Raw genomic sequence first — 57,671 nt, 5'->3', positions numbered from 1 at the left:
TTAACTGCAGCCGATCCGGATTTACTGAATCATTTTGGCTCCGGTATGGAAAAAGGCATTACAGTTACTGCTCCTGGCTTCTACGCACCACAAGGCAGGCAAGTGCGTGCTAAATCTACAATCTCCGGATTCATTTCCACGATCAACAGCTTCAACTATCAGAATCAGCGGATTACCAATTTAGAAATGGAAACAGCAGGTATCTATGCCCTTGCTAAAGCTTTAGGCCATAAAGCGCTGTCTGTTAACGGTATTTTAGCCAGTCGGGTTAACTATCAGTTCAGTAAAAATCCAGACCAGGTAGTAGAGGCTGCTATTCAAATAGTTTTGGAAAAACTGATTGACTATAACCCATAATCGTCAAAAAAACATGAAAGGAAAAAGTAAACTGGTCCTGATTCTAATTTTAGGTTCTTTAACCGCATTAGGCCCATTTTCAATTGATATGTATCTTCCGGGGTTTCCGGCAATCGCTAAAGATCTCAACACCACGGTTGCCAGAGTCTCTCTGTCTTTATCTGGTTTTTTTATTGGCATATCTGCCGGGCAATTATTATATGGACCCCTGTTGGATAAGTTCGGCAGGAAAAAGCCTCTCTACATTGGATTATTCGTTTATATCTTAGCCTCATTAGGCTGCGTTTACGCAAATACAATTGAGCAGTTAATTATCTGGCGCTTTGTTCAGGCGATAGGTAGCTGTGCAGCCGCTGTGGCATCCATAGCGATGGTTCGCGACTTATTCCCAGTGAACGAGAATGCTAAAATATTCGCATTGCTAATGCTTGTCGTTGGTGTATCGCCTATGGTGGCTCCCACCGTCGGAGGTTATGTTACTTCCACTTTTGGCTGGCATGCTGTATTTCTTGTTTTAATGGCGCTGGGTATTCTGAACCTGCTAACCAGTATTTTCGGGTTGCCAAATTCCTATCAGCCGGACAACGATATCTCGCTAAAACCGGCCCCGATTATAAAAGGTTTTATTGAGGTAATTAAAGAACCTCAGTTCTATACCTATGCATTAACAGGTGCTCTTGCATTTTCCGGCCTGTTCGCCTATGTTGCAGGGTCACCAATGCTTTTTATGGATATATATGGACTCAGCGAAGAGAATTACGGCTGGATATTCGCTATTCTTTCCATAGGACTTATTGGTTCCAGCCAGGTCAATTCAGTTCTTTTAAGGAGATATAGCAGCGAGCAGCTCATCTTTGCAGCATTGATCTGCCAAACCGTTACAGGCGTGCTTTTTCTTGCTGGAAGTATATTCGGCTGGTACGGGATTACCGAAACAGTTGTTTTACTATTTATTTTTCTGGGTTGTGTAGGTTTTGCCAGCCCGAATGCATCAGCATTATCATTAGCACCGTTCACTAAGAATGCCGGTAGTGCGTCAGCGCTTATGGGAGCTATTCAAATGGGATTAGGAACGATCGCATCTATTGCGGTCAGCTTGTTTGACGTACGTTCTTCGGTTCCAATGACGAGTATTATGGCATGCTCTGCAATTTTAGCGCTTGCTATGCTGACGCTGGGACGTCGAAATATCAAAATTAGAATTGACGCCGATCCATCCGCTTTAACCGGAGGACTTCATTAACCAGGCCTATTTGGCCTGAATTCCAGGGAGTGGTAGACCGCCTTCTTTCAGTTTCCTGACAAGGAGTTCCTGGAATTTCAATCTGGCGTCATTAAAGCCATGTGCATTTAACCAGATACTGATCATCACTTTATATCCTGATTCTTCAATTGTGGAAACCGCTATACGTCTTTCAGGCGTTTTCAGAATATCGCCAGATTCGTCTATAACCTCGTTAATCTGCCTTTTCAATTCTTCAAAGTCAATTCCGTAGCTAAATTTGACTTCTATATCCAGCCTTCTGCTTCCCTTGGAACTATAATTTATAATTACCTCATTGGAAAGCTTTCCATTCGGGACCACAACGGTACGGTTGTCATACGTCGTTACTTTTGTGTAGAAGATCTCGATATCTGTAACTGTTCCTTCCTGCCCCTGCGCAATAATATTATCACCGACCCTAAATGGTTTTAATAACAGGATCAGCACGCCACTCGCAAAGTTTTGTAAAGTACCAGACAAGGCTAAACCTGCAGCGACACCAATTGCGCCTATTAAGGCAGCAAACACGGTCATTTGTATACCAATAAACTGCATTACTGTAAAAATCAGCAGAATCCGTAAAGCAGTAACCGAAAGACCAATAAAGAATGGCTTGACCGAAGGATCCAAATCCTTTCGTACTAACCGTTTTCTTATCCAACGGGAAAAAACCCTGATAAGCCACATTCCGATAAATAATAAGACCAGGCCGATTAAGATATTAGGGCCTTTTAATATGACCCAGTCTATCGCCTTGTCATAGAATTGTTCTGATGTATTATTTTCTGGATTTTTCATAATTAAATCAGTTATACAACGTCTATATGGGTAACTGGTTTATTTATTCTAAAAACGCAAAACAAAAAATTCAATACGAATGTTCCATTTACAGCGATCTGAATTAAAATAATATGCTTAAACTAAGCCTGATTTTTTCAGATTAGCGGCAATTACACACAAATTATTTCGATTAAAACTATGCTAAGCAAAATCACTCATAATCTGACCATATTGGCAGCAAAAAAAATATTAGACACCAATAAAACAGCTCATCTCTCTACTGCAAAACGGGTCGTATCCATTATTGCAGGGGCATATATCCTTAACCGAGGTATCAGAAGCATCATTAAGCACCCGATTTTGGGCGCTCAGGAAGCGTTATTAGGTGGGTTCCTCTTGTTTGATGCCGTTAGAGGGATCAAAGAAACCTACCCTAAGCGACCGAAAGAACTAAATGATGTCAGAAGGAATCAGATTCAGGGAAATGACCCGGACAGTGCAGTTCCAGCTTTTGTTTAGGCGAGAAAATGCTGGTACCTCATTATTCCCTGGTACCTTATTATGCAAGCACAAAATATCTTAAAAGCCCTGGTTGGGTTAGTTCTTCCAGGCTTTTAAGAATTTATTCCTGAGCTTTACTTAATCATCGTGTCAATCAGTTGCTCGTAGAAACAGACAAGCCGCAATAACTCATCATGAAGCAGTTCACATTGTAAGATCAGATCCTTTTGCTGATATGCGACACTATATCTGGCTTTGAGCGTTCTAAGGTGATCGATTAGCCTGATATCCAAATGTAAGATCAACCTTGTCTGTACGGAAATATAGATCTCCGCATGTTTACCAAATATCAGAATGTGTCGGGTTCCCGCTTTCTTGATCCTTTCGATCTCATCAGATAATAATGTCTCATTTATATATTCGGTATCGTCCATCCGGTTCTTTTCAAGATCGGTAATCAGCTGATGCAGGTATTTTTCTTCCCTTAGGCTTTCCGCCATATCATAATAAGGCATATCTTAATTAGGCTTGGTTAGATGGTCTGTTAAACTAGTATTCGCTCTCAATCCCGATTTAATCTTTTTGATTGCACTATCCTTCAGTTGCCTGATCCGTTCTCGACTTAGCTTAAATTCCAGAGCAATATCATCCAACGACAAACAAGTGTAACCAAACAGTCCAAAAAACCTTACTATCACTGCTTTCTCTTGCCTTGGCAGTTGCCTGTATACTCCGTTAAATCCAATAATCGGCTCGTTAAAAGACTGAAGGTCAATTTTCTCATCAAAACCAATTAAAGACTTAGGGTAGATATCTAAAAGGGTACTTCCAGTTTCTTCATTCAGCCGCTTATCCAATGAAATACAGTGTTTTGCGTATATCAGCCGCATGAGAACCTCTTGTTCCTCGGTCTGCATTTCCTCTGCGATCTCCGCCTGATTCGGAAGACGTTCCAGTTTTTGCTCCAAAACTGCACTGATCTTATTAATCTTTGCAATTGCGTTAATCAAATTCAGCGGCAAACGTATTGTTCTGGTTTGCTGAGAAATAGCCAATAGAATCGATTGCCTTATCCACCAGACCGCGAACGATATAAATTTGAAACCTTTGGTAATATCAAACTTGCCAGCAGCACGGATCAACCCGCAATTGCCCTCATTTACCAAGTCGCCCAGACTTAGTCCACGATGCTGATACTGTTTAGCAACAGAGACTACGAAACGGAGGTTGGTACTAATCAGTACAGACACCGCCCGTGTATCTCCCTGGTTAATTTTCTCACATAAAGCTGCTTCACTTTCATAGCTCAACAGCGGAATCTTTCCGATCTCATTTAGATATTTATTAAATGAATCCTGTTCCCTATTCGTAATTGACGGTAGTATTTTTATTTCCCTCATAAATTTTTTTACACAAAAATGAGATTTAAAATTACTGTAAGGAAACTAGGCGTACCTATACTGAAAAACAAACGGATAAACATACGAATAAGAATATTTTGTTCGGAAATGGATATTGAATACTGCGTTTAGCGGTTTTTATTCCCGAATTTTAATCTAAAATTAATTTAGTAACCGCTGGTTATTTTATTTTAACTATTATTGCAGTGAAACTTATTTCTAATTATGAAACGAAAAATTGATCATATAGATAAATCCATCCTTAGGGTATTACAGGAAAGTGCAGATCGACCTTATAAACAGATGTCGTCCATATTGCACTCGCCCACCAGTACGATAAGCGAAAGGATTAAAAAGTTAAAGCAAAGCGGAATAATCATCAGCACAGTTGTAAAGCTTGATAGGAAAAAACTTCAGCAGGATATCTTAGGGCACGTATATCTCAGACTTACCATCACATCAAAGGAAGTAATCGAGAAGTTCCGGCAGAAGCTATTACTGATCCGGGAAGTTAGTTCTTGTACATCTATTACAGGGAGTTATAATATAAAAATTAAAGTCATTACGAATGATACTTCAAGATTTCACGAAATAGAGCGAGAAATCGCGAGCTTTCCACATGTTGAAAGAGTGCTGAATTATATTGAACTTGATGAGATTATCCCCTACAGCGGATTTCATTTTTAGTCAAACAAATTCAGATGCAGATAGTTGATTTGGAAAACATCCATGCCTTCTACCGTCATTCAGCGTTTTAGTTACAATTACTCAGAAAGAATATTGACAGTCAATTTTCTTTCTGGTAATGTGTATCAATATCTTGATGTGCCTGAAGAATATTATGAAGCAATGCTAATAGCCCGTTCCAAGGGCAAATACTTCAATAAGTATATCAAAAACCACTTTGTTTTTAACCACATTAACAAATAAATTACTAAAATTCGCACATAAATAACTGTAAAGCCGCGGGCATTTAGGGGAATAAATCTATGTTTGCAGCCAAATAAAGATTCATGCTGCAAAAGCTTAACTCCTATATAGCCATATTTTTCCTCTACATGCTCTCTTGTCTTCCTATGTTTGTGCTATATGGAATATCTGATATCTTATTCTTTTTCGTCTATCGCGTATTTAAATATCGAAGAAAGGTAGTGAGGACCAACCTTAAAAATTCTTTCCCCAGCTGGACCGACAAGGAACTTGATAATTATGAGAGAAAGTACTTTGCTTACCTTGCCGATGTGATTATGGAAATAATCAAGATGGCTACTATCTCTAAAAATACGCTTAACAAACATTATAAATTCAAAAATGCACATCTTATTAATGCGTATCTGGATCGTGGTGAAAGCGTATTAGCGTGTTCAGCTCATTATGGAAACTGGGAAGGTGGAACTTTGGCGATTGGATTAAATGTTAATGGAGATAGTTACGCTATATACAAGCCACTTAACAATCTTGTATTCGACAAATGGTTCAAGCATATTCGAACGCGTTTTGGTAACCGTATGGTCCCTATGCGTCAAACGCTAAGAGAAATTGCAGCCACAAAAGATAAGGCCAGTTTATTCTGTTTTGGAAACGATCAGACGCCCGGTAAACACGAATCACATGAATGGATTACGTTTCTGAATCAGCAGACTTCGTTTCAGCAAGGCATCGAAAAAATAGCCATTAAGACAGGCCGGCCTATTTTCTATATTAAAGTAAAAGTAGTTAAAAGAGGGTATTATGAATTGGATTGCGTTCCCCTGCTGGAAAATCCAGCGCAAAAAAACAGGCATGAAATAACTTTACTTCATGCCCGCTTTCTAGAACAGACTATCCTTTCAGATCCCACCTACTGGCTGTGGAGCCACAGAAGATGGAAACATCAACCTACTGAGTAACGCTAAGATTTAGCGTTTCAGATGTCTGCAGCCTTATTTTTTTACTTAATTCCGGGTTCTTACTTAAAGCCTGGCCGTAAGAAGGAATCATATGTTTAAGCTTATTTTGCCATTCTTTGGTATTCATTTCCTCTTTAAAGCATTTTTCCAGCAAGGTGACCATAATTGACACTGCAGTAGATGCACCCGGCGAAGCACCTAATAATGCGGCAATAGACCCGTCTCCAGCCGCAACCACTTCAGTACCAAACTCCAGAATACCACCGTGCTCAGCATCCTTTTTAATCACCTGTACACGCTGACCCGCAGTTTCCAGCTCCCAATCTTTCATCTCTGCAGAGGGAAGATACTCCTTTAAAGCAGCAAGACGATCCTCAGGCGTTTGTCGAACCTGGTCAATCAAATACTTAGTTAAAGGCAGGTTATCAAGGCCTGCAGCAATCATCGGACGGATATTATTGAGTTTAATGGAAAGTGGTAAATCCATTAATGAACCATTCTTTAAGAACCGCGTTGAAAAACCGGCATAAGGACCAAATAATAAAGCCTTCTTACCATCAATCATTCTCGTATCAAGATGCGGTACAGACATTGGCGGCGCACCAACAGATGCCTTACCGTAAACCTTGGCATTATGCTTTTCAATCACTTCCGGATTTGTACATTTCAGCCACTGTCCACTTACCGGGAAGCCGCCAAAACCCTTACCTTCAGGAATATCAGACTTCTCAAGTAATGGTAAAGAACCACCTCCAGCGCCGATAAATACAAATTTAGCCTCTATGACTTTCTTCTTTCCAGTGAGTTCATTTTTAACTTTTATCTCCCACAACCCGTTCTTCTTTTTCAGCTTGCGCACCTCCTGGTTAAACTCCATAGATACATTAGATTTAAGCTGTAATTTACTGAACATCATACGTGTTAACGCTCCGAAGTTAACATCAGTACCTAAGGTCATGCGCGTGGCAGCAACTTTATCTGCCGGATCTCTGTTCTCCATTACCAGAGGCATCCATTCTTTTAAAAGAGCCGGATCTTCAGAATAAGTCATTTCTTTAAACAATTCACATTGCTGTAGATTTTCGTAACGCTTACGCAGAAAATCAACATTATTCTCTCCCCATACAAAGCTCACATGAGGAATACTTTTGATAAAGTTATCAGGAGAATCCACCATTTTGTTCTGAACCAGAAATGACCAGAACTGTTTCGACACTTCAAAAGACTCGGCAATTGCAATTGCCTTATCGGTAGAAACACTTCCGTCAGGCAACTGAGGCGTGTAATTTAGTTCACAGAACGCAGAGTGGCCCGTTCCTGCATTATTCCATGCATCTGAACTTTCTGCTGCCGCTACACCTAGCCTCTCATAAATACCGATCTTCAGATCGGGTGATAACTCTTTTAGGAGAACTCCTAAGGTAGCACTCATAATACCTGCGCCAATTAACACAACATCGACTGCTTCTTTATCTGAATTAGAACTTTTACTGGTCATGGAAGGATTGATAATGTATTCTTTTTTTTATGATTGCAAAAATAATATAATGAGTGGTAGTTAAGGGCTAAAAACTCATTTAAATGGTGTTTTTTTTACGGCATGCTGATAAAGTAAGCTAAATACATTATCAGATACCTAAGTCGCTGGCTTCAAGCTAACGTACCTGGCCATTTCCTCTGACTATCCATTTATAACTAGTCAGTTCTGAAAGACCCATAGGACCTCTGGCGTGTAACTTTTGTGTGCTAATTCCGATCTCCGCACCCATTCCAAACTGGCCGCCGTCAGTAAAGGAAGTAGAAGCATTTACATACACGGCGGCAGCATCTACTGCATTTAAAAATAAGGTCTGTTTCTGATCATCTTCGGCTATAATTGCCTCACTATGCCTGGAGCTGAATGAAGCGATATGTCTTAATGCTTCGTCTAACTCCGATACCGTTTTTATCGCTAATTTGTAATCCAGAAATTCGGTACCGAAGTCTTCAGGTCCTGCCTGGTGCAGCAAGCCTTCAGGATAAAGACCTTTCAGCGCTTCAAAAGCCGCCGGATCGGCATATAGCTGAACATCTTTTCCTGCCATAGGTGCTACCAGCATTGCCAGATCATTCAGCCGTTCGCGATGAATCAATAAACAATCCAGCGAATTACAAACGCTTACACGCCTGGTTTTAGCATTGAAAAGAATCGCCTTACCTTTTTCCAGATCTCCGGAAATATCAAAATAAGTATGTACGATCCCGGCTCCTGTTTCAATAACAGGAACTTTACTGTTTTCGCGGACAAAGTCAATTAATCCCTGGCTGCCGCGTGGAATGATCACGTCTACATAAGCCCTCGCAGATAACAGCTCTTCTGTAGCCTTGCGATCTGCCGGCAAAAGCGTTACGACACCTAAATCCACTTTGTTTTCTGCTAAAACGCTATGGATAATCGATAAAAGTGCACGATTGGTCTCATCCGCGTCCTTTCCGCCTTTGAGTATAGCTACATTGCCGGTTTTCAGGCATAATGCGAACACATCTAACGTTACATTTGGTCTTGCCTCATAAATAACCCCGATTACACCTAAGGGCACCCGAATTTTAGAGATATCGAGACCATTTTCCATTACTTTATTTTCCAGCACTTCACCTAGCGGACTTTTAAGAGTGGCCACATTGCGAATGTCGGCAGCGATAGCGGCCACCCTATCCGGGTTCAATAATAACCGGTCATATTTAGGATCAGAATGATCCATATTGTTTAAATCAAGCTGATTAGCTTTTAATATCTCTACCGTTTGTTTAACTATTTCTTCTGCAAGATCCGTCAATACCTTATTGACAAGTTCAGCAGATAAATTATGCATTTGCTTGCTGCTTTCGCGGGCAAGCTCAAATTGTTGTATATATTCCATGATTAGTTGCGTCATTGATTATTCCGTTTGCGACGGAAACTGTGCCTGCAGATTAGTCTACGAGGTAAAAATAATTATAGTGGACCAGGGCTTTATGCCCTTTGATGCCGGTTCTTTCCCTGGCCTTATCAGCACCATATTCTGCTATACCTACACCAATAAGTTTAAAGCTGGTATCCATTATGCGGATGATATCACCTTTTTTAAAATCCGAACACACCTCTGTTATACCTACAGGAAGCAAACTTCTGGCCTGGCCGGAAAGTAGAACCTCTTTGGCCCCCTGGTTAATTGTTATACTTCCTGTTGCAGATTCCCAGGCATGAGCGATCCATTTTTTCTTTCCTGAAACCTGTTTTTCCGGATGAAAATAGGTGTGTTCTATTTTCTTATCGAGAATTAAACTTAAGATATGATCCTTTTTACCATTCGCTATATGTACTGGAATTCCCAGACTCGCGACTTTATTAGCCATGCCTAATTTAGTGACCATCCCCCCACGACCAGATGAAGATTTAGAAATGCTGATGCCGGACTGAATCTCCTCGTTCCCCTTTCTGACATCTGTGATAACCACGGAACCTGGAAGATTGGGGTCTCCGGTATAAATACCGTCCACGTTAGACAAGATAATTAATGCGTCCGCTTCCAGCATGGAAGCGACCAGGCCAGCTAACTCGTCATTATCAGTGAACATCAATTCTGTAACCGATACGACGTCATTTTCATTTATAACCGGCACTACCCGGTGTTTCAGCAAGATCTCGAGACAGTTTTTAATATTCAGGTAATGAAGCCGATCCCTGAAGTCTTCCTTAGTAACCAGAACCTGGGAACATAGAATCCCATGCTTCTCAAAATAGGATAAATACGTATTAATCAATTTAATCTGACCAATAGAGGCCAGTAATTGTCTGGCAGCAACGTTATCCTTTTTTTCAGGGATAGTAATCATACTTCGGCCAGATGCTACTGCTCCAGAAGAGATTAGTATAACTTCCAGGCCTCTTTTTTTGAGTGCGGCAATCTGATCAACCAGATGCGCTATGCGCTCCAGATCGGGTAAACCATTAAAAAGAGTTAATACATTGGAGCCAATTTTGACTACAATTCTTTGATAAGAATAAGACATGTTTAAGATTAAAAGAATGGAGAAACATTTACAACAGCGCAATCAGCGCTGTCCAACCAGTTTGATGACTTGCCCCAAGCCCTCTTCCATGATCACCGTCAAAGTATTCATGGAACAGTATATAATCCTTAAAATAAGGATCATGATGAAACTTGGGGTTGCCACCCATTCCGGGTCGTTCTCCGGCCTCGTTCTTTAAAAAGATTTGTTTCAGGCGCAGACTGATCTGATCTGCGATTTCCGAAAGACTCGAATATTGGCCGCTTCCGGTTGGATATTCCACTTTGAATTCATCTGTATAATATTCTTCGAAACCGCGCAGGGCGGAGATCATCAGATAGTTCATTGGCATCCAGATCGGTCCACGCCAGTTGCTGTTACCACCAAACATACCTGAATCACTTTCGGCAGGCAGATAATCTACTTCAAATTTATGCTCTTCCAGCTCATAGCGGAATGGTTCGTCCCTGTAAATTGCCGAAAGAGATCTGATGCCGTAATCACTCAGAAATTCAGCAGGATCCAGCATTCTTCTGAGCAATAGCTTCATCCGGTGCCCTCTTAACAGCGAGAGCAAGTGTTCATTATTTCCTTTGGTATCCGTCCAGTGACTTACCAGAGATACCAGGTCTGACCTCTCTTTAGAAAACCACTCTAAACGGCTTTTCAGTTGCGGCAGTTTTAGCCATTTATCTTCCTCGAATAAGATCTGGGCGAACATCGGGATCAGTCCCACCATACTTCTCAAACGAAGTCTGTCAGCGGTACCGTCAGGCTTGCGGAGCATATCATAATAAAAGCCGTCATCATCATCCCAAAGACCAGAAGAATCCTCGCCCATAATTGCCATGGAACCTGCTATATATAAAAAGTGTTCACTGAATTTAACTACCATACTTTCGTAGGCATCATCTTCCACTGCCAGTTCCATACTTATTTCCATCATATTCAGGGCGTACATAGCCATCCAGCTGGTACCGTCCGCCTGTTCGAGGAATCCACCCCCCGGAACCGGCTGGCTCCGGTTAAACACACCAATATTGTCAAGACCGAGGAAACCACCTTCAAAAATATTGTTTCCTTCACTATCCTTTTGGTTAACCCACCACGTGAAATTAAGGAGGAGTTTATTAAACATTTCAACAAGAAACTTAAAATCACCCCGGCCTTTATCCTTCTTATCTGCCTTGTAAACATGCCATGTAGCCAACGCATGCACCGGTGGGTTTACGTCACCAAAGTCCCACTCATAAGCCGGAAGCTGCCCGTTCGGGTGCATATAATTTGCACTAACGAGCAACAAAAGTTGCTTCTTTGCAAAATCTGCGTCAAGCGCTGCAAAACTAATACAGTGGAAAGCAAGATCCCATGCTGCGAACCATGGATACTCCCATTTATCGGGCATGGACAGAATATCATTTGCGGCAAAATGTTTCCAGTGCGAATTTCTACCTTTTTTTCTAATTGCCGGGGGCTTTACTACACCCTGGTCGCCATTTAACCAGCGGTTCACTTCAAAACTATAGAACTGTTTATTCCATAATAAACCTGCAAGCGCTTGTCTTTTGACGTTGAGCTCATCTCCTTTACAATGTTCAGGAAGCTGGCCGTCGTAGAAAACATCAGTTTCGGATACCCGCTGCTCAAAAATTGCATTAAAGTCATTAAATGGATCTTTCAGGCGTGATTTACTCAATCTCAGCCGCACTGTAAAGGCAACTCCCGGCTCCAATATCGTTTTATACCATACCGCTGCCTTAGTGCCACATCCCGCCGGGTTAACAGCCTCATTCTGGTTATTGACGATCCGCTCATTTATTCCGTCCTTTAAATAAGGACTGGTATTCGGTACTTGATATAATAACTGGTTATTGGTTTCATTATTTGTAAAAAGAAATTCCGGGTTTCCATCTGCATAACAGTGATAATCACCTGGATCCGAAGAGCGGATATATAACGTATTTTTACCCTGATTCAGGATCTCAGGCCTTTCTGCTGCCGGATCTGCCTTCCAGGTATTACGGAACCACAGCTGAGGGATCAGATCGAGCCTTGCAGCAGTCGTTCCCCTGTTATATGCAGTATATTTAAAAAGGAGATCTTCCGTATCATTTTTCGCAAATTCAATAAAAACATCTGCGTATTCATTCTGATCAAAACAGCCGGTATCAATAATTTCAAATTCGGGTTCAAGTCTTGTACGGGTGGCATTCTCTACGACAAGCTTTTCATAAGGAAACTCCTGCAGCGGATACTTGTACAGCATTTTCATATAGCTATGCGAAGGAGTACCATCAATATGATAATAGATCTCTTTCACATCCTCCCCGTGATTTCCCTGACCATTAGTGAGGCCAAATAACCGTTCCTTTAAGATCCGGTCCCTGCCATTCCAAAGCGCCAGGCCGACACAGAACCGCTGGCGCTCATCACTGAAGCCGCCAAGCCCTTCTTCGCCCCATCTAAAAGCCTTACTTTTGGCCATTTCATGCGTGATGAAATTCCAGGCATCACCGTCTGCACTATAGTCTTCACGTACAGTTCCCCATTGTCTGTCACTCAGGTAAGGGCCCCATTTTAACCAGTTTTCCTGGTTTGAATAATGAGCCAGAAGACGTTTTTTTTCAGGGTTTTCCGGTAGGCTGGAGTTCATAATTCAATAATAAGGAATTACAGACATAAAGAAGAGGGAAAACCGAAAATAGTCTACTGTTTTTCTAGTGGTTTATCTACCATATCGACGATCATAGATGAGATTTCATATGAAAACCATTCCTTGAACACTTTAAATGTTCTGGTTTGCGGCCAGTCCTGTTCGTCGGTATGAAAATCATTAAGTTCATTCCGGAAGATCTGGTCAAAATTCCTCTTCAGCCAGTTCTCAATCTTAGCTTTGGTCTGCAGTTCTTTAATCAGATATATGGTACCCTCATCTTCAGGGATTACCGGAAATTCAGGATCTACAAAATTAATCCAGTCATAAAAAGGCTTCTTAGCTTTAATCAGGATGGAGTTTCTGTTGACGGTTTCAAAATATAATGTAGGTTCTATCATTTGTATGGGAAATTTGAGACAAAACTATCTAAAACTTTCCTGAAAACGCGAACCCTGCGGCCCTGTTCTGATAAACTGGCATCATGACGAAATTAGACTGGTCTTTTCCAGTAACCCATTTACGGATTGAAGGGTAGATAACATAGGCGAACTTTGTCGATAAAATACCCAATCCTGCGCCGGCAACAACATCACTAAACCAATGATAATTTTTATACATCCGCAGAACACCGGTAGCGGTCGCTACAGAGTACCCACCTATTGTATACCAGACAGATACATCTCCGTATTCCTGTCTAAGAAATTCAGCTGAAGCAAATGCCGTAGCCGTATGACCCGAAGGAAAAGAGTAGTCGTTTAAACCATTCGGGCGCATTCGGTTACTACTGCTCTTAAGCAGGTGTACCGAGCCCATGGTTAAGGTTCCTGAAATTAAAAGTAAAGCAGATTTATCTACAAAATTATGTTTCCCTTTCACACCGGCCAGATCCAGTCCATAAACTGCCACTATAGGCAGATAACGCAGGTAATCATCAGCAGAAGTATTAAAGCCAGGATGACGCCTATTGGTCTGCTCGTGAATGTAATTATCAAACCTTCTGAGCGTATTATTGTTTAAAGCTATAAAGCCATAACCTACGGCGGCGGCGGCTGGAATAAATTCTACAACTTTTGGTTTAGAATGATGGCTCACAGAATCTGTATACTGGGCCATTGAAATGCCTGGAAAAAATAATCCGGAAAGCAGAATAAGGGATAATTTCATAGGGCATTCAAAGTACAAAACAAAAGCCAGAAATCAGATAAACATAAAAAAAATCTAAACAAATTACGTTCCCAAAAATAGTTCTTTCAACACATTGAATACCAAATATTTATTGTTACATTCATTAAGCTAACCAAAAATTTGTATTATGGAAATCGTATCAAAAATTCAGGAATGGGGTGATAGGAATCATCCGCAATGGGTAGATTATTTTAGAATTGCTTTAGGAATTACCCTTATTTGGAAAGGCGTTGCATTCGCAATGAACCTTCATGCATTTACAAATTTAATGGACAATGCCGGACTGGGGACAGCGGTTTCGATTAGTTTGATCGCGCATACAATTATTGCCCTCCATATTATCGGGGGCCTGTTAATTGCGTTGGGGTCGAATACTCGTTTATTTTGTCTGTTGAATATTCCAATACTCTTCACGGCAGTATTTTTCGTGAATATGCCGGGGCACATTATGCGCCCCTATTCAGAATTGTGGTTGTCGGCAACAGTACTTATCGCACTTTTTTGCTTTTTAATAGAGGGTGATGGTAAATTATCCATTGAATACAAAAAATCCCAGCAGATAATGGAACAAAATAATACCAGTCAGATTTAAAATATAAAGTACCTGTTTATCGACAAAATAAGCAGGTACTAAATGATTATAAATATTTTTTTTTGTTGATTGTCATTATGGACTGGTTTTTGAATAGTTAACTACAAAATAACGCTGTTGTACAGCGAGTAACAGGAATCAGCAATTAATTAGAATTAAATAAATAAAAAAAACGCCATGAATTACAGGAAACTATTAAATGACCATTTGGACAGAAACACAGATAAAACCCCGGTTTTAGTCGCATTATTAGCAGGCTTAGCAGTTGGAGCAGCATTAGGGGTGTTATTTGCTCCAGGAAGCGGTTCAGAGACCAGAGACCTGATTGCTGACAAATCAAAAGATTTGACCGATAGTGCCAAAGAAAAACTAAGTAGCTATAAAGAAAAAATTAAAAACAGTGCAGATCATTTAGCTGACACTGCCAAAGATAAATTCCAGGGTTATAAAGAAAGAGCTCAAGACGCTGCTGAAGACCTGAAAGATGCAAAAGATAATGCAGTTGATCATGCAAAATCGGCAGTGAAAGACCTTAAAAACGACGCATCCGATGCAAAAGATGCCGTCAAAAACGCTTAACCAAACATCAAGCATATAAAAAAACCGGTCAATGACCGGTTTTTTTATGTCTTTATTTTTAGGCAGTTTTCAATGCGCTGTAAATCTCTGCATATAATAAGCCACTTCCGCCTCCATAATGCGGTACAAGCGTAGTGTCCGGGCACTTCTCAATGACATATTGCTTAACGGCCTGCTCCTGCTCTGCAGAAAGCCCTCCACCAAGCAGCACAACTCTGAAGTTTTTTCCGCTGCATTGTTTAATTAGTTCCTCGCAGGAATTTACACCTATCGCGTTCCAATTGTCCATTTTATTAAGCAGACGCAGGATCACCGTTAAGATCTCCTCATGTGCACCGATAACCAGAATCGAGATTTCCTTTTCCATATTAAAATTCCATAGGAACTTCCATCAATAAAATTCGGGCGTCAGTATCCGCTGTAATTTCAATTGCGCTGGTATCCCAAATACCGTAACCATCTCTGGTTGCCAATTTTTGTCCATCTACAGATACGCTACCTTCCAGTACGAAAACATATACTCCGCTCTCTTTTTTGTGGAAATTATAAACAACCTGATGATCTTTTTCCAGATTTCCCATATTAAACCAGGCATCCTGATGTATCCATACACCCTGGTCATTTTTATCAGGAGATAAAATTTGCACCAGTTCATTCGGGTGAGCCGCCGTTTGAATGATCTGCTGATCATATCTTGGTTCTACATTACGTTTGTTCGGAAATACCCAGATCTGCAAAAATTTAACCGGAACATTTTTGTTCTTATTATATTCAGCATGATAGATGCCGGTACCCGCGCTCATCACCTGAATTTCTCCGGGATCAATTACGCCGACATTACCTATACTGTCTTTATGCTCTAAACTACCTTCCAAAGGAATGGAGATAATTTCCATATTATCATGTGGGTGTTCGCCGAAACCTCTTCCCCCGTCTACACGATCATCATTCAATACTCTGAGTGCGCCAAAATTCAGACGTTCAGGATTATAGTAACCGGCAAAACTAAAAGTATGATAACTTTTTAACCATCCGTGATCTGCACCGCCTCTTGAATCTGCGGTATGTAAAACTGTCTGTGCCATGATCTTTAATTTTTTGTTATACAAATTTAAGCCCCCTGGCTGGCTTAAATCTTACCATAGGACAAGAAATAAATCAGAACTGAATTTTGTAGCCCAGCGTGGTCCATACACCTGGCATAGGTACTGCCCCAGCCTGGTTAAACTGTTCGTTAAGCAGATTAGAACCGTCCCAGTAAAGCGTACTTTTATTAAAGCGGTAACCAACCCTTGCATCCAGAATTACATAATCATTGTAATTAATTCTTTCCGCATACCGGGACGTTAGACTAATGTCAAGCTTATCCCAAAGACTTCCAGATACGGTTAAAGTATATTGATTACGCAGAGATTCCACAGAATATCTGGAAATAAGTGCATCTGTTAATGTCGTTTTCATCCGGGGATCCAGGTGCGTTAAAGAAATGCCGGTCCTGATTGAAGTGAAAACCTGCCCCTGAACCGGAACCGCATAATCTGCGCTCAAAGTGTAGCCCCTGGTAGACAATCTGCTGAAATTTTTTGGTTGCCACGGATCTGTTACTTCAGCTTTTACCCAGTCAATAAAGTTATTAATCCGGCGTTCAAATATGCTAGCATTCAAATTCAACCTTTTACCATTATACTTAAGACCAGATTCCAAATAAGCAGAACGTTCTGCTTTCAGCTCTGCATTACCAATATTGGTTGGCCCTTTATAGTAGAGGTCAGTAAAAGTCGGTAAACGCTGGCCTGTACCTGCATTTACAAAGACCTTCCAGTTTCCGGCAAAATTATATCCAGCGTCAATACCTGGAAAAGCTTGCCAGCCGTAATCAGAATTGTAATTCAGGTAATTTCCTATGTTAATCAGTACGTTTTTAACCCGGTCAAATTTGTATTCGCCATAAATGCCAGCATTTGTCCGGTTCCGTTTGCCAAGATTTGTACTATTGATCAACTCTTTTCTTGCTTCCAGCCCTAAGCCAAAATCACCTATACCGGTCGAAAAAACATTATTCAGTTCGGCACCCAGAACTTGCGTCACATGGTGGTTATGAAATTTGTCGGGAGTTTGTTTAATATACAGGTAATCATCAACGTTGTTCCTGTAAGTTAATCTTGGTTTGAGAGTCCAGAAGGACGTAATCTGCGTCTGATAACCGACCGATGCAGTAGTTGTCTTTACTGTTTCTTCAGCCTCCAGGTCACCCGGGGCAGAATAATAACCATTAGCACCGAAATTATTGTGGATATAGCCAGCAGAAACATCCAGCACGTCCGATTTAATTTTAAAAGTTCCCTGATAGTATACTTTTTGGTTATTAAAAGCAGTATTATGCCTGTAGCCGTTTCCAGCCTCCTGACCTGCAGAAACCAGATGAGTTGAACCGTCCAGAACCACAGAACCAGACGCTCTTATACCATAATTTGTGTATAGATCTCCATTTTTATCATCCTTGCGGAAACTGCTTCCTGCAAAAACATGGGCCGATCCACCCGAGCGGGTTGCTGTTTTAGTCACAATATTAATGGCCCCAGTCAAAGCATTCAAACCGTAAATACGGGAAGCAGAGCCTCTGAGAACCTCTATATGGTCAATATCATCTACAGAAAAAGGGAGGTTCATCATGTGATGGCCAGTCTGCGGATCAGAGAATTTCACACCGTTAACAAGAATTAGCGTCTGGTCGAATGTTCCTCCATCCAGACTAATGTCTGCCTGCACACCGCCGGGGCCACGCTGCCTGATATCCACGCCACTTACGAATCCCAGCAGATCTGTTATTGACCGTGATGGCAGGTTTTTAATCTGCTGCTGGTCTATGATCCATATATTCCGGTTTTGTGCAGAGAATGGAATCTTCAGCCGATTCTCTTTGACCATCACTTCATTCAGGTTATTAGTAGTATCCTGTTGCCCGTAGGCAGCAATTGAGGCTAAAGAACAGCCCACAAACGCTATAAAAAATCTATTCATTTGCTGGTAATTGCTGCGAATATAGCAATTCCGGAAAAGAACAACGTTATGGTTTATTTGCGGTCGCTCTTCATGAACTGCATGGAAAGTGCAGAACCCGTTCCCAGCAGAGCACCGGCTGCAACATCAGTCGGATAATGAACGCCAAGATACATGCGGCTGTAACCTATAGCCCCTGCCCAGAGATAAGCGGGTGCAGTAATGTACCATTTGTTCTGAACCTGAGAAATAGCCGTCGCAGTGGTAAACGCAGAAGAAGTATGTCCGGATGGGAAAGAGTAATGCGGTGGTTGATACACCGCATTAATTTTAACATTTGCCGCAAAAGGCCTTGGCCTTTTAAAGAGTTTTTTGAGCGCCATGGTGAGAATTACATTCACCGCGGAGCTAGATGCAATATAAGCTGCATCCTGCCGGGTCCCCTTATCATTTCCAATTATACCGCCGGCAAGAACGCCCACAGGTACTGCAAAATTCACTACATCATTGTACTTCGAAATAAACATCATGAAATCAGTCTGTTTAGGCGTCCTGTGATTAGACAGATCTATCAGGATCCGGTCATCCAGGCGTTGCAAACCCGATTGCGCAGATACCTGAAGACTGCAGAACGAGCATCCTGTCAGCAGTAATAAATAAATGAGGTTCCTGTTCATTTGGATTGATTTAAGCGGGTCCGGAGCTACGAGCCAGTTTCTGCAGCAGTTTGATAAGCCTGGTTTAATGCACCCAGAAAGGTCTCGGGAGCCTGCGCACCAGATACAGCCAATTTTTGGTTGATGATAAAAAACGGAACACCGCTAATACCTATTTTGGATGCCGCCTCTTCATCTGCCCTTACGTCATCGCCATAAACATAACCTTCCAGCATTTCCTGTACTTCGTCTGCCTGCAAACCAGATTCCTTACCCAATTCCAGTAAAACAGCAGGATCATCTATATTTTTACCGTCCGTAAAATTTGCGATAAACAAAGCTTCTTCAACTTCGTCAGCCAGCCCTTTTGACTTTGCCAGTTGAATTAAACGATGTGCCTTAAAAGAATTAGCCATAATAGCTTTGTCAAAATCAAACTGAAGGCCGACTTCGGCAGCTGCATTTTTAACATGATCTTGCATTTGGATTGCCCATTCCAGTGTCTGTCCTTTTTTATCGGCCAGGAACTGTGCAGCATTCAATTCAGTATTGGTCACCGCATGAGGATCAAGCTCGAAACTATGCCATTCTACCTCTACCTCGTCTGCATGCTCAAACTGCGCTAATGCAGTTTCAAATTTCTTTTTACCTATATAACAAAATGGACAGTTGACGTCCGACCAGATATCTACTTTCATAATTTTTTAAAATTGAGCTGGCAATTTAATCTTTCTAATGTTAGAGCCTGTTTAAAATTTATCTAATAATTTTTCACAACATAAATTTAAACAGGCGCTTATTGATCTGTAAAAATACAGGCGCTTATTTCCTGACAGTTACCTGAAAAACAGTGGTCTGATGGTATTCCTGCCCGGGCCTGAGAATCGTATCCGGAAAATCCCGGAGATTCACGCTATTCGGTGCATGCTGCGTTTCTACACATAAAGCATCTGCCGGGCCATAATTTCTACCGCCCTTTCCGCCATTCACACGGAGATGTTTAGCTGTGTAAAAATGAGCAATGGGCTCAGTTGTATAAACACTTAATAATAAACCAGATCTGGCGTCGAAAGTCTCAGAGGCCATGCCAAATTCCCCGTAAGGTTTGTCAAGCACGAAACTCTGGTCGTAACCTTCATCCTCGTTCCAGTTAGCACCGATAGCTCTTGGTGCCAGAAAATCATGCATTGTACCTGCAACGGGCACCAATTCTCCGGTAGGCACATAATCTGCATCTTGTTTCAGATAATTACTGGCCGGTATCCGGTGAATATTTCCGGCTACGCTTCCTTTATCCGGATCTAGATTGAAATAAGTATGATGTGTCAAATTAACAGGTGTAGGTGCATCTGTAAAAGCCCTGTAATCCAGGATCAGCTCATTATCGTCGCTTAATTTATAAGTAAGCTGTACCGTCAGGTTGCCCGGAAATCCTTCTTCACCCGCAGGGCTTACATATTGAAGGGTTACGCTGGGATCAATAGTTGGAAGAATATCCCAGACCTTACGATCGAAACCTTTAATTCCGCCATGCAGACTTTTATCCATCTGATAGGCTTTACCGTCAATTTCATAACGCCCGTCTTTAATCCTGTTGGCGAAACGACCAACCACTGCTCCCAGATACGGATAAGCAGCGAGATATTCTTCTGTCAGATAACCATCCAGATCATCAAACCCCAGAACGATATCCTGCGACTCGCCCTTTGCATTTATCACCGTAAATTCACTGATAATTCCACCGTAATTATAGATTTTAACAACGCTTCCTTTAGTGTTTTTCAGGGTTAGGGCAAAGATTTCTTTACCATCGATATGTTTTCCGGTGCTGATCTGGGATTCTTTCATATTTTAATATTACGTAGACAATACTACAAATAATAGATAAATTATCCTCGTTCTACGTAAAATAAGGATATAAACAGATTTGTTTTATAAATTTAAAGACGGCTTTGTCTGCTGTATGAAAAGACCGGCTGTTAGAACCAGAACACATAAAATGATAAAAACTGAATTGATCCGAAAATTTACCGACACCTATGGTCAGGCTCCTCAAGCTGTGTTTTTCTGCCCTGGACGCGTAAATTTAATCGGTGAACATATAGATTATAACGGCGGCCTGGTCATGCCTTGCGCGATTACACTCGGCACCTTGTTATGCCTTGCACCCAACCAGGAAAAAGTATTCCGGTTCAAAAGTCTGAATTTCGAAGAAGAAGCTGTAATTCCAATGCAGGAAAGTTATACAAAAGAAGGTAAAGACTGGTATAATTATCCGCTGGGCGTAATTAATGAATTGCTTAAAGATTATACCATTCCAGTCGGTTTCGATTTTCTGTACAGCGGAAATATCCCAATTGGTTCAGGGCTCTCCTCTTCGGCATCAATAGAGGTTCTAACAGCCTATGCACTGGGTTCCTACCTGAATCTGGATATAGATAAATTGTCGCTGGTTAAGCTTAGTAAATACGTGGAGAATAATTTCATTGGTCTGAACAGCGGTATTATGGATCAATTTGCAGTTGCATTTGGCGAGAAAGCGAAAGCCATGTTATTGAATTGCGATACGCTTGACTTTAAACAAGTAGACTGCGAGATCGGTGACCATGAACTGATTATTATTAACACGAATAAACCCCGGGAACTGGCAGAATCTAAATATAATGAGCGGGTTGCAGAATGCGAAGCAGCACTGGCAGCGCTCAACCAGGAAATTCACCTCAATAATTTATGTGAGCTGAACGCTGAGAAATTCGCTCTGCATAGCCACCTGATCACAGACGAAACTGTTTTAAAAAGAGCGACTCATGTAATTCGCGAAAATGACCGTGTAGGTTTGGCTGCAAAAGCTTTAAATGCCGGCAATCTTGAAGAATTTGGACGTTTAATGTTCGCCTCGCACGATTCCCTTCAAAACTTATATGAGGTAAGCGGTGAGGAACTCGATACACTGGTAGCCTTCTGTGCAAATTATGCAGGTGTTACCGGAGCCAGAATGACGGGTGCCGGATTTGGCGGCTGTGCAATTGCCCTGGTTAAAAAAGAAAGCCTGGAAGATTTCGAGCTGAAAATCAAGGCAGACTATCTACAGAAGATCGGTTATGCATGCGAAGTATATAAGAGTGAAATAGGCCATGGCGTATCTGCTATTTAATTTTAATTTTGCGCCATGCAGAAATTAAAGACTACAGATTTAAACCGTGTAGATGTAGCCGCTTTTAAGGAGCAGGAGAAATTACCTGTAGTGGTTGTACTGGATAATGTTCGCAGTATGAATAATGTCGGATCGGCATTCAGAACAGCAGACGGCTTTTCCATTGAAAAAATATACCTGTGCGGTATTACTGCGCAGCCACCACATAGAGAAATCGAAAAGACAGCTATCGGCGCGACAGCTTCCGTAGACTGGAAACATTATGAGAATACGCTCGATGCCATTCAGAATCTTAAAGCAGATGGCTATAAAATTATCGCCATTGAACAGGCTGTAGATAGTATTTATCTGCATGAATTTAAGCCGGGACAGCAGGAGAAATATGCGCTGATCTTCGGGAACGAGGTAAATGGTGTGAGTGAAGAAGTAATGGCGGTAATTGATAACTGCATTGAAATTCCACAATTCGGCACTAAACACTCTTTCAATATTGTCATCTCGGCAGGAATTGTCCTCTGGGACTTCTATGCAAAGATGCGCCTGCTGGTTAAATAAACGGATACTCCTGAAAAAAAATGAGCCCCTGAATAAATCCAGGGGCTTTCTTGGTTAGTATAGGTTTGGTTTTAAAAGCTCTTTAAGCGTAGGGAATACCATCTTTGGTTGGCAATCTGCTCTCACCCATCAGATATTCATCTACTTTTCTCGCTGCTTCGCGGCCTTCCGAAATGGCCCAGACAACCAGCGACTGTCCTCTTCTCATATCACCAGCAGTAAAGATTTTGGCAATATTGGTTTGATATTTACCCTCTTCTGCTTTTACATTACCGCGGTTGTCAAACTCGACACCCAGTTTTTCCAGTAGTCCTTCTTTTTGCGGATACAGGAAACCCATCGCTAAAAGCACTAGCTGGCAAGGTAATTCACGCTCAGTTCCCTCTACTTCTTTGAAGTTTACAGGTCTGCCGTTCGCATCAATATCCCACTGCACATCTACAATTCTAAGTGCGCGCAGATTATTATTTTCGTCTGCAAGGAATGCTTTGGTATTTACTCCCCATGCTCTGCTGCAACCCTCTTCATGTGAGCTGGTTACTTTTAATAACATTGGAAAAGTAGGCCATGGCATGTTATCTGTACGCTTCTCAGCCGGCATTGGCATAATCTCAAACTGCGTAACAGAACGTGCACCCTGACGGTTAGAAGTACCAATACAATCAGATCCTGTATCACCACCACCAATAACGATTACATCTTTTCCGGTTGCGAGAATATCTTCCTGTGCGATTGCAAAATTTCTGACACGTTTGTTCTGTTGTTTCAGGAAGTCCATGGCGAAATGAATCCCTTGAGCTGTTCTGCCCGTTACAGGCAGATCACGTGGTACAGTAGAGCCACCAGCCAGTACAATAGACTGATTCTCTCTCAGTAAGGTGTTCAATTCTATGTTTACACCTACGTTGGCATTACATTTAAACGTAATACCCTCTTTTTCCATCAGGCTGATACGGCGTCTTACCACATCTTTCTGCAATTTAAAATCAGGGATCCCGTAGTTTAATAAACCACCTGGTGTATCGTCCCTTTCGTAAACAACTACCTCATGACCTGCACGGTTCAATTGAGCAGCAGCAGCAAGACCAGCAGGTCCGGAACCGATAACGGCTACCTTTTTACCAGTTCTGATCATTGGCGGATCGGCTTTAATAAAGCCTTTTTCGAAAGCAATCTCAATAATATGCTTCTCGATATCCTCAATAGATACAGGAGATTTATTAATTCCCAGTACACATGCAGACTCACATGGAGCCGGGCAGATACGTCCGGTAAACTCAGGGAAGTTGTTGGTACTTAATAGAATACCTGCAGCCAGCTCCCATTCTCTTTTATAAACGGCTTCATTAAACTCTGGAATTACATTTCCAAGCGGGCAACCCGATTGACAAAATGGAACACCACAGTCCATACAGCGGGCCGCTTCCTGTTTAACCTGTTCTTTTTCGAAAGAAACTACGAACTCCTTATAATGCTGTAATCTCGTTTTAGCATCTTCTTTTACAGGAGCAGTTCTCTCATATTCTAAAAATCCAGTTACTTTTCCCATAATTTATGATGTTTTGATCGTTGAACTTCTTTTTAATAAAACCGCTTTGTATTCTTTAGGGAATACTTTAACGAAATGCGCGGATTGTGTCGCCCAGTCACTTAAGATAAATTCAGCTAATTTACTACCAGTCAACTGAATATGTTTCTTCAGCAAACTGTTGATTCTGATTTCATCTTCTTCCTGAAGCGGATCCAGATCTACCATTTCGGTATTACATTTATGTGGAAAATCTCCGTTCACATCGTAAATCCAGGCTACACCACCGCTCATTCCGGCAGCGAAATTACTTCCTGTATTACCCAGTACGAGAACTTCTCCACCAGTCATATACTCACAACCATGGTCTCCTAAACCTTCAATAACTGCTGTTGCACCTGAGTTTCTCACAGCAAAACGTTCTCCGGCTAAACCTCTTGCGAATAATTCGCCGGATGTCGCACCATATAAAGCAACATTCCCCAGAATGATATTCTGCTCTGGGACATAAGTCACTTCTTTAAACGGATAAATCGAAATCCTTGCGCCTGATAAGCCTTTACCAACATAGTCATTTCCTTCACCTTCCAGCTCCAGTGAAATACCTCTTGCGGTGAAAGCACCAAAACTTTGTCCGGCAGAACCGTGGAATTTAAAGTTGATGGTATCAGCCGGTAAACCTGCACTGCCATAAACTTTCGAAACTTCGTTAGATAACATGGTACCAATTGCACGATCCGTGTTTTTCACCTCAAACGACTGGAATACAGGCTCCTTATTAAATAATGCAGGTCCTGCAGCAGCAATCAGCTGATGATCCAGTACATTATCTATTCCATGGTCCTGGAATTCAGTCTGGAACAGGCTCAAACCATTATCAGGCGCTTTATATAAGATTGCGGAAAGATCCAGGTTTTTCAGTTTCCAGTCTGCAGGATCAACAGCACGCAAGCTCAGTGCATCTGCCTGACCAACCATTTCCTCTACAGATTTAAAACCTAATTCTGCCATAATCTCACGCAGTTCTTCGGCCAGGAAGTAAAACAGGTTAACTACATGATCTGCTTCTCCGGTAAATAACTTACGCAGGTTAGGATCTTGAGTCGCCACACCTACAGGACAAGTATTTAAGTGACATTTACGCATCATGATACAGCCCGAAGTAACTAATGCAGCAGTAGCCACACCCCATTCTTCAGCCCCTAGTAAAGCCGCAACAGCGATATCTTTACCTGTTTTTAGCTGCCCGTCAGTTTGCAGGACCACACGGCTGCGTAGTCTGTTTTTCACTAAAGTCTGATGCGCTTCAGCTAAACCAAGTTCCCAGGGAAGGCCGGCATGCTGAATAGAAGTTAAAGGCGAAGCACCTGTACCACCATCAAAACCAGATACCAGGATAACATCTGCATGTGCTTTAGCCACACCAGCAGCAATTGTACCTACGCCTGCTTTAGAAACGAGTTTTACATTGATTCTGGCCTTACGATTTGCATTTTTCAAATCAAAGATCAGCTGAGCTAAATCTTCAATACTGTAAATATCATGGTGTGGAGGCGGCGAAATTAAACCAACACCCGGAGTAGCATGGCGGACTTTTGCAATCCAGTCATCTACTTTATGCCCTGGAAGCTGGCCCCCTTCACCCGGTTTAGCACCCTGAGCCATTTTAATCTGCAGCTCATCTGCGTTGGTCAAATAGTTACTGGTTACGCCAAATCTTGCAGAAGCGATCTGTTTGATCGAAGAACGCATAGAATCTCCATTGGCCATTTTTTCATAACGCAGTTCGTCTTCTCCACCTTCTCCGGTATTACTTTTTCCACCGATCCGGTTCATCGCAATCGCTAGTGTAGAGTGTGCTTCATGGGATATGGACCCGAAAGACATCGCTCCTGTAGCGAAACGTTTTAAGATACTTTCAACCGGTTCTACCTGATCCAGTGGTACCGAAGAGCGGTTATAGTTAAATTCAAACAATCCGCGGATAGTATAAGCCTGCTTAGTCTGCTCATTAACGAGCTTGCTATATTGTTTATACGTTTGGTAGTCGTTTTTGCGGGTCGCATTTTGTAATAAATGGATAGTCTGCGGGTTAAACAAATGCTGCTCCCCTTTTCTGCGCCATTTATAATTACCACCAGTTGGCAGGATTGCATCCGGGCGGGTGTTCTTTCCGAAAATACGGCTGTGTTTAATTAATGCTTCACGTGCAATTTCATCCAGTCCCAAACCGCCGATTCTGGATACAGCACCGCTGAAATAGCTATCTACCACACTTTTATGGATACCCAGAATTTCGAAGATCTGTGCACCATGGTAAGATTGTAAAGTGGAAATTCCCATTTTAGAGAAGATCTTCAGCAATCCGTTATTTACAGCGTAGATATAATTATCAATTAATTTATTGACGGCCATACCACTTTCTTTCTGGAATCCGGTAATCGTTTCCAGAGCCAGATAAGGGTTCACTGCAGTCGCACCAAAACCAATGAGACAAGCGAAATGATGTACTTCCCATACGTCTCCCGCTTCAACCACGATACCTACCGCACCACGATGACCTTTACGGATCAGGTGATGGTGTACCGCCGAAACAGCCAGTAAAGATGGAATAGCAGCATGCTCAGAGTCCAATGCACGGTCTGAAAGGACCAATACCTGGAATCCGTCTTCTACTGCATCTACTGCGTAACGGCACAAACGTTCCAGTGCTTTAGCCAATGAGCCTGGTTTACCATCTGCACGGAAATAAGTCTGCAAAGTTTTAGACTGGAATACACCGGTATCAATACTACGTACTTTCTCCAGTTCCAGGTTAGTCAGGATCGGGTGTTTAATACCGACACAGTGACATTGCATAGCATGCTCTTCCAGCAAATTACCATTGTTCCCCATAAAACCAGCAAGACTCATCACCACTTTTTCACGGATCGGGTCAATTGGCGGGTTGGTAACCTGTGCAAATAACTGCTTGAAATAAGAAGATAAATGCTGGGGTTTCTGAGAAAGTACGGCCAGCGGGATATCTGTACCCATAGAACCAATTGGCTCTTTCGCTTCTAAAGCCATCGGTTTCAGAATCAGGTCGACATCTTCCCTGCTATAACCAAATACCTGCTGATATTTAAAAATAGACTCTTGTGAAAGTCCTGTAAAGACCACTCTTGGATCTGAAAGTTCTTCCAGGCGGATCTGATATTGATTTAACCAGTCACCATAAGGCTTACGGCTGCATACTTCTTGTTTGATTTCGGCATCGCTGATAATTCTGCCCTGTTCCATATCCACAACGAACATTTTACCAGGGGTTAATCTGCCTTTTTCGATAATCTCGCTCTGATCTAAAGCCAGTACGCCAGATTCAGATGCCATAATTACGCGGTCATCCTTAGTAATTGCATAACGGGAAGGTCTTAAACCATTTCTGTCCAGTGTGGCACCAATTAGATTACCATCTGTAAAAGCAATGGCCGCTGGTCCATCCCAAGGCTCCATTAAGGTTGCATGGAATTTGTAGAAGGCTTGTTTAAGCTCATCCATGTCTTCATTACCATCCCATGCTTCAGGAATCAGCATCATCATTACATGTGGCAAGGAACGGCCGGCATGCAATAATAATTCTATAATATTGTCCAGACAGCCGGAATCTGATTGTGATTCATCGATCACCGGGAGCAGGATATTCAATTCTTCAGCAGTAAAATAGCTGGAAGCAAATGATTTCACACTTGCACGGAACCAGTTCAGGTTACCTTGTAAGGTGTTAATCTCACCATTGTGGGCAATATATCGGAATGGTTGTGCCAGCCTCCATGATGGAAAGGTATTCGTAGCAAAACGTGAGTGGACTAAACCAAATGCAGAAACAACTCTTTTATCACTTAACTCTGTGAAATAGGTTCTAACCTGCATAGATGTTAGCTGTCCTTTATATACTATAGTACGTGAAGAAAATGAAGCGATATAAAAATCTGCTTTAATTCCTTTAACTGTACCCAGAATGGTTTTGCTCAGGTAGTTCTTAAAGACATATAGTTTACGTTCAAAATCTGCGCCGGCAGCAATATTTTCGGGGCGTGAAACAAAGAGTTGTTCCATTTCCGGCTCTACTGACAGTGCCATATCTCCAATATCCGCAGGATTAGTATTTACTTTCCTGAAGCCTAATACATCCAGACCCAGCTTTTCTGCTGCTCTGTATATTACTTCACGACATTCTTCCCTTGCTCTAACGTCTTTTGGCAAGAATAACATCCCTACGCCATAATCGCCCGATTGATTCAGACTGAAACCTATCTTTAAACATTCGTCATATAGAAATTCGTGGGGTATCTGTATCATAATACCTGCCCCATCGCCTGTATTAATCTCTGCACCGCATGCACCCCGGTGGTCAAGGTTTTCCAGAATGGTTATAGCGTCTGAAATAATTTGTTGTGACTTTCTTCCCTTCACATGGGCTACGAACCCAATACCGCAAGCATCGTGCTCGAATTTGGAGTCGTATAAGCCCTCATTATCTTGTAGTTGTTCCATATCTAATTGTATTCTAAACACTAAGGTATTTAAATTTTTGATCAATTACCATTCTGTTATTTTTTTTGTGAAAAACAAAGAATAGCATAATTTCAATAGGGTTAAATTATCAACTTGGCAATTTTTACAGTCGAAAATTATCAACTTGGCAATTGAACGAAAGTAGTCTATTTGGGAGCGTTAAAAATGACTGGCAAAAATGAATTTTTGAACAAAAAATTGGCTTTCCGAGCATAATAAGGCATTTAACCTCCCCTGCTCTCAGCGCAAAAACCATCAATTTGACTCAAAAATCTATACGCTGAAAAATATTTGAAAAAAATATTCAATTACAATTCACTCGTCTTCAATTCATTATCTGAAGTTAAATATTTTCCTGGACTTTTTTTTGAATTTCGTTTTTGCAGACTAAACTCTTTTGCTACATTTGCAGTGGGCAAGTCCTTTACGATCAGCTCCCTTTGAACTCCCCCAGGGCGGGAACGAAGCAAGGGTAGGAGGTTGTAGCGGTGCGATAAAGGTTGCTTGCCCATTTTTTACTTTTTCAGATTGACTATGCTTTCAACGCACAATCTTCCGTCAAAAGCATACGCTGAACACTTCTCCAGTTTTTTATTCCCTAAATTATATAATCATGAAATTTTTCATTGACACGGCTAATCTTGAGCAAATCAAAGAAGCCCAGGACCTTGGTGTATTAGATGGTGTAACTACGAATCCAAGCCTTATGGCGAAGGAAGGAATTTCCGGAGACCAAAAGGTAACAGACCATTACAAAGCTATCTGTGCTATTGTAGACGGCGATGTAAGTGCAGAAGTAATCTCTACAGATTTTGAGAATATCATTAAAGAAGGTGAAGCTTTGGCTAAACTAGATCCAAAAATCGTAGTTAAAGTTCCGATGATCAAAGACGGTATTAAAGCCATCAAATATTTCTCTTCAAAAGGCATCAGAACTAACTGTACTTTAATTTTCTCTGCAGGTCAAGCTTTATTAGCTGCCAAAGCAGGTGCTACTTACGTATCCCCTTTCTTAGGTCGTTTAGACGATATAGGTCAGGACGGTTTGCAATTAATTGAAGATATCCGTTTAATTTTTGATAACTACGGTTACGAAACTGAAATCTTGGCTGCTTCGATCAGAGGTCCGTTACATATCATCAACTGCGCTAAATTAGGTGCTGATGTTATGACTGGTCCATTATCTTCGATCTTAGGCTTGTTGAAGCACCCATTAACTGACAATGGATTGGCGACTTTCCTTGCAGATCATAAAAAAGCTGCGGAAGCAAACGCATAAGCACAAATTTCTTTATCTTATTAAAGGGCTCCTGAATAATTCAGGAGCCCTTTTTCGTGTGTTTAGATTAAAAGCGGATTGGCTTGGGAGTTAATTGGTTCCGGGGTTATTTTGTCTTGATGTCATTGGATCACCGCTTATCCAGTTCGCTTTTTTATATATTCCGATGTTGCTTTGTTATTATCTATAATTGGGTCAACGATGGGGTAAAATTGGGCCAACCCCTTATAAAGATGTGCCAACCAAGAACATGGCTCTAACAAGACTCTAACGAGATACAACCATGGCTTTGAGTCGAGATGACTGGGTTATTCGGGTTCTGATGCAGTACTAATTGGTGTTTTTAGTCGAAACCCCGTAAATAACTCACTAGAATACACCATCTTGTGGGTTCGCTGTGGGTACGTGTGGGGTTCTTGTGGGTATGGTGTGGGGTTCAGTTGAACAAGAGTAAAAGAACAGTCAAACGAGACCCGAACAAAACATGACCAGAACCTTATTCACCAGGCCAGTTCTAGTTTATATTCTGCTTCGCTTTTTTAGAGTTTGGATTTAGAAAAGTCTTTGAGAAAAGTTCTTTCTGCGATTTCAAGAAGATAAAATCTAATGGCGTTCGGGTCGGCTTCGGGTCGACCTCGGGTTAAGTTCAGGGAATGTTCAGGCTCCAGTCGAACGACAGCACTATATGGTACTCACAAGACCGAAACAGAACCAGAACTAAACTTCTTCCCTATCCATTACACTGTATTTAGTGCACAGCTTTTTCAGGAATGGACAAAAAATTGGCTTGGTTCTGGTCCGGAGGGATAATATTTGTTATCGCTTTTTTTAAGAAGCAAGTACTGCTTTGATCTGGTCGTAGTCAATCTGCTCATCAGGAGCAATCAGAACGCCCTTCACTCCTGCTCCATTTGCAGCTTCGACATCTCTGGGTTTATCTCCAATCATTACAGATTGCGCAGGGTCAATATCATATTCTGCAATTGCTTCCAGCAGCATGCCTGATTTAGGTTTTCTGCATTCACATTCGCCGCTCACCGTTGGATGGTGCGGGCAGTAATAGGCATGAATAATTTCAGCGCCCTGCTCTTCAAACTTATTGAAAAGGATCTCATGCATTTCTGCAAGTGTTTCTTCTGTATAGCGGTTCAGCGCAATTCCGCCCTGGTTTGTGATGACTACCAGCAGGTATCCTTCATCATAAAACCGCTTTAATGGCGGGATCTGGTATTCCAGGACTTCAAAGTCTTCCAGTCTGCAGATATAGTCATAAATCTCATGGTTCAGGACTCCGTCACGGTCTAAAAATATTGCTTTATTCATTTTAATGGTTGGTTATGGCCGCTAAGATGATAAAAATATTAACCTCTTCAACCATCAATCTTGTTTGCCGGGCAAAAATAGATACCTTTAAACCATAATTTTTTATGATGACTCAAGACGAATTTAAACCGTTCATCCCTGCCGAAAGTAAGGTAGCTGAATTCACGATTAAATCAATTCTGCTTGGTTGCATAGCTGGTATCATCTTCGGAGCTGCTACTGTATACCTCGCCTTAAAAGCCGGATTAACTGTTTCCGCATCCATTCCAATCGCCGTTCTGGCAATTACTCTAGGTAAGAAATTTTTTAAGACCACTATTCTCGAGAACAACATTATTCAGACAACAGGCTCTGCCGGTGAATCGATCGCTGCGGGTGTAGTATTCACGCTGCCCGGCTTTCTATTCCTGAGTACAGATATCGGCGGACAAAGCTCCGGTGATGCCTTTTTCAATTATATGACTATCCTGATCCTGGCGATCCTGGGTGGTGTGCTGGGAACTATGATGATGATCCCTTTACGCCGCTCACTCATCGTTAAAGAGCATGATACCCTGCCCTATCCCGAAGGTACAGCCTGTGCCTCGGTACTCAAAGCGGGTGAACGCGGCGGCACATTCGCCCGTACTGCTTTCTGGGGACTAGGCTTCGCCATGGTTTACGCCATGTTCCAGAAAGTATTCCATATCATCGCTGAAGCTCCGGCTTGGATCACTACTCAAACTAATAAATTCCTTCCCGCTGCACAGGTTAGCGGTGAAATTACACCCGAATATCTGGGTGTCGGTTATATTATCGGCCCAAAGATCGCTGGTGTCCTTGTCGCTGGTGGTGTATTAGCATGGTTAGGATTAATCCCCTTACTGGCAACCTTAATCGACCCAATATTAGCTGCAAATCAATTGGTTAAACTCGGCTTACTGGCAGATATCACTAAAGCCGGCGGTTCTGTTGGCTGGAATCCGGATACCCAGACGTTCTCGGATTATCCACTCGCAATTTACCAGGCTTATGTGAAACAAATCGGTGCCGGCGCAGTAGCTGCAGGTGGTTTTATCACTTTGCTTAAAACTATCCCGACTATCATTTCTTCATTTAAAGACAGCATAGGATCTTTGAAAGAAGGCAAAATAGAATCAGACATTAAAAGAACTGACCGCGATCTTTCCCTTAAAGTTGTGGGTATAGGTAGTTTATTACTTATTATCCTGGTCGCTGTCCTCCCGCAAATTCCAAGTAACGGATTCGGTAGTAACCTGCTGATCGGTGTGCTCGTTGTATTATTTGGTGCCTTCTTCGTTACCGTTTCCAGCCGTATTGTCGGCCTGATCGGATCGAGTAATAATCCAATCTCAGGAATGACCATTGCCACAATCATGGGAACCTGCCTGGTATTTATTGCTGTCGGCTGGACGGGTAAAGTATACGAACCAATGGCATTGGTTGTCGGCGGTATGATCTGTATCGCTGCTGCAAATGCCGGTGCAACTTCTCAAGATCTAAAAACGGGTTATATTATAGGTGCAACTCCAAAATATCAGCAGATCGCTTTATTTATTGGTGTAATCGTATCTTCTATTGTGATTGGCTTAACCGTCCGGATCCTGGATACACCTACCCCGGAAATGCTTGCACAGGGGATTCATCACGCCATCGGTACCGCAGAATATTCTGCTCCCCAGGCGACTTTAATGGCCACGCTGATTAAAGGGATGTTATCTTTTAATCTGGACTGGCAATATGTACTGGTAGGTGTGTTTATCGCCATCACCATTGAGTTATGCGGTGTGAACTCCTTATCCTTCGCTGTTGGTGCTTACCTCCCGCTATCCACTACCCTGCCGATCTTTGCCGGTGGTGCAATCAAAGGTTTCGTTGAATGGAAAGAGCGTAAAAAAATAAAAACGCTCGAAGAGGAAGAATTAGGCCCTGGTAACCTGTTCGCAACCGGACTGGTTGCCGGTGGTGCATTAGCCGGAGTTGTCGTCGCTGTATTGATGGTTATCCCGTCTGTGAGGGATAATTTGAGCAAAGTAAACCTGGAACCGCTATTGAGCACCTGGTTTGGGGACGGCGGATACCAGATATTAGGTGTATTAATCTTCTTATTCATGGGATTTGTGCTTTATAACATCGGCAGCAAACCAAATCCGGAAGAAAAACCACTGGATAGAGAATAAAAAAGATGCGTTTTTAAGCTAAATAACATGGGTAAAGCCGGTTTTTCGCCGGCTTTATTAATTAATCTGGCTTACATTCAGGCGAATATCATTTTGTCAGCATATTAATTTGCAAGGGATGTATTCTAGTTCTATATTTGCATCACAATAAAGGAAAACGGTTGTCAAAATCGTTGAAATTTAAAGGATGATTCCGTAGCTCAGCTGGTAGAGCATTACACTTTTAATGTAGTGGTCCTGGGTTCGAATCCCAGCGGGATCACAAAAGGCGCAAGAGATTGCGCCTTTTCTGTTTAAAAGATATTTTAAACCGCAATCCGAAAAAATAATAAGTCATTTCAAACCATCTTAAACCACTACAACTGGTGCCCTAACTGGTGCCTAATTTTAGTTGGTAAATTTGGGCACCAGTCATACCTGATCGAATTGATCTAAAGTACTGAAGAACAATCTGAAAACAAACAAAATGTTTTACCAAAAGATTGAGAAATGAAAAGTAACCAAACCCTTAAAATCCTTTTCTGGCACCGTAAATCAAAGGCCGATTCTAAAGGCTTTGCACCTATTATCTGTAGAATATCTATAGATGGAAAAGATGCAGAGTTTTCTACCTCACAAAAAGTACATCTATCGGAATGGGACGTTAAAACCAAAAAGGTCATAGGATCTATCAATTTAAAGAAAATCAATTCAGCACTCAATCACATCGAGAGTTCCTTGGAAATTAATTTTACGGTACTCAAAACCAAATTTGATGATGTCACACCAATAATGCTGAAAAATGTATTCTAGAATTTTCCAATGGAAAACGACAATAACAAAATAGAGCAAGAAATTCCTCAATTACTGGAGTTAACCAATATCCACATCAATGATTTTGCTGAACTGGTAGAAAAAAACCTAAGGTCGAATGAAACGTTAAAACAATGGAAAGCAACAAAGAAGAAAATAATTGAATTTCTAAGATTTGAGTTTAAAGCCAATGACATTGAATTATCATCTATTCAGTATTCATTCGCACAGAAATTCTATAAGTTCCTTGCCGTAAAAAGAGTTCCTGCACTAAAAGATCCGGCTGCAATGAAACAGATCAAAAATTTGAAGCAGATATTAAATGTAGCGGAGGCTAATCAGTGGATTGCAAAGAATCCACTTCAAAAATTTAAATGTGGGTCGGAAGACCCAGAGATAATGCCTCTTGAAATTTTTGATGTAGAAAAGCTGTGGCGAAAAAAAATCAGCATTGAACGTATAGGTAAGGTGAGAGACGCATTCATATTCCAATGCTTCACCGGATTCGCTTATCAGGATATCTATAACCTAAGTAAGGACCACATTGTTAACGTCGGACCGCAAAACGAACCATGGCTGATCAAAGAACGTGGAAAAACAAAAGTTGCAGAAATGGTGCCCATACTTCCAATTGTCGCAGAACTAATTGAGAAATATAAGAACGATAAGTATTGTAAAATTTACAACAAATTAATTCCTGTAAACAGTAATTTCAGGTACAACACCTATTTAAAAGAATTATCTGAAATATGCAACATTGGAAAACCGCTAAATAGTCATCTTGCACGTCATATCTTCGCAGATATAATGCTGAATGTTTTGAACTTTCCATTGGAGGGTGTGAGCAAAATGCTAGGGCATAAAAATATTCGCACTACTCAAAGATATGCCAGAGTAAAGAAAAGCAGAATTAGCAAGAAAATGAAAGATGCGAAAAGTATATTATTTGATGACAATGGAGAATTAAGAAAAGATAATTAGTAAATTATGATAGTAGTGTGTCGCAAGAATACTTGGGACACCTATGCAGTTTCTTTTCAAGGCCATAGAACCAATATTTTCTTTGAAAGTTGATAGAATTATGAGAATGTCGAAGGTAGTCTAGTCATTGTACAACCGAATAACGTTACACTATATTTCTTGGTTAAGAAAATCATTTATAAATTCTTTTATAATAAGATCATGCGAAGCTACTTTACCCTGGAAAGCTACGGCAGCAGCCAGTTTATTTCCGTGAATGTTAACGAGTATTTCTTCCTCCAGCTCTCGATGGGTTTCATATAGACCTACCAAGGTTTTATGTCGCCCACTTTTCTGGGGAGGAACAGGAATGGAATTAAGCAGTGTGATGACTTCATTTATATAGCTAATTAGATTTTCAGTATGTTCGATTATCAATTTGATTTTTACTACATCATTGGTCTCATTGGAAAATCGTTCAGAAAAATTATCGGTTTTCGGCCTGACCAAAGAAATCGAGCTAATTTTTATCCTCCAGTTTTCAACCATATACATGGAGGTAAGCGATGGATATATGTCGAGTAGCTTTGCTAGCAACCTCTGGTGTATCTCTTCCAGATCGATGATGTTTAAAAGAGTGATAGGCCTGTTATGTGCCTCTTCACGCCTAATAAGATTTAATTTTTCCACTTGAGATTCGAAGTCACGTTTGCTAATGAAAAATTTCGAAAACTCTTTCCAGTGGACTAGAATTATTTTTTTTAGATGCATCGTGAATGTATAATCGATGAGTATGTTGCCTTGCGAAATCGTTTCACCAAACTGGCTTAAATAAACATCATCTACACTAGACCTTATCTTCTCATCAATCTTGTCCAACCACCAATTTTCACCATAAACGTTCATTAACACCTCCTTTATCGCGAACCTGAGGCCATTTTCAATCTCTGAAATTATCAATTTTGCACGTTGAAGTCTATAATCTGATGTGTTTTCCTGAAAATAGACTGTTCTTAGCCAATCCAACGCATTACTTTTCCCAAGAAGCTCAGCATTACTTTTCGAGCATATTGCATAGAGCAACTCTTCTCCATTTACATCAAGGATACTTACGGCATAGTTCGCAATCTTAAGATGCAAATGGTCATTTCGAAAAAAACCATTAAAAAAACCGATAACTGTCGCCACTTCCATCTTCACATCATTAATCCTGGAAAACTCGGTAACGATGGTTGCTGAGATTGTATCAACGTTAAGCAGTTCTATCTTTGTTACCGGAATATTTTTGGAACCAGCTGAAAATAAGGATTGGTTCTCAAGTCCTATCTTGATCATTGGTAAAAGCTCATTTATCGTGCTGTTCATATGGAATTCTTATTAATAGATAATTGCCTTGATCTTTTCGACAGACATTATACCGTCTTCAGTATTTCTAAAATTCTCGAGTGCATTTTCAAGATGCCAAGATAGGTGGTTTGCATATTCAAACTTCGGTTTCAGGGCCCTAATATTCTTGTTGATGAATTGTTCAACGATGAGCAGGTCTTGTTCGCTCTTTGCCGCAAAACCTCTTATAAGTTCAACCAAGAAACTTTTTGGTGTATCATAGAAACGTCTATCTCGATTATCTTCTTCAACTACCAGGTATAAAAGATCCTCAATCTGGTCTAGCCCCCAGGTGGTATCTACATTCCAAATCTCAAATCCACTCTGTGTGTAATAGGGAGAAACTTTATTCTTGCGCATATGTCCGATCAAAAAAGTAAAACCGGTTCTGTTTCCCATCGAAGAAAGATATTTTGAGAACTCGATCTGCTTCTCAATACTCAATCCGTGTTGCGATAGGCCCCTTTCCAAAATGGCTCCTACCTCATCCTGGAAATCAATGTGCAAAAGTTTGACAAGGTGTATAAAAAAATAATCTTCATAATTACTAAAGGTCCGCAACAGTGGTAATAACTTCTCCTTATCCCCATCCAGTTTCAAAAAGATGTCTATGGCGGAGTAATCTTCATTTGAAATAATTCCTGACTTCACCTGTTCCAGTATGAAATCGGCAGCTTCATGTATTTTAAGGTGTCCGCAAAGCCCAATATGTGAGCCAAGAACGGGAACATAACTTATTCCATCGTACATATTTTTCAGTATCCTTTCAATAAGTGGTGCCTTATTGCCACTGAATCGTTCCAGTAATATCTGCGCTATGGAGGAACGCTTGTTGAGACGGTTGTGTTCGACTCCCTTTATACCATCCTTGTCCAACCATAGTAGATCCAATGCCTGGTCATCCTTGACTTCAAGCCCGAACTTGACAAAGAGTTTACCGAGAAGCTTTTCCTTAATCCGCCAGTGCAAATATTGCCCTTCCATAAAATATGTGTTGGAAAAATTAACACTTCCAACGTGATCTGAGAAATATTGGCCAGCAATTCTTACCAGATTTTGCTCTTCCTTTTTTCGCCTTTCATTGAAGTTATAATCCAATATCAATTCTGCCCTCACAAATTCGAAATGGTCGCTATTGTCAATGATTTTTAGGCAATCCCTTAACAGAACCTTTTCGTTATCCCTGCAATATCTCACCAAGAAATTATGCAGGATGTAGGAATCGGTCTTATACCGCTCCTTTTTATCTGCATGATCTATGTATAACGAGTCCGAGGGAATGGTCTTTTTTCCAAATCCATAAAAATAGGCTACTACAGCTTCCCTAAATGCACTTTGGGATTGCACGAACTTTAAATCATTCTGAAATTTTATCTCTTCAGAATCCCGGTAAAATTCGTAAATCGATTCTCTAACTGCTGTGGTTTTACCAAATGCGTTAAAGAGCATCGTCTCCAGCTGATCCGCCTCCTTAACCCTGGAGTCATGGCGTAATCTCGTAATGAACGTCTCAACAACATTTCTAACGACGTAGCCCTCTTCCAGGCACCATAAAACGTGCTCAAAACATTCTTCCGAGATAATGTCTGCCAGCTCCCAATAATTATGCTGCTCGTTCTTTAACAAAAGGGTTTTGACTGCCAGTAAAGTTGTATTGGTGTTTGAAAAAAATTGGTTTAGCTCACGATATTCCTCCTTAATTGATCTTCGCCCAAGAAACTCCATAAAATTGACGACCGAAAATACTATCATTGGGTTGGACATGAAAATTTCTGAACACTGCACCTCCAGTTTCACAACGAAATTTTTGATGTCGTCTTTTCGAAATCCCTTAAAGCTCGTCCAGGAATCTGTCTGCATAAGCTGGAATAGCTTTTTAGATGATTCAAAATGACGGGTGCTCAATAAAAATTCCTCCAGCTTTCTTTCAGAACCATGGTGGCTGATACTTCTGTTATAGTCTACCAGAACCTGAAAACCTTCAATTCCAAAATCATAATATTGTTCTGAAAGCCCATTCTTCAACAATAGCTTGTAGATACCATTTCTGAATTCATGTTGCCCGAGCAGGTTCTTACGCTTGAACAGTATAGGCAAAAGGGTTTTGACGTCGGTAGAATAATGACACAGGCTGTCCATTAAGATCTTACCATAATAGGGATCATTAAGGACCTGAAGTTCATTAATTGCCAATTTTTCAAATAGTTCCAATTCTTCTTGCTCCAAGTGGATCAATTTTAGTATTCTAGCAATAGCAACCTTCACGACATATACAGTCTCAGTGGACATCACCTCAAGCAGGTATCGTACAGCATTCTTTTCAGAACCTATAAAATTCGCGATTTCCTTTTCGCCGACCTTTACTAACCTGATTTTCAGTTTTACGCATTTTTTGATAATAGACTGCAGCACGTACAACCTGAATGCGGATGTAAATTTGGAACTATCGCCATATGTCAGAAGTTCAATGTTATCATTTTCCACCAGCGAAATAAGTTTCTTCCTTTTTTCGCTTTGTTCATCCAATAGCGAAATTGCCGAAGCAATCGTCTGTATCCATTTGGTCCTAACCTTTCTTATCTTTTTTCCAACCGCAACAAATTTAATGATTTCAGACATCTCAAAATCAATCAGCGCTATGGCGGCAAGTTGTTCTTGGAATAAGGCATTATAGAACGACCATTTTCCGTTAACAACAGAGAGAAGCGAACTATGCTGCAACAATTCTATTTCATCCTCTAGAAATAGTTGTTGTATGAAATCGTTATCACATGAATTCAAACCAGAGAGTTGCAGTGAAAATGCCAATTTTTGCAAAACAGTCCTGTAAGCTACTTTCTTTTGCAGAAGCACGTTGCCCCTTGCAAGTCTTCTAGAGTAAGAGACATCTAGTGATTCTTCTATGAATTTGGTAACTATGCCAATCTTATCCACTGGCAGGTTTTTTGGAGAAGTCCTGAACCATTTTACAAGATTCACCAGATAGAATGGTTGTCTCAATAGCTCCCCAACATCAAGCTTATCAATTTTATTGCTAAAGTCTTCTGACTGTTTCTTAGTTAAATTGTCATCGACATACTGTTGGGAGATGAAATAATTGAGTTCATTGAGCTGATAAAAATCGACACTCACAAATTTATCCTTCAGCCCATAGTAGTTGTAGAACAGCTTTCTACAGGAAAAAATTATATTGATAAAATAGAACTTCGATAAGAACTCTTGAAGAAAGGTTATGGCATCTAGGAATTTATCGGTTGGAACTTCATCCAAGCCATCTATCAATATAACAAGATCTTTAGCTGGCACTGACCTCCATGCTCCAAAGTGATCATTAAGGATATCAGCTATAGGTCTAATGCTGAATGCCTTAAAATCAATCGATATGGTTTCAAATGGTATTTCGGAATTGGATAGCAGAAATGCAGATTGTCTCATCAGCATGCTTTTTCCTTCATAAGCATCTGCCAAAAGACAGATATGTTTCGAGATGTGTGCATTTTTCACGATGATTTCGTAAAGACTGTAAGACTTTTCTCGGCGTTCTCTTCCCCAAATAGGATCGTCATCCTCAACATCCAGGGAGCTTACTGTTCTTTCGATAAATCCCTCAACTGGCAAAACCGTTCCTTTTGAAAAAGATGGTAAAAAACAATGGCCTTCTGCCTGCTCAGATCCAAAAAAATAGTGTACGATACGGTAATGCTTGACTAGTTCCTGATCGATAAATTTTCTGTCCCAACAGCGAAAATCTATATTATACTCCTTTAAAAAATATTCTTTCAGTAGGTCGATTTCATCCCTAAGCTCTTTGGTCTGAAGCTCGCAAGTTGTTGACAGAACAAAAACTGCCGTCCGGCTGAGATATTTCCCGACTTCAAACTCCCCAACAATTTTCTTTAGTCCATTTACTGACAACGACTGTATATGCTTGCATTGAATGGTGTAGTTCTTACCAACCTTGGAATCAAATGTAATGATATCAATCCCATGTTGCTTGCTGCCCCGTTTGAGATATTGTTCAAATGAGGGATCATCAAAAATCGATTGTGCCAAATAAACGCACATGTCCTCAAATTTTTCCCAGCTCAGCTTTTCGTATGAATTTTCACTTATCATAACACGAATATACATTAACAAAAAACGAAGTGTTTGTAATCAATTGTATTGTTAAAAAATAATTCCCAGATATCGAAAAGCATGCAATCCCATCAAGACAGACAAGTCTTTATATCTAGTAAAATAATACTTTGGATGAGTTATACAATCTTTTTGTCGGATTGGGAAACTTCCACATATCGTAATTTATGGTAATTTTATCTTATTTAGTTTATAAGCTACTCAAGGGCATTAAGGCAAAGTCCGACGAAGAAAAATTGCCAATCCCCGTCCTATCCACCAGCTGAAAACAGGTGACCGCAGGTCAGGACGGCATATACAAAGGAAGTCTCCCACGGAGGTTGGAATTTCAGATAAAGTATGAAATTTCTATTCGTCCTTTATTTTACCATAAGAACTCAGTTCAATAAATTTAGATTTAAAGAAATCATCAGATAATTTATGCTGTAAAAGTTTAAAGAATTTTTCGTCATGTGTTGAAATCATCACTTGACGATCTTGGTCCATGATAAGTATTCTCAAAAGGTCGACAAATGAAAGCACATTTATATCACTCATATTCTGCACTGGATCATCCATAAAAATACTATTAAAATTACCACTCCCCATTTCATATGCTCTTGCAATAAAAATACTTAAGGATAGAACATTAACTTGTCCGGTGCTCAAAAATAGTCCTGGAGCTAATTCCTCAGAATCACTTTTTGCACGAATCATCAATCGGGGCTGCCTTCCCGTGCTGTCGGCTCTGATCTCTATTTCCGTGAGTTTTGGATGCGGCTCTATCTTACCATAGATCTGATTTATAACATCCTTGTTAAAATATTCATCTATTCCCTTGGTTATGTATTCCCCTGTTGTGGACCTGGCTTTCTCGATCCTTCCACATGCATTTTCAACTCTCACTTTCTCACTCTTTACCTCTAAAAGCACCGCATTTAATCGATTTCTTTCAACGTCTGATTCTATTATGGCAAGATCAATCCCAAACGCATCAAGGTCCGCCTTTAATTTTCCGAGTTGTTTTTGCCTCGCCAAAATATTATCAAATGCACTCTGCAATAACTCTATGCTGACTTGCTCGCCATTTACCAAAGTAGCATAATTAGATTCAAAAGTTAATTTCAATTGTTTTAGACCAGTTAAAATACTTTCAATTTCTAGGGCTTTTGATTTTGCGTCCAACTCGGTCAGGGGTGGTGAGATTTTTCCTAGGTCATCCATTAAAGTAGAAATAACTATATTTTGTTCAGCCAAGGTCAAGCGTTCTGAACTTATAAGCTTTAAATATTCATCACATTGTGCCTTAATCGAAGCCTGATCTAAAACTTCAAGATTTAAGCCCAACTTCTCAATAAGCTGAGAAGTCTCTATGTAGTTATTTTTCGCTTTAGTAAGATTAATACGATTTTCATTGTTCTCTACAGATGTTTTCGAAACAATTAATGAGTTGTTGAGATTTTTAAGTTCAGAATTTTTGATGGTAAGATCTTCATCCAAACTCTTTATTAACTGCCTCAGGCTTTTAACACTTTCCTGATTATTAGTTCTAATCGCATTGAAGTCTATATCTATGTAATTAGAAAATTCAGAATTCCGATTAAGCTCTTCGAATATCTGATCAATTACGATTCCAGCATGGTCGATGGAATCCTGCGTAGTCCTAGAAATTTGTTCCAACTTTCCAACCCCAATTTCCAGATTTTCTATTTCATTACCTAGTACATCCAATCTGGTTTCGAAATAACTCAATAGATATCTGTCAGAATCTTCAATTTCCTCTTCGATATAGCTTTTTATCAAATAATGTGCTTCCAACTCAAGTTCAAGCTTTGAGATGGAGAGAACATCTCCCTTGTCATTCTTAAGTGCACTCAATAGGGTTTCTAAATCATCAAACTTCGTATTACACATTGGGCAAGACGAAATATGTTGCTCATCTATCTGTATCTCTGCCCATTTGATCATTCTGGAAAGATTTTCGTTAAACGAACCTCTGTTCTCCATATCTTGTTCAAGTCCAGAGAGATGTTCCTTAATAATTGCTAAATCAGAGGTTCTCGATGTAAATTTAGAGATATAGAAGTTCAACTCTATATTGCCCGAGTCATATTCGGAAAAATCAAAATGATTGAGCAATTCCTCAACCAATCTCTTTTCTTCATACAATGGCCTGCACTGGAAAATCAAGTCATTTATGCAAAGTTCTGTATACATCTGATGGGAATGCCCGTCGGATATATCGATCTTCAACTTTTCAATTTGACGCAGCCCAACCTCAATTTTAGATGAAATCACCTGCTCAGCCTCTAACTCTGCCAGAGATACTCGCCTATCCTCATTGACATTTGCCAGATTCTGTTCAATCAGGTTTTTATTATCCGTCTGTTCTTCCAGTGCCTTAATTAGGTCAAAGGAAAGTGACTGAAGTGTAGAAATTGTCTTGAGGTCTTGCTCGAACTCTACCCATAAGAAGTCCAATTTATCCCACTCAGATTTTTCAGTCGACAGCTTTTTAATCGATAATGTCCGAACTTCGTTATTGTCTCGTACTATCTTAATACGTTCGTACTTAGCTAAAGTGGATTGAATGATTCCCAACTCTTTTTCGTAACGGTCAATTGAGGATTTCCAAGCAATATATTCTTCCCATGAAGAAATGACATTTCTATGTTTCACCTCAGAAGAATTTGCCGTTGCAATTTGGCTATCAACAATTAATTTGTAGGTTTCATTGGCTTGGATAATTCCTCTATAGACTTCGTCATTAATTTCCGAAGTGATATCAGGTAATGATATGGAAACAGTTGCCTGTTCTCTCAGAATTCTGATCCAATTATTTACTTTGGAAAAATTTATTTCCGAATTTATATTCTTGGCAATCTTAGAACTTAAATCATTTACTGCGTGTTGGAGCTCAGTATTTTTTATCCGAAGTACTCTAGCATAATTCGTAAGCGTAGCAAAAACGGAAGAAGCCTCGCTACCTTCAGGCCAGAATTCCCTTAAAGCCTCGAACTTTTCTTCCGGAGACTTAAACCTTAAAAATGAATCTATCTGATCTTGCGTGAGCATATTATACTCACTAAACTGCTTAATTTCTTCTGCCCTATAATCACCAAGTAGTGCTACCTCCCTGTAGTCGCTCTTTATTTCCGTATTGGGTATCTGCCTGGGCACTACCGTTCTTTTGATTACTTTATCCTCATCAGTGAGAATGGTAACCTCTCCCTTTTCACCTTTAAAATAAGCTGTTCTATTTGTCAGAACAATCTGGTCGTCACTGGCAAAATCTTTACTTTCAAGCTCCTGTTTTAGAACCCCATTCTCAAAGCGTCTTATTTTATTGCTGAATGTCCATTCTATAGCATCAAAAAAAGAGGTCTTTCCATAACCATTAGGTGCGTAAACAACCACCAGATTGGCAAGTCCTTTTGACATCACAAAAGAGAATTCATGAATCCCCTCGTAAGCTCTGAAATTTTCAATGGTAACCTGTTTAATTTTGGCCATCTCCAAAGTTGATTAGAAGTGAATTGATAAGTTGATCTTTATCAGGTGGTATTTGTTGAATATAGGTTGCCAATTGTTTATCTTCCTTTGTGATAACCTCCATTATAGATAAATTATTCACGACACGTCGTTCTATAGAAAACTGGAACATCTGCTTGTTTATCAAGTCTTTGATGTAATGCTCATCAGGAACTTGGGAAAGTGAATCAATTATGATTTTTCTTGTTGCAAACTTGTCCTGTTCAACCAGCTGTTTAAAGTCTGCATCGATTTTGAAAGTTAACAGATGAATTTGATAAATATTCCATCTTTCAATGTCAAGTTTTAAGTAGTTTCCCTGAAAATATATTGCAATATAGTCTCTTATACGCCCATATGAGCTTATCAGTTCATCCTGCGAATGGTGTATACTTGTAAAAAAATGAATATTAAAGGCACCCTGTTGTCTTTTCCAACAACGTAGGGTCTCTGATTGGACCAGATTATTGTCAATGACAAAATCACTATCTAAAATATTAATCATGTTGGAGTGCATCTATGAAAAGTTGTTCGATTTTTGGACGGGCACTGGCAATGCTATCACATTCCAATACCTGTTGAGATAATTCATTTAGGCTGAGTACCCCAAAATTCATTTCCTTAACGATGTGAAATCCAGCATCTTCGCCACCGCTGATATCAAAGACTATATTTTCCTTAAAATTTGCCTTAGGTCCGCGCCTACCGAAGTGTGGATCAGCAGAATTGAATATATAGCACGTATTGTTCTCTATACCTTCCAATAGCTTGTTGTGAAGGTAATCACTAATTATATTAAGGTAAGCTGTACCTTGAGTCCAGAAAAAATTGAGGTTTACATCTATTGTGTCAGCAGCAGTTTCTCTTTTAATACCAAAAAGTTTTGTAAATTTTTCAGCAGTGAGGGTGACCGTTATATTGTTGAAGTCGGGCCTGCTCGAAGTAACCATAGACAAGTAACTCAATAATTCCAACCAACCTTTCCATAGACCTTGATTGATCTCAGGGTTATTCTTTAAGAAGGAAATAATTTCATTAAGGTCTCCCTTAGTGTGTGGATAATATAGTCTACCTAATAAATCTCTGGCAATGTCGTTTGGCTCTATTGTTGAACGAAGTCTATCGGCATAAATAGCACACATTCTCTTTGGAGTTTCTTCAAATCCTGAAAAACAGTTACAAGCATATTCTCCAAAATCTAAAAGATAATCCTTTTTGACAATAATGCCATTTCGCTCAAGGAAAGAACCTGCCTTTTTAATACTTACTGCATCCAGACTATTGTTACCAGAAAAACGGAGCATTCCAATCGCATTTCCATAGAAATCAACTACTGGCGAACCCGAAAAGCCATGATATACACTAGATGTAACATTATACCCTTCGACATTTAGTATGGTATCGTGAGAATTAACTCCATTTGCAAAGTCCTTAATAGAGCCAGACAATGTTTCTCCAATAGTACGACCATTTACCGTTTTAGGATGCCCAAAAGATTCCCAAGATATCCCAGCGATAGGCTCCAATGAACAGATATGAAGAAACGTTCCACTCTTATATGCCCCTTGTATTTTAAGTAAAACCATATCGGTATCATCATCCGTATCTACTAATTCTAAAGAAAAAATCTCCCCTCCATAGCCTTCACCGTTAATTTCATTTCCATGATCAAGATTGTGCTTGGCGGTAAGTACATGATCTAGTGACACGAAAAATCCTGACCCCTCCTTTAATCCACAGCTAAGCTTACAGCTTGCAGCTTTTATCGAAAGCATATGGCTCATATGCTGATTTCCCTTTCCATACTAATTTTGTAATTGAATTTATCCTGAAGTTCCTTTTTTTCAAGGGCTGCCAAATGAACCTGCTTCTCCACAAAGCTATGATTGAAATAAAGTGTTCTTACTGAAAAGCAAGATGGAAGAGGTCTAGATACTATATGAGCAATTGTCTCAACATCAGGATGTATATGTTTCGGATGTTTTCCATTCGTAGAAAAAATAAACTTATCACTGTCAATCAATTTAAACAACTCAGGTTTATTATTCCGAAAACTTCCATGGTGTGCAATCTTGATTGCATCAAAATGAATCGGACGTTTACATTCTGTAAAAATTTTCTCAAGTGCTTGGATGACATCTTCTGCATGCGCATCTGCTAGAAAAAGTAGTTTCCTATGTGAAGTTTCTATAATAAAGGATATCGAACTTCCATTACCTGGACTAAGGTCTGGAGTGTATTCAGCTGTTTTGACAAGTTGATCAATTCTTTCCACCGAAATCTCACTAGTTCCTGCAGAAATTTCAATCTCCTCCATTTTTAGACGCTCGTTACTTTTCAGGAACAGTTCGAATGCATCATCAAAAATATCCTCCTGTGTGGGGTTCAAACCAAAATCATCGTTAAGCTTATTAATAAAGAACGTTTCTATAGCTTCTAATTTTTCCACACTCGGTGTAAGTAAATGCAGAGTAACATTTTCGGCTATCGTGATTTTGGTTGGTGCGATACATGCCTGGCCGCCAAAATCGGTATTCCAATCATAACCTTTCTCAAAAATGATTTGTCCAGCAAGAAGAGCTTGGGCCGCGCCAATCTCTGATTCTTCCTGTGATTCAGATACACTGGGGAAAGCAGACTTGAAAAGATTTAATTTATTGGTTTCAGTAGCACTAAGTTGCCCAGGTTTTCGCTTCTTAAACTGTAGATGACGAAAAGTATTAAGCCAAATCTGCTTAATTTCAATGATGGAGGGGTTTAAAGGATCCCCATTTTCTTTTAGAAAATTGTATGCACCAGCAATATGGTCGTCATCAAAATGGGTAATTATAAAACGATCAATCTTATGGGCTCTATCCAAACCCATTTTTTCCAAGTATTTTTGTGCCCCAGACTTGAATCCCTTCCCGCAATCGACCAGTATATTGACGGCATCAAAAGTGGCGTCTTGAATTTCTATTATAAAAGTATCACCGTAGCTAGCCGGAAAATTATGTATTATGATCATTGATTTGAGAGCAAAGATTTATTTATAGTCAGTTAATGCAAATTACAAATTTTCTTTGACGCCTACATCAAATTGCATAAAAATAGAGATTTTTAGCAGACGACCTCAATTTATTTAATAAACTTTAACTTATATTATCTCTATTAATCATTAAAGTTATTAGATAAAAAGATATTCAGGTTGTCCATTTAGCTTTCTATAGAGCCGGTCAAAACCTTCATTTCCTACGTCGACTATATCTCTATCATTTAAACTATTCGGTATTATTTTGCTATCACGACCTTTAAAACTAACTAAAATGTATTTATTTGGCATTTTATCAATTTCACTTAGTATAATTCGATACTCGCGTCCCACCCCCCCTCAAATTTATCTGCCTTTACTTTGTATCCTTCAGATAAAATTACAATAACCTTATCACTTTTGAAAAAACCTTCTTCCATCATTTGAATAAAATGAGTTGACGAATGCCTCTGAGTTATTATCTTATCTATTTCCAGATGATATCCAAAGGATGATAGTTTATTCGCAAAACTAATAACGTGATCTTCATGGTCTTTAGATTCCCAGCAATATGATATGAAAATAAGTGGTTGTAAATTTTCAGCCATCGGAGATATATTCATTTTTGATTGATCACCTTCTAACTTAATTCCATGCTGTAATGATACATTCTGTATATCCTGTTAGTGGAGTATCCGTAAGGTGCTTAGCAAACTTTGGAGTTCCCTTCTAAAGTCTGAGGTTACATTAGGTGCTGTCGATGGCAGATTGTCTTGTATAACAAAACTTTTTTCTAGCAATTTCTCTAAATAGAGAATCTTAGTTTCAATATTGAAGTCTTAAATTTCGTACTTAATATTGCCAATTTCAACATTTACACGCCCTCCTTGCCACTGGACCTTTTTCCAAGTCGAAAGATCCATACTTTTCGCATGAACCAAATCTTCTATATACTTATTTAGTTTGTCGTTATTCATATTGTTCGTTTATTGAGGCAGGAATCATTCAATGCCAGATACCTGCAAATCCCAATTCTATTTCAGGGCAGGATATTAAATAAGGCGTAATTGAAACAATCCAGCCTTCTTCCGGATCTGACCCTTTGCAGCTAGATTACGCTCACTAGGTTGTTGTTAAGTTAGTTAAAGAGTTTTATTTCGATATCATTGCAATAAATTTTTAGCGCTTCATAAGTTTCATAGTCTTCCTTTAATTCTGCTACTTCAAAGATAAACCTAAGAATAGAAGTTGTAGGTTTTTTTGGTATTCGTCTTAAGTAGTCAATTCTCTGCTGTTTGTTTTTAACAACCTCTTAAAATACTTGATATTAACTCGGCTGGTCCACGTAATTCTTCTTCTTTACTTTTTTCCATCATTTTTTACCTTAAATTTAATTTTTACTATCATTCGTGCTTTTGGTTTTCTCCCCAGCTTGGTGATTCAATTATTGTAAATAGCGTTTTAATTTCTTACCACATCTTATGATAAAGTTTCGATACAATTAAAATCTACAACTAAATTATAAAGAAAAATGTGCATTTAAAATCTTAAATTAGATTTTAAACTTATTAAATAATAAACAATGAAGAAATTTACCTTTAACAACCCTAAAGAACTTGCTTTAAGCTCGATTGAACAAAGATTGAAAATCTCATTTAAAGGCGTTCCTTTCCAATATTATAATTCAGCAACCTCATCAATCGATAGTGAAGATTCTATTATTGAATCTGTTGGCTCGGAGATTATAGCGACTATAAATGAGAACCTGCCTGAAATAAATGAAATAAAGCAGTTTCTTACTGAATTGCTTGCGCCTAACTATCACAGATTATTATTGGAATTTGGCGACAAATTTAGAGTTATAGATAATTCAACAGTTGTTGAAACTCCACCCTCAAGTGTTAGCATCCACATCAATGATAAACCTGCGGCCGCATTGAGACTTTGGTTAAACTCTGATAAACAACCGCATGAAATTGAAATCATTCCTTATCCCAGTGAAGAAGGGAATTTATTAAGTAAGTGGGTAAAAGATAATAAAAGAGATATTCTTAAAACAGAAATTTATGTTGCTGGGGAATTAGTAAGAATGGTCACTATTATATAGTTCCGTTTTTTAAGACAAATCTATCTTTAAAAATCAAATTTCATTTCTCTCCAGATTATCATGGATTTAACCAGGTGCACCTGGTCACCTGGGAAATATAAGAGTTGATCAATTGAGAGCTTAAATCTCGTATAAGTTTAGGGTGTTTAAACATCCTAAAATTTCATCCCCCCCCATGCCTAAAATATTTATGAATAGTGGCTCTACTAATTTTTAGTGCGCTGCACATTGCTTCAGTAGTTAAAAGGTTGGAATCATAAAGAACAACTGCATTCTTAGCAATTGTTCTTGCCGTAGCAGAAAGACCTTTCTTTTCACCCCCCAACACTTCTTATCTCCCTGGCTCAAGCTATCCTTCATTTGTTCTTCTTATTAATTGCTTTCTTTCACTATCAGCTATAAGCAAGAAAAATTTAGTTAGAAAATTTCCCCACTCAGAATTAGTGGATACTTAGAGAAAGTAGATAATCTGCTTTTAAAAAAAAAAACATACTTTTCATCAAAGAATATCTGACAAGCTAAAAAATAAACCATAATTGGTTTTAAGAAAAAAAATTTTTGATTACCATAGAAGGTAGATCTATTCTTCTGATTCATATTTGATTGAAGGGTAATAGGTTCTATATTTAAAGCCGAAAGAGCTTTCTCCAGGCAGATTCTTGATCAAGTTATATCTAGTGATCAGATGGTTGTCCCTCCGAAGTTTAAAAATCCGTTCTAAATTCATACCACTTTTCTCTTTATATTCTGCCAATAGCTCCCATTTCATACCCACTGTGGAAATACTGTTTATGAAAAGAAGTGCCTGTTCATAAGTAGAAAGTTGAGCCCGAAGTGTCTTGCCGTAAAAATATTTTTCCTTCATGTTCAGATTTGGATGGTAGTGTAAATATTTATATGTCTGAAATAGGTGCCTGAAATAATGGCCTAGACGATGCTGATGACCTCCATAATATTTCATATAATCATTACGCGCTAAATAGTTCAGCTCATTGGCTGACAGCGTAGGTTTTTTGATGACTGCCTTACGCTTAAAATCATACAGTTCACGGATCTTTGCGCGCTGCTCTGTCACAGGTAAGCCTCTGAAATAAAGAAAATTCCTATATCTTAATTCATCAGAGTGTTTTGGCTTTAGCTTAATGTTAAGTTAATAAATTACGAAAATGCATACCATCATACTTCTTTCGAAACTGGTGGGTTAAAACCTGTTCCCCTTCATTACCCATTCCAAAAAAAACAATGCAATAAGCAGTGTCAATCATTGCCATTTCTTTGACATCTATCTTGTCGCTAATACGTCTGGCAATCATCTCCAATTCGACCTTGTACTTTGGAAGAATATAATCATCGGTCTTACGAAAAAATTTTTTCACTTCCCGGTAACACTCTACAAATTCAGCGTAGATCAACCGGAATACCTTTCGGTTTTCAGCAAGCTCAACATGGCCATCAACCTCCTTGGAGAGCCTCATTTCCTCTACATTCTCTCTATGAAGCCTGAGCATCTCAAAAAAGGCAGCTTCAAAGGCCTCACGCTTATTCTGATTCGTCTGTTCCCTGAAAGATAGATAAATCAAAAGAGTTCCTGATAATGCAAAGAGCGTCCCGACGATCCCACCTATAAAGTCGCCAACCTGCCCTGTAACATCCATTTTCCATTCTCCTTTGCCGTTGACCTCATAAGCGCCAGAGAGCGCATAAAAGAAATAAACACAAATTACAGCGCCAAGACTGATCACAAAAAAAGAGCATCTAATTAAAAATTTGTTCATGGTTTACATTATTTCATTACTTTTTCAATGGGTAAGTTAAGTTTTAATCGTAATATGATGCTAGATTTTATGATCGAGAAGCTAGACGGACTTGCTGACATTATCGAATTCAAACTTTCAAACTTAAAGTACACAATTGCCGTAGGTAAATCAATAGAGAAACTTTTTCAACAGAAATCAATTCCTATATCCCCTAAACCAAGAAATATAAAACACATTTTGAAGACCCCAACTACAGAACCTGAGCAAAAGAGGTATACTGCATCCAGATTCATTATTATATTTATCTTTATTCTTTTTAAGTTCATAAAGATGCTTTTGAAAATTGTGGATTCAAAATAACTTAATTATCTAACGACTCTATTTTTACCCTCAACTAACAAGCTCACATCCTCATATTTATAATATATTAACCCTCCTACTTTATTAAACTTCAATGAACCACTATTTCTCAGACTTTGTAGGGTTCCAGGAGAAATACTTAGTAATTTCATAACTTCATAGCTTTTCAACCATTCCTTTTGTTCGCTTTGTTTATGTAACTTTTGTCCGGGTCTTCTAAGTTCTGCAAATAATTCCAACTTAAACTTCTCAAGATCTTCTTTGGTGATAAATTCCACTATTGCCATAATATGTTTATTTTAACTCAATGAAATAAAATTGGCAATGAAAAGTTGTTGAATTTGACACCCCACAAGGTAGTCCCTAAAATTAACATGTTTAAATAACGTATTAAAGTACCACCAAGATAAATTAATCAGAATTATATAAGATAATAATTGCATTATTGAATGTGATTTTATATACTTATCACATAATTTGTTCTTTAAAATTGGTCAAAACAAATCGAAATAACTGGTGCCTAATTCGGTGCCCACATTGAAAAGACGATCAAATATTATTTATAACTTGCTCATTTAGTGAATCTTGAAATACTAGGTTATTATCCCAGCGGGATCACAAGAAACAATATCAAAAAGTAAAAACCCTGCAATCAAATGATTGCAGGGTTTTTACTTTTAAAGAGGTGGCAAAAATCGCACGAATTCACAAAACTTTGGTGAGTGATTCGGGATCAAGCGGAATTGTTGGGGGACTGAAATAATTGTGTCCGATGCACTGGAACTCACCTTATTTAAACCGGTGATGGAACAGTTATTTTTAAAGTAAACTCCAGAGGTTGTCCATTTTGATGATCGGACACCAAATCTGCCCGACTGTTATTGCAGAATGGGAAACGTCATTTTTCTTTTTGAATACAAGGCCCACACGTTTCCTGAAGACCAAATTCTCATACCTAATTCCGACAAGTTTACCGAAACCGGCTCCCAAGATGCATTGCTTCGCGCCAGCACTAGTTTCGATGCTTTCTATTACCAGCATCTTGCAGCGCCTACCAAAGGGGGTTCAATTCCAGATAAGTTAAAGGAACTCATCGGACTGGCCAACATTTCGTTGGACGAATTGAAATCATCCTTATAAAAAAAATATTGGACAAATAATGCATATTAAGTGCTAACTACCGCTAATCAAAATGCATTAGGACTGAAGCATTGGTAATATTTTGTCAACCAGGCCGACAGTTTCGGTGATCAATGGCACGATCTTGAGCAATCCGCCCCAAAGGCTTCCAAGAACTGAGGTCTTGGGCTTCTCTTTTTTAAGCTCTTCATTAAAGCTATCAAATAGCTCTCCCGCCTCCCTATTCTTTGAATTTTCTACCAGAATCCTTAACATTTCGAGTGCCTCTGCAGAATCTTCACTGTACTTTGTTTTAACTGAATTAAAGGCATCATTAAAGGTTGAACGATTGTAGATTGTTGAATTATAAACTCCGTTGAATGTATCTCCCATATTATATTCGTTTTTGACAAGTATGATTTGCCCGTGAGTTGACGGCTGAACAGGCTTCTTATAGAAGAAGTCATGTGGCAATGAAAATTTAACGTGCCTATCCCCTTTATTTTTAACATTTTCAACCAGCTCCTCCATGCTCCCGACTTTTATCAATTTGGCCTCGAAACTGTCAAATTCATTTTCGCTTGTATCCTTGTAAAAGTCAAACAGCACCTTTAGGATTTCATCTAACTGGCTAAAAACCATAGTCAGACATAAAAAACTTGAATTGGTCTCTTTTCTAAAGTTTAAGTATTTAACCTTATAGCGGATAATCTCGTTAACATCTTTCAGATCAAAATTTTCCTTTTGTTCAGATACCGCGCCAATATTGTTGTTCCAGACACTTGTAAAAATGTCCTCACCATTCCAAATCTGTAAATCAATCAGCTTTTGGGTTAAAGGCTTATATATATGCTCGGTTATAGGATCAAATTTCTCGGTAATCTGTTGCTGGATGATATGGTATTTAATTTTATCTTTATAGTTCTCCTTCGGCCTTAAATTAGAACGCTGCACATCAAGCTTATTGAGCTCTGCACATAAAGGAATGTAATTTTCAATTAGCTCACTTTTCCTGCTGTCTAAATAATCAATAAAAATAAAAAAAGCGTTGATTTTAGAAGATATCATAATTGCCTAAAATTAGCAATGCTAATATATGCATTTGCTTTTAAAAATGCCCTCCTTGAACCGTTGAGAAGTCTGTTCTCTCCCTTGAATTTTGATTTTTATTATTTTTAAATCCTTCAATTTAAATTCCTTTTAGTTTGTAAAGAGATTATATTTAAACCATAGTAACTGCAGCTAAAATACACTAAAAAACAGTGAGGAGCGCAGGTCTGGCGCAGCTATTATCTTTGTTGAAAGGCCGAGTGTGCAAAACAATATGCACCATAAATTCTGAATTATTGATTCGAAAAAAATTACTGATCGGTTCGTTCAACTGGTCCGAGAATGCAAAAAAAAGCTTTGAAAACCTAATGGTCTTTGCCTGTGAGCCGCAATTGGCCAGGGAATTCCTGCGCGAATTAAAAAGGTCAAAGAAGGTTATAAAGGATTCTATTGCCAGACTTCAAGCAAAAAAAAGTGCGAACAAAAGTGTGGTGGAGATCTGGTAAACATACTGGTTTATGCTGAGAACAGTTCAAAGTTACGGAGAACTTACCAGAGACATTGTTGAAGTTAACCGCTATCATGAATAAATGAGACAGAAATGCTTCGGACCAATGTGTTTGCAGGAAATAAGGTACCCGAATATTTTGAAGAAGAAACCTACAAAGGTTATTATGATTCATCATTTACGAATGATCATTTAGTTTAGATTGAAGTGCTGACATCATTTCTTCTTTTTTGTCTGCCGGTCTTCATGATATGGACCAGCATGCCCCCCCCTTGTATCTTACAAAATACGTCGCAAAGTTTGCACTCGAAGAAAACCCCAACTCAAACCCGATCGCCTTTACCTCTATATCCGTCCCTAAAAGCAAATACTCCGCCTGTACAAAATCCTATCCATTACCCCCCCCATAACAGTTCTCGTCGACAGACTAGTTCGAAATCCGGCAGGATTACAAGGTTACGAAACACTAAATAGCCATTTTTTGAAAAGTTCATTATTAAGTGCAAAATCTTGATATTATACGGTATTAGTTAATTATATACACCGCATTATAGTAGTTAAAGCGATGTGTACTTTCAATAAATATGGTACATTTACTAACCTTAAAAAGTAAATAGACTAAATGAAAGTTAACCAACTCGATCCTCGTAAAGCACTAAATCCTGCCTACAAGAAGTACAAACCTTTACGAAAAGATGTTGAAATCTTTGTTACCAAATTGGAGGATTGTATAACTACTATAAAGTTAATTGACGAGCGAAATGAGAGTGAAGAACATTTAAAATCTCCTATAAAACGTTTTTTAGAAACCACGTTTTACGCTGAAAACGAAATTAACACCAAAGAGAAAATTGATTTGGCAATTTATTTGGGTAAAGATGCGACTTCTGATGTCGGAGTTGTGATAGAAGCAAAAAGACCAAGCAATAAAGCAGAGTTTATATCTGTAAAAAGTCTCAATAAAAAAGCTCTACACGAACTTTTACTTTATTATTTACGAGAAAGAGTTGATTACAAAAATAATAACATCAAACAATTAGTTGTTACCAATGGATTTGAGTGGTTTTTTTTCAAAGCGGAAGACTTTTATGAGTTCTTTTATAAGAATAAAAAGCTAGTAAAAGAATACGAACAGTTTAGGGACAAATTAAAAGATACATCTAAAAATGAGCTTTTCTATAATGAAATAGCGTATAAATATATTGAGGAAGTAAAAGACATACTGCCATTTGTCTATTTAGATTTCAGAAGTAAAAGCATTTCCGAGTTGAAGGATAAGGAGATTGTTATTATTTATAAATTATTTTCCGATGTTCATTTGCTAGGGAAAAGCTTTGGAAATGACAGTAATAGATTAAACAAGGAATTCTATAACGAACTATTGCATATTATAGGGCTTGAAGAAGTAAAAGATAATTCCAAAAAGATTATCCAGCGTAAAGAAGTCTCCCAAAGAGATTATTCCTCACTTCTTGAAAATACCATATTTACATTGGAGGACCGTGACTATTTAAATAAAGTCAAATACATCCCTAATTCGGAAGAAAAAAGTTTTGTGATTGGACTTGAACTATGTTTGACATGGGTAAATAGAATACTTTTTTTAAAACTTTTGGAGTCTCAACTCTTAAGCTACAATAATAACTCCGCTGAATTCAAATTTTTAAATTTCAATTTTATTGACGGATTCGATGAATTAAATGACCTCTTTTTTTCTGCGTTAGCAAAGCCGATATCTGAAAGACATCCAAAATATGCCGACAAGTTTAAATACATACCATACTTAAATAGTAGCTTATTTGAGCATAGTCCAATTGAAAGCCTGACTTTCGATGTAACGGCGTTAAAGGATGAGGAAATGGAGATATCCCCATCAACAGTATTAAAGGATTCAGGAGGGAAAAGGCTCAAAGGGAAATTGAATACACTAGAATACCTATTCAAATTTTTAGATGCGTACGATTTTTCGACCGAAGCTGGCATAGAGATAGAAGAAAAACATGAAAATAAAACGCTAATAAATGCATCAGTGTTAGGTTTAATTTTTGAAAAAATTAATGGTTACAAAGACGGCTCGTTTTACACACCTGGTTTGATAACCATGTTCATGTGTAAGGAAACCTTGCAAAAGATAGTAACTCAAAAATTTAGAGAAAAAGTAAGTGATCATATAGAAACATTTGATGATGTAAAAGATTACTGTGGAAAATTTTTCAAGAAAGCTGATATTCTACATTTTAATTCAATTATCAATGATATAAAAATTTGTGATCCTGCCGTTGGTTCAGGACATTTCCTTGTATCTGCATTAAATGAGATGATTGCCATAAAAAGCGAGATGCATATTTTGGCTGATCACAATGGAAATGCACTACCTTGTGAAATTCAAATTGAAAATGATGAGCTTTATATTTCCGATGCTAATGGCGATTTATTTGAGTATCAAAGGAATGATCCTAATAGCCTGAGAATACAAAAATCAATATTCCACGAAAAGCAAATTATCATAGAGAATTCTCTTTTTGGGGTAGATATCAATTCAAATTCCGTTAATATATGCCGCCTTCGCTTGTGGATTGAGTTGTTAAAGAATGCCTATTACACGGATGAAGGACAACTACAAACTCTTCCAAATATTGACATAAATATTAAATGTGGCAACTCTTTGATTAGCCGTTTTGGTTTAGATGACAGTCTGAAGTCAGCTTTTAAAAACAAAGAAATCAATTACACGATAGAAGAATATAAACAAGCGGTTAAGGATTACAAGACAACTAATTCTAAGATTAAAAAAAGAGAAATAGAAGAAATCATTAATACCGTAAAAAATAATTTTAATTCAACATTAGATAATAAAATTAAGGATAGGATCTCTAAAACGGTTGGCGATTACCAAAAAGAAGAGCAGCGGTTGCAAAACCTCCTATTGTTTAATGAAAAACCGAAAAAGTCTGAAAAAGATAATCTTAAAAAATTAAAAGAGAAAGCAGATAAAACATTAAAAGAGAAAGGAGAGATTGTTAACAATGTAATGTATAGGAACGCTTTTGAATGGCGTTTTGAGTTTCCAGAAACGTTGGACGACGAAGGAAACTTCCTCGGCTTTGATGCAATCATAGGAAATCCCCCTTATATCCAGTTACAAAAAATGGGTGTAGATAGCAATGCATTAGAGAAGATAGGCTACGATACATTTGCTCGCACGGGCGATATATATAGTTTGTTCTACGAATTAGGACATCGGATATTAAAAAATAAAGGTCTATTGATTTTCATCACTTCTAATAAATGGATGCGAGCGGCCTATGGAGAAAGTTTGCGAAAGTTTTTTGTGGAGAATACTAATCCTATAATGTTAATAGATTTTGGAGGATCACAAATCTTTGACACAGCTACTGTTGACACGAACATTTTAATGTTTTCTAAGGATAAAAATAGACAACAAACTCAAGCATGTATCATAAAAGAAAAGGTGTTAAATAATTTGAGCGTTTTTTTTAGACAAAAT

At 39.2% G+C, this 57,671-nt stretch carries 48 protein-coding genes, 1 tRNA gene and 1 other RNA gene (1 of these 50 cut by a window edge); 20 read left to right on the top strand and 30 right to left on the bottom strand.

Annotated elements, in window-relative coordinates:
- Positions 1–357, top strand: the end of a protein-coding gene (locus BM192_RS00820; protein WP_037437796.1) for a nucleoside phosphorylase. Its footprint begins 522 nt before the window's first position; 357 of the gene's 879 nt are visible here — the last part of the coding sequence; its start codon lies off the left edge, out of view; the stop codon is at positions 355–357.
- 13 nt (positions 358–370) lie between these two features.
- The gene (locus tag BM192_RS00815) at positions 371–1,600 is read left to right on the top strand and encodes a multidrug effflux MFS transporter (protein ID WP_037437797.1); all 1,230 of its coding nucleotides are present in this window, start codon (positions 371–373) and stop codon (positions 1,598–1,600) included.
- A gap of 6 nt (positions 1,601–1,606) precedes the next feature.
- On the opposite strand, the gene BM192_RS00810 is transcribed toward BM192_RS00815, so the two are convergent.
- Positions 1,607–2,419 carry a mechanosensitive ion channel family protein gene (locus tag BM192_RS00810; RefSeq protein WP_037437798.1) on the bottom strand — a complete coding sequence of 271 codons (813 nt, stop codon included), beginning with the start codon at positions 2,417–2,419 and terminating at the stop codon, positions 1,607–1,609.
- Between the two features lie 180 nt (positions 2,420–2,599).
- Here BM192_RS00810 and BM192_RS00805 point away from each other — a divergent pair, with 180 nt between their 5' ends.
- Positions 2,600–2,920 (top strand): hypothetical protein, encoded by a 321-nt coding sequence (locus BM192_RS00805; RefSeq protein ID WP_037437799.1) that lies wholly within the window; start codon positions 2,600–2,602, stop codon positions 2,918–2,920.
- A 116-nt stretch (positions 2,921–3,036) separates the two neighbouring features.
- On the opposite strand, the gene BM192_RS00800 is transcribed toward BM192_RS00805, so the two are convergent.
- Together BM192_RS00800 and BM192_RS00795 are read right to left on the bottom strand one after the other, a co-directional pair.
- A complete protein-coding gene (locus tag BM192_RS00800; protein WP_037437801.1) occupies positions 3,037–3,417 on the bottom strand; it encodes a hypothetical protein in 381 nt (126 codons plus the stop codon).
- Between the two features lie 3 nt (positions 3,418–3,420).
- Positions 3,421–4,302: a sigma-70 family RNA polymerase sigma factor gene (locus BM192_RS00795; protein WP_037437802.1), complete on the bottom strand. Its 882-nt coding sequence runs from the start codon at positions 4,300–4,302 to the stop codon at positions 3,421–3,423.
- Positions 4,303–4,527: 225 nt separating this feature from the next.
- Here BM192_RS00795 and BM192_RS00790 point away from each other — a divergent pair, with 225 nt between their 5' ends.
- From BM192_RS00790 to BM192_RS00780, 3 genes are all read left to right on the top strand, one after another.
- Positions 4,528–4,989, top strand: coding sequence for an Lrp/AsnC family transcriptional regulator (locus BM192_RS00790; protein ID WP_037437804.1), 462 nt, complete (start codon positions 4,528–4,530; stop codon positions 4,987–4,989).
- Positions 4,990–5,031: 42 nt separating this feature from the next.
- A complete protein-coding gene (locus BM192_RS00785; RefSeq protein WP_074586846.1) occupies positions 5,032–5,232 on the top strand; it encodes a KTSC domain-containing protein in 201 nt (66 codons plus the stop codon).
- A gap of 83 nt (positions 5,233–5,315) precedes the next feature.
- Positions 5,316–6,191, top strand: coding sequence for a lysophospholipid acyltransferase family protein (locus tag BM192_RS00780; RefSeq protein ID WP_037437807.1), 876 nt, complete (start codon positions 5,316–5,318; stop codon positions 6,189–6,191).
- Here the strand turns inward: BM192_RS00780 and BM192_RS00775 are convergent.
- The 6 genes from BM192_RS00775 to BM192_RS00750 form a co-directional block, all read right to left on the bottom strand.
- On the bottom strand, positions 6,181–7,689 hold the full coding sequence (locus BM192_RS00775; protein WP_037437808.1) for a malate:quinone oxidoreductase: 1,509 nt from the start codon (positions 7,687–7,689) through the stop codon (positions 6,181–6,183). The genes BM192_RS00780 and BM192_RS00775 overlap by 11 nt on opposite strands.
- Before the next feature lie 157 nt (positions 7,690–7,846).
- Complete coding sequence (locus BM192_RS00770) at positions 7,847–9,091, bottom strand: glutamate-5-semialdehyde dehydrogenase (protein WP_037437814.1); 1,245 nt, start codon at positions 9,089–9,091, stop codon at positions 7,847–7,849.
- Positions 9,092–9,143: 52 nt separating this feature from the next.
- Positions 9,144–10,223 (bottom strand): glutamate 5-kinase, encoded by a 1,080-nt coding sequence (proB, locus tag BM192_RS00765; protein WP_051759473.1) that lies wholly within the window; start codon positions 10,221–10,223, stop codon positions 9,144–9,146.
- A 28-nt stretch (positions 10,224–10,251) separates the two neighbouring features.
- Positions 10,252–12,876, bottom strand: coding sequence for an MGH1-like glycoside hydrolase domain-containing protein (locus BM192_RS00760; protein WP_037437809.1), 2,625 nt, complete (start codon positions 12,874–12,876; stop codon positions 10,252–10,254).
- Between the two features lie 53 nt (positions 12,877–12,929).
- Positions 12,930–13,277: a hypothetical protein gene (locus tag BM192_RS00755; protein WP_037437810.1), complete on the bottom strand. Its 348-nt coding sequence runs from the start codon at positions 13,275–13,277 to the stop codon at positions 12,930–12,932.
- A gap of 28 nt (positions 13,278–13,305) precedes the next feature.
- The gene (locus BM192_RS00750) at positions 13,306–14,043 is read right to left on the bottom strand and encodes a phosphatase PAP2 family protein (RefSeq protein WP_037437812.1); all 738 of its coding nucleotides are present in this window, start codon (positions 14,041–14,043) and stop codon (positions 13,306–13,308) included.
- Between the two features lie 148 nt (positions 14,044–14,191).
- Here BM192_RS00750 and BM192_RS00745 point away from each other — a divergent pair, with 148 nt between their 5' ends.
- The gene (locus tag BM192_RS00745; RefSeq protein ID WP_051759475.1) at positions 14,192–14,656 is read left to right on the top strand and encodes a DoxX family protein; all 465 of its coding nucleotides are present in this window, start codon (positions 14,192–14,194) and stop codon (positions 14,654–14,656) included.
- A gap of 177 nt (positions 14,657–14,833) precedes the next feature.
- Entirely contained in the window at positions 14,834–15,235 is a 402-nt protein-coding gene (locus BM192_RS00740) for a YtxH domain-containing protein (protein WP_051759477.1), read from the top strand.
- Positions 15,236–15,293: 58 nt separating this feature from the next.
- Here the strand turns inward: BM192_RS00740 and BM192_RS00735 are convergent, their stop codons facing one another.
- The 6 genes from BM192_RS00735 to BM192_RS00710 form a co-directional block, all read right to left on the bottom strand.
- Positions 15,294–15,602, bottom strand: coding sequence for a hypothetical protein (locus BM192_RS00735; RefSeq protein ID WP_037437855.1), 309 nt, complete (start codon positions 15,600–15,602; stop codon positions 15,294–15,296).
- Between the two features lies 1 nt (position 15,603).
- The gene (locus tag BM192_RS00730) at positions 15,604–16,320 is read right to left on the bottom strand and encodes a pirin family protein (protein ID WP_037437853.1); all 717 of its coding nucleotides are present in this window, start codon (positions 16,318–16,320) and stop codon (positions 15,604–15,606) included.
- A 73-nt stretch (positions 16,321–16,393) separates the two neighbouring features.
- On the bottom strand, positions 16,394–18,256 hold the full coding sequence (locus tag BM192_RS00725; RefSeq protein WP_037437852.1) for a TonB-dependent receptor plug domain-containing protein: 1,863 nt from the start codon (positions 18,254–18,256) through the stop codon (positions 16,394–16,396).
- A gap of 53 nt (positions 18,257–18,309) precedes the next feature.
- Entirely contained in the window at positions 18,310–18,912 is a 603-nt protein-coding gene (locus BM192_RS21095; protein ID WP_037437851.1) for a phosphatase PAP2 family protein, read from the bottom strand.
- 26 nt (positions 18,913–18,938) lie between these two features.
- Positions 18,939–19,589 carry a DsbA family oxidoreductase gene (locus BM192_RS00715; protein WP_037437850.1) on the bottom strand — a complete coding sequence of 217 codons (651 nt, stop codon included), beginning with the start codon at positions 19,587–19,589 and terminating at the stop codon, positions 18,939–18,941.
- A gap of 124 nt (positions 19,590–19,713) precedes the next feature.
- Positions 19,714–20,739, bottom strand: coding sequence for an aldose epimerase family protein (locus BM192_RS00710; protein ID WP_037437848.1), 1,026 nt, complete (start codon positions 20,737–20,739; stop codon positions 19,714–19,716).
- A 151-nt stretch (positions 20,740–20,890) separates the two neighbouring features.
- Between BM192_RS00710 and BM192_RS00705 the strand changes: the two genes are divergently transcribed.
- Together BM192_RS00705 and BM192_RS00700 are read left to right on the top strand one after the other, a co-directional pair.
- A complete protein-coding gene (locus BM192_RS00705; RefSeq protein ID WP_088775951.1) occupies positions 20,891–22,045 on the top strand; it encodes a galactokinase in 1,155 nt (384 codons plus the stop codon).
- A 15-nt stretch (positions 22,046–22,060) separates the two neighbouring features.
- Positions 22,061–22,600, top strand: a complete 540-nt coding sequence (locus tag BM192_RS00700; RefSeq protein WP_037437846.1) for an RNA methyltransferase — start codon at positions 22,061–22,063, stop codon at positions 22,598–22,600.
- Positions 22,601–22,682: 82 nt separating this feature from the next.
- Here BM192_RS00700 and BM192_RS00695 read toward each other — a convergent pair whose 3' ends face one another.
- Complete coding sequence (locus BM192_RS00695; protein ID WP_037437844.1) at positions 22,683–24,149, bottom strand: glutamate synthase subunit beta; 1,467 nt, start codon at positions 24,147–24,149, stop codon at positions 22,683–22,685.
- A gap of 3 nt (positions 24,150–24,152) precedes the next feature.
- On the bottom strand, positions 24,153–28,664 hold the full coding sequence (gene gltB / locus BM192_RS00690) for a glutamate synthase large subunit (protein WP_037437842.1): 4,512 nt from the start codon (positions 28,662–28,664) through the stop codon (positions 24,153–24,155).
- A gap of 434 nt (positions 28,665–29,098) precedes the next feature.
- Here gltB and ffs point away from each other — a divergent pair.
- Both ffs and fsa read left to right on the top strand, forming a co-directional pair.
- Positions 29,099–29,198: signal recognition particle sRNA small type (gene ffs / locus BM192_RS00685), an RNA gene on the top strand.
- A gap of 100 nt (positions 29,199–29,298) precedes the next feature.
- Entirely contained in the window at positions 29,299–29,964 is a 666-nt protein-coding gene (fsa, locus tag BM192_RS00680) for a fructose-6-phosphate aldolase (protein WP_037437840.1), read from the top strand.
- A gap of 828 nt (positions 29,965–30,792) precedes the next feature.
- Here fsa and BM192_RS00675 read toward each other — a convergent pair.
- Positions 30,793–31,287, bottom strand: a complete 495-nt coding sequence (locus BM192_RS00675; RefSeq protein WP_037437838.1) for a D-glycero-alpha-D-manno-heptose-1,7-bisphosphate 7-phosphatase — start codon at positions 31,285–31,287, stop codon at positions 30,793–30,795.
- Positions 31,288–31,391: 104 nt separating this feature from the next.
- Here BM192_RS00675 and BM192_RS00670 point away from each other — a divergent pair, with 104 nt between their 5' ends.
- The 4 genes from BM192_RS00670 (at position 31,392) to BM192_RS00660 (ending at position 35,240) form a co-directional block, all read left to right on the top strand.
- Positions 31,392–33,467 carry an OPT family oligopeptide transporter gene (locus BM192_RS00670; protein WP_051759485.1) on the top strand — a complete coding sequence of 692 codons (2,076 nt, stop codon included), beginning with the start codon at positions 31,392–31,394 and terminating at the stop codon, positions 33,465–33,467.
- 189 nt (positions 33,468–33,656) lie between these two features.
- Positions 33,657–33,729 (top strand) — tRNA-Lys (locus BM192_RS00665).
- A gap of 227 nt (positions 33,730–33,956) precedes the next feature.
- A complete protein-coding gene (locus tag BM192_RS20680; protein ID WP_051759483.1) occupies positions 33,957–34,259 on the top strand; it encodes an Arm DNA-binding domain-containing protein in 303 nt (100 codons plus the stop codon).
- A gap of 9 nt (positions 34,260–34,268) precedes the next feature.
- The gene (locus tag BM192_RS00660; RefSeq protein WP_051759481.1) at positions 34,269–35,240 is read left to right on the top strand and encodes a site-specific integrase; all 972 of its coding nucleotides are present in this window, start codon (positions 34,269–34,271) and stop codon (positions 35,238–35,240) included.
- Positions 35,241–35,390: 150 nt separating this feature from the next.
- Here BM192_RS00660 and BM192_RS00655 read toward each other — a convergent pair whose 3' ends face one another.
- From BM192_RS00655 to BM192_RS20835, 8 genes are all read right to left on the bottom strand, one after another.
- Entirely contained in the window at positions 35,391–36,584 is a 1,194-nt protein-coding gene (locus BM192_RS00655) for a hypothetical protein (RefSeq protein WP_139218384.1), read from the bottom strand.
- A 12-nt stretch (positions 36,585–36,596) separates the two neighbouring features.
- Complete coding sequence (locus BM192_RS00650) at positions 36,597–40,721, bottom strand: NACHT domain-containing protein (protein WP_139218383.1); 4,125 nt, start codon at positions 40,719–40,721, stop codon at positions 36,597–36,599.
- A gap of 369 nt (positions 40,722–41,090) precedes the next feature.
- A complete protein-coding gene (locus BM192_RS00645) occupies positions 41,091–44,234 on the bottom strand; it encodes an AAA family ATPase (RefSeq protein WP_037437835.1) in 3,144 nt (1,047 codons plus the stop codon).
- Positions 44,221–44,757 (bottom strand): ABC-three component system middle component 1, encoded by a 537-nt coding sequence (locus BM192_RS00640; protein ID WP_037437834.1) that lies wholly within the window; start codon positions 44,755–44,757, stop codon positions 44,221–44,223. Before BM192_RS00640 ends, BM192_RS00645 begins: the two co-directional genes overlap by 14 nt.
- The gene (locus BM192_RS00635) at positions 44,750–46,036 is read right to left on the bottom strand and encodes a S1 family peptidase (RefSeq protein WP_037437833.1); all 1,287 of its coding nucleotides are present in this window, start codon (positions 46,034–46,036) and stop codon (positions 44,750–44,752) included. The genes BM192_RS00640 and BM192_RS00635 overlap by 8 nt, the downstream gene beginning before the upstream one ends.
- Positions 46,033–47,259: a ComEC/Rec2 family competence protein gene (locus tag BM192_RS00630; RefSeq protein WP_037437831.1), complete on the bottom strand. Its 1,227-nt coding sequence runs from the start codon at positions 47,257–47,259 to the stop codon at positions 46,033–46,035. Before BM192_RS00630 ends, BM192_RS00635 begins: the two co-directional genes overlap by 4 nt.
- 329 nt (positions 47,260–47,588) lie before the next feature.
- Complete coding sequence (locus BM192_RS21325; protein WP_157282731.1) at positions 47,589–47,870, bottom strand: SEFIR domain-containing protein; 282 nt, start codon at positions 47,868–47,870, stop codon at positions 47,589–47,591.
- A gap of 231 nt (positions 47,871–48,101) precedes the next feature.
- Complete coding sequence (locus BM192_RS20835) at positions 48,102–48,239, bottom strand: hypothetical protein (protein ID WP_157282728.1); 138 nt, start codon at positions 48,237–48,239, stop codon at positions 48,102–48,104.
- A 605-nt stretch (positions 48,240–48,844) separates the two neighbouring features.
- Between BM192_RS20835 and BM192_RS00620 the strand changes: the two genes are divergently transcribed.
- Positions 48,845–49,369, top strand: a complete 525-nt coding sequence (locus BM192_RS00620; RefSeq protein ID WP_037437830.1) for a hypothetical protein — start codon at positions 48,845–48,847, stop codon at positions 49,367–49,369.
- Positions 49,370–49,949: 580 nt separating this feature from the next.
- Here the strand turns inward: BM192_RS00620 and BM192_RS00615 are convergent.
- The 3 genes from BM192_RS00615 to BM192_RS00600 all read right to left on the bottom strand — a co-directional run bounded on the left by BM192_RS00615 (position 49,950) and on the right by BM192_RS00600 (position 51,773).
- Entirely contained in the window at positions 49,950–50,444 is a 495-nt protein-coding gene (locus BM192_RS00615) for a putative phage abortive infection protein (RefSeq protein WP_037437828.1), read from the bottom strand.
- A 70-nt stretch (positions 50,445–50,514) separates the two neighbouring features.
- Positions 50,515–51,144: a hypothetical protein gene (locus tag BM192_RS00610; protein ID WP_037437827.1), complete on the bottom strand. Its 630-nt coding sequence runs from the start codon at positions 51,142–51,144 to the stop codon at positions 50,515–50,517.
- A gap of 347 nt (positions 51,145–51,491) precedes the next feature.
- A complete protein-coding gene (locus BM192_RS00600) occupies positions 51,492–51,773 on the bottom strand; it encodes a helix-turn-helix domain-containing protein (protein ID WP_037437825.1) in 282 nt (93 codons plus the stop codon).
- A 601-nt stretch (positions 51,774–52,374) separates the two neighbouring features.
- On the opposite strand from BM192_RS00600, the gene BM192_RS00595 reads away from it, so the two are divergent.
- Positions 52,375–52,626 (top strand): hypothetical protein, encoded by a 252-nt coding sequence (locus BM192_RS00595; RefSeq protein WP_037437824.1) that lies wholly within the window; start codon positions 52,375–52,377, stop codon positions 52,624–52,626.
- Positions 52,627–52,683: 57 nt separating this feature from the next.
- Here BM192_RS00595 and BM192_RS00590 read toward each other — a convergent pair whose 3' ends face one another.
- Complete coding sequence (locus BM192_RS00590; RefSeq protein WP_037437823.1) at positions 52,684–53,673, bottom strand: hypothetical protein; 990 nt, start codon at positions 53,671–53,673, stop codon at positions 52,684–52,686.
- A gap of 278 nt (positions 53,674–53,951) precedes the next feature.
- Between BM192_RS00590 and BM192_RS00585 the strand changes: the two genes are divergently transcribed.
- Together BM192_RS00585 and BM192_RS00580 are read left to right on the top strand one after the other, a co-directional pair.
- The gene (locus BM192_RS00585) at positions 53,952–54,161 is read left to right on the top strand and encodes a phospholipase D-like domain-containing protein (protein WP_037437822.1); all 210 of its coding nucleotides are present in this window, start codon (positions 53,952–53,954) and stop codon (positions 54,159–54,161) included.
- A 624-nt stretch (positions 54,162–54,785) separates the two neighbouring features.
- On the top strand, positions 54,786–57,671 hold a 2,886-nt coding region (locus BM192_RS00580), incomplete at its 3' end, for a type IIG restriction enzyme/methyltransferase (protein ID WP_212611576.1).

Origin of the sequence: Pedobacter antarcticus, assembly GCF_900112985.1 — a bacterium.
Classification (GTDB): domain Bacteria; phylum Bacteroidota; class Bacteroidia; order Sphingobacteriales; family Sphingobacteriaceae; genus Pedobacter; species Pedobacter antarcticus.
This window is presented reverse-complemented; position numbering and strand designations above follow the sequence as displayed.

Excerpts from the sequence above, each read along its gene's own strand:
- BM192_RS00815 (WP_037437797.1), top strand. The coding sequence starts at position 371 with ATGAAAGGAAAAAGTAAACTGGTCCTGATTCTAATTTTAGGTTCTTTA.
- BM192_RS00810 (WP_037437798.1), bottom strand. The coding sequence starts at position 2,419 with ATGAAAAATCCAGAAAATAATACATCAGAACAATTCTATGACAAGGCG.
- BM192_RS00805 (WP_037437799.1), top strand. The coding sequence starts at position 2,600 with ATGCTAAGCAAAATCACTCATAATCTGACCATATTGGCAGCAAAAAAA.
- BM192_RS00800 (WP_037437801.1), bottom strand. The coding sequence starts at position 3,417 with ATGCCTTATTATGATATGGCGGAAAGCCTAAGGGAAGAAAAATACCTG.
- BM192_RS00795 (WP_037437802.1), bottom strand. The coding sequence starts at position 4,302 with ATGAGGGAAATAAAAATACTACCGTCAATTACGAATAGGGAACAGGAT.
- BM192_RS00790 (WP_037437804.1), top strand. The coding sequence starts at position 4,528 with ATGAAACGAAAAATTGATCATATAGATAAATCCATCCTTAGGGTATTA.
- BM192_RS00785 (WP_074586846.1), top strand. The coding sequence starts at position 5,032 with ATGCCTTCTACCGTCATTCAGCGTTTTAGTTACAATTACTCAGAAAGA.
- BM192_RS00780 (WP_037437807.1), top strand. The coding sequence starts at position 5,316 with ATGCTGCAAAAGCTTAACTCCTATATAGCCATATTTTTCCTCTACATG.
- BM192_RS00775 (WP_037437808.1), bottom strand. The coding sequence starts at position 7,689 with ATGACCAGTAAAAGTTCTAATTCAGATAAAGAAGCAGTCGATGTTGTG.
- BM192_RS00770 (WP_037437814.1), bottom strand. The coding sequence starts at position 9,091 with ATGGAATATATACAACAATTTGAGCTTGCCCGCGAAAGCAGCAAGCAA.
- proB (WP_051759473.1), bottom strand. The coding sequence starts at position 10,223 with ATGTCTTATTCTTATCAAAGAATTGTAGTCAAAATTGGCTCCAATGTA.
- BM192_RS00760 (WP_037437809.1), bottom strand. The coding sequence starts at position 12,876 with ATGAACTCCAGCCTACCGGAAAACCCTGAAAAAAAACGTCTTCTGGCT.
- BM192_RS00755 (WP_037437810.1), bottom strand. The coding sequence starts at position 13,277 with ATGATAGAACCTACATTATATTTTGAAACCGTCAACAGAAACTCCATC.
- BM192_RS00750 (WP_037437812.1), bottom strand. The coding sequence starts at position 14,043 with ATGAAATTATCCCTTATTCTGCTTTCCGGATTATTTTTTCCAGGCATT.
- BM192_RS00745 (WP_051759475.1), top strand. The coding sequence starts at position 14,192 with ATGGAAATCGTATCAAAAATTCAGGAATGGGGTGATAGGAATCATCCG.
- BM192_RS00740 (WP_051759477.1), top strand. The coding sequence starts at position 14,834 with ATGAATTACAGGAAACTATTAAATGACCATTTGGACAGAAACACAGAT.
- BM192_RS00735 (WP_037437855.1), bottom strand. The coding sequence starts at position 15,602 with ATGGAAAAGGAAATCTCGATTCTGGTTATCGGTGCACATGAGGAGATC.
- BM192_RS00730 (WP_037437853.1), bottom strand. The coding sequence starts at position 16,320 with ATGGCACAGACAGTTTTACATACCGCAGATTCAAGAGGCGGTGCAGAT.
- BM192_RS00725 (WP_037437852.1), bottom strand. The coding sequence starts at position 18,256 with ATGAATAGATTTTTTATAGCGTTTGTGGGCTGTTCTTTAGCCTCAATT.
- BM192_RS21095 (WP_037437851.1), bottom strand. The coding sequence starts at position 18,912 with ATGAACAGGAACCTCATTTATTTATTACTGCTGACAGGATGCTCGTTC.
- BM192_RS00715 (WP_037437850.1), bottom strand. The coding sequence starts at position 19,589 with ATGAAAGTAGATATCTGGTCGGACGTCAACTGTCCATTTTGTTATATA.
- BM192_RS00710 (WP_037437848.1), bottom strand. The coding sequence starts at position 20,739 with ATGAAAGAATCCCAGATCAGCACCGGAAAACATATCGATGGTAAAGAA.
- BM192_RS00705 (WP_088775951.1), top strand. The coding sequence starts at position 20,891 with ATGATAAAAACTGAATTGATCCGAAAATTTACCGACACCTATGGTCAG.
- BM192_RS00700 (WP_037437846.1), top strand. The coding sequence starts at position 22,061 with ATGCAGAAATTAAAGACTACAGATTTAAACCGTGTAGATGTAGCCGCT.
- BM192_RS00695 (WP_037437844.1), bottom strand. The coding sequence starts at position 24,149 with ATGGGAAAAGTAACTGGATTTTTAGAATATGAGAGAACTGCTCCTGTA.
- gltB (WP_037437842.1), bottom strand. The coding sequence starts at position 28,664 with ATGGAACAACTACAAGATAATGAGGGCTTATACGACTCCAAATTCGAG.
- fsa (WP_037437840.1), top strand. The coding sequence starts at position 29,299 with ATGAAATTTTTCATTGACACGGCTAATCTTGAGCAAATCAAAGAAGCC.
- BM192_RS00675 (WP_037437838.1), bottom strand. The coding sequence starts at position 31,287 with ATGAATAAAGCAATATTTTTAGACCGTGACGGAGTCCTGAACCATGAG.
- BM192_RS00670 (WP_051759485.1), top strand. The coding sequence starts at position 31,392 with ATGATGACTCAAGACGAATTTAAACCGTTCATCCCTGCCGAAAGTAAG.
- BM192_RS20680 (WP_051759483.1), top strand. The coding sequence starts at position 33,957 with ATGAAAAGTAACCAAACCCTTAAAATCCTTTTCTGGCACCGTAAATCA.
- BM192_RS00660 (WP_051759481.1), top strand. The coding sequence starts at position 34,269 with ATGGAAAACGACAATAACAAAATAGAGCAAGAAATTCCTCAATTACTG.
- BM192_RS00655 (WP_139218384.1), bottom strand. The coding sequence starts at position 36,584 with ATGAACAGCACGATAAATGAGCTTTTACCAATGATCAAGATAGGACTT.
- BM192_RS00650 (WP_139218383.1), bottom strand. The coding sequence starts at position 40,721 with ATGATAAGTGAAAATTCATACGAAAAGCTGAGCTGGGAAAAATTTGAG.
- BM192_RS00645 (WP_037437835.1), bottom strand. The coding sequence starts at position 44,234 with ATGGCCAAAATTAAACAGGTTACCATTGAAAATTTCAGAGCTTACGAG.
- BM192_RS00640 (WP_037437834.1), bottom strand. The coding sequence starts at position 44,757 with ATGATTAATATTTTAGATAGTGATTTTGTCATTGACAATAATCTGGTC.
- BM192_RS00635 (WP_037437833.1), bottom strand. The coding sequence starts at position 46,036 with ATGAGCCATATGCTTTCGATAAAAGCTGCAAGCTGTAAGCTTAGCTGT.
- BM192_RS00630 (WP_037437831.1), bottom strand. The coding sequence starts at position 47,259 with ATGATCATAATACATAATTTTCCGGCTAGCTACGGTGATACTTTTATA.
- BM192_RS21325 (WP_157282731.1), bottom strand. The coding sequence starts at position 47,870 with ATGGCTGAAAATTTACAACCACTTATTTTCATATCATATTGCTGGGAA.
- BM192_RS20835 (WP_157282728.1), bottom strand. The coding sequence starts at position 48,239 with ATGAATAACGACAAACTAAATAAGTATATAGAAGATTTGGTTCATGCG.
- BM192_RS00620 (WP_037437830.1), top strand. The coding sequence starts at position 48,845 with ATGAAGAAATTTACCTTTAACAACCCTAAAGAACTTGCTTTAAGCTCG.
- BM192_RS00610 (WP_037437827.1), bottom strand. The coding sequence starts at position 51,144 with ATGAACAAATTTTTAATTAGATGCTCTTTTTTTGTGATCAGTCTTGGC.
- BM192_RS00600 (WP_037437825.1), bottom strand. The coding sequence starts at position 51,773 with ATGGCAATAGTGGAATTTATCACCAAAGAAGATCTTGAGAAGTTTAAG.
- BM192_RS00595 (WP_037437824.1), top strand. The coding sequence starts at position 52,375 with ATGGGAAACGTCATTTTTCTTTTTGAATACAAGGCCCACACGTTTCCT.
- BM192_RS00590 (WP_037437823.1), bottom strand. The coding sequence starts at position 53,673 with ATGATATCTTCTAAAATCAACGCTTTTTTTATTTTTATTGATTATTTA.